Genomic DNA, 54,056 nt, shown 5'->3' on the forward strand with positions numbered 1-54,056 from the left:
GTTCTTGCGCGACGAGGGATTCCTGGAGACGACGACGAGCGGAAAAGGGATGCCGTCGTGGACGCCGATGCGGCGGCGGCTCCGTGAGGGCGAGGAGTACGATACCTGGGAGCCGGGGACGGTCGCTCGGGCGGCGTCGGTCGCCGCGCAGTTCGGGATTACTGCCAGCCGGATTCGGACGGCGCTCGAGCGCGTCGGACTCGCCGATCTGGCCATCAAGTACGCGCCAAGCGGTGTGTCGCGGACGGCAAACGAGCAGGTCGACTTCAGCTCGTCGAAGGCCTACGTCCGCGCTCGCACTGAACTCGGCGTTCGGATCAACCTCGCGGGGCGTGAACCGATGGGCGTCGTTCCCCCATCGGAGTACGAGACCGTTCGCGAGGAGTTGATCGAACTGCTTCGCGGCGTCGAAACGCCGGACGGCGAGTCGTTCTTCGAGACGGTCGAGCCGCGCGAGGAGTACTTCCACGGCGAGCACGTCGAGGAGACGGTCGATATCGTCACGATTCCGACGGATTTCGAGCACACGATTTCGGAACAGTTCCGCGAGAACGCAACGACCTACTTCGGCCCGGTCGAGCCGTGGAATCACAAGCTCGATGGGGTGTTCGTCGCTCTGGGCGAGGGGATCGACGAGACTGCCACACTCGAGCGGGCGCATCTGTTCGACGTTGCGCCCACGGTCATGGCTGCGATGGGGGTTCCCTACAGTGATCGGATGGACGGTGAGGTCGTTTCGGCCGTCGAACCGACCGACGCGATCGAGTATCCGGAGCACGAGGGTCGAGCGAGCAGCGGACTGACACGGGGAAACGAACGGGACCAGAATCAGAGCCGGGACCAGGACCAGGACCAGGACCAGACTGGACCCAATGCCGACGACGACGTGACGGAGCGACTTGCCGATCTTGGCTACCTCAATTGACTCCACCGGGACAGCCGTCCCAGTGTGACCGACGTGGCGTAGTTGTACGCACAGCCGGGTCGGGTCTTTCTCTCACTCAGTTGCCCCCGTATGACCGTTTCACCGGTTACGGTCAGTACAACGGCGCTTAGTGACACGATAAGTATGAGTTAGTCAAGCTGAGTGTCAGGCAAACGGTTACATGGGGTTCATTGCAGAGATCAACGTCGCTCACGACGAACTCGTATTGGTACCAACTATCGAGCGACATCCGAACGTCATGATTAGATACGAGTACGAGGTCGAAGCCGACGACGCGGTAACGTACTTCGTCTCGCTGTTTACCGACGAGTACGAGCGACTCGAAGCCTCGATGGAGGCCGATCCGACCGTCTCCGATCCGATCCGCGTTGCGACGTTCGACAACCGAGTGATCTACCGCGTCCAACTCGAGACCGAGCGTGAACTCGTGCCGGAGCGCTGTGCCAAGCACGGGCTGTTCGTCTTTACGATCACGAGCGGTTCAGGCGGCTGGAACGCCCGCGTTCACTTTCCGGACCGGGAGGCGCTGATGGAGTTTCGGGAGTACTGTCGTGAGCAGGACATCTCGTTTCGGGTGGACCAGTTGTACGAGTCGTCGGCTTCGGACGACGGAACGTACTTTCTGACTGAGCAGCAACACGAGATCCTGTCGCTTGCGTACTATGCGGGGTATTACGACATTCCGCGAGAGGCGACGCAGGACGATCTAGCGGAGCAGCTTGATATTACTGATTCGGCAGTCTCACAGCGGTTGCGGCGGGCTGTCGCGGAGTTGATCGGTGCGACGCTTGATGACGATCGGACGCCGGACGAGTCCAGTCCGAGCAACGACTGAGGAGCGGTATACTGGGCAGTTGTCGGCTTTGGTGCCGACTAGGCGCGCGTTTCGAGTGCCTCGTGACCGGACGCGTTCGAAGAGCGAAAGGGTATGACTGTAATCGGTGACTGTAGTGGCTACTCGGGGCGACTCGTCCCAGGTAGCGTTTCCTCAGGATTCAGCGACTATCTGTTTGTTCGATAGGTGAGCCCGCGTTTAACCGGGAGTTTGTCGGTGTTGGCATCCGATAAGATACGTAGTTGAGTAACGGCAATGACGGATTATCTGGGTATTATACGCGCCATAGGATCGGCGATCAATCGCGCTTGTTACGGCCTATCAAAGGCGATACCCGTAGAATTGCAACACGTACAATAGTTGCAATTCTCACGTCAGTAATGGTCATCTTCTCAGAGGATTGTCGTATCAAACTTAAAGGCTTGCTATCCGAATCCATAGATACTCGGACCAAAGATTACTCAAGTAACTTGGCTATCAATGTCGAAACGAAGTGGTATGCGGAACGCGATTCGGGGAAGTGGGGATGGATGGAACGATTCGGCGACAGCATCTGACGACGCTGCTGCGACAGCGACGGGGGGATCTGGCTCGAGTGGTGGGTCCGGCCGGTCGCGACGGACGTTCTTGCAAGGTGTCTCGGTTGCCGGCGCAACGGCGCTTGGCCTCGGAGCGGCAACGACGAACGGCGCGGCCGTACACGAGTACGGTGAAGAGTTCGATAACGTTGTTAACGTCGTCGACGCGGGGATGGACAACACCGGGCGGAGATCGATTACGCCTGTACTCGAGGACCTTCGTGCGGACAACACGTTGCTGATCTTCCCCGAGGGCGAATACTACATCGACGAACAGTTCCGGTTTACCGGATTCGAGAAGTTCGGTATGGTCGGGGATGGAGCGACGCTCGTGCCGGCGAACTATCACGAGTTCGATGGTCCGCAGTTTCGGTTATTCCGTCTCGGCGTCTCCTATAGACCGGGTGGTCACCTGCTGTTCGCAGGGTTCGACGTCGACCAGACGGCACCGGATACGGGGATTCGGGTCATCGAGGCGACAGCCGAAGACCACCTCGAAGTACGGGACGTGACGATTCACGGCGAACACGACAGCGGGACGTGGGGTCCTGGTATGTTCGCCATGGCCGATCCGGACGGTTACGGCATCATCGAACGATTCCGTGCGCCCGACGGCGGCGTCCACGCGGATCAGACGCCCAACGCGGGGAATATCTGGCGCGGTCCGATCGGGATCGAAGCGAACACGAACGTCGGTCACCTCGAGTTCAGCGATTGTGAACTCGGCGGCTTCCCGGACAACGGGCTGTACGCGATTAACGAGGAGGGGACGATCGTCGTCGACGGCGGCGAGTTCAGAAACAGCAACGGCGCGAACGTTCGCGTCGGCGGTGAGGGAAGCGTCGTCAGGAACGCGACCGTCGAAATCGATCGGACGCGGTCGTACGACCGCGGACAGCGGGGCGTTCGACTCGAGAACGGGAAGAACCTCCAGATCGACGACGTCGATATCTCGATCACGTCGCTCCAGCCGACCAACCACGCGCTTTCGGTGATGAACACGTGCGAGTCCTCGAAGATCAAAGACACGAACATCGAGATCAGCGGCGATCGAGTCAACCACGGGATCGTCGTCTCGCCGGAAGCGGGCTACACCTACATCTACGACGGCGAGATCGATTACAACGCCGCGGGTGGGTATCCGCTGTGGATTCGAGACAGCGACCGGGACGAACGGGTACTCGTCGAACTCCTCGATATCTACGGCGAGGCCGGCGTCACCTCGGCTGGCTTCCGTGACGACATCCGGTGCAGCCGGGACAACTGTCGGTTCAGTCACGTCTCCGTCGACCAACCGGGTCGCAACGGTGCCGACCGGAACGCCGTCTTCCTCAACGGGAACGACGCGACCTTCTACGAGTGCACCTTCCGTGCAAACCAGTACCCGTACATCGACAACGGCGACGGGAACCTGCTCCGGAACTCGACGGTCGAATCCTACGAGGGCCAGGAGGGTATCCGACTCTATCCCGGCATCGATAACCCCCAGTTCAAAGTGAACGAAATCGTCAACGGAATCGACGACCTCGGTGCGGACGACGTCGTCACCTGGAACAATACGATCGTGTAGCGAAAGTGCAACGCGAACGGGTGTGACTCGTAACCGCTGCACTCTCGTTCTCGGTATCGGTATCGGTATCGGTCTCGTTTGAGCCGAGTTCGAGTCACGCTCAGACGGTCATCTTCGGCGTACCCGCAACCCGTTCTGCGGTTGTGCCGGGAAATCGGTACAGCAGTCCGTCTCAAACCACACTGACGACTGCCCACAACCGAGAAGACGACGAGCGACTGCTACTCGCTCGTCGCTCGAATCGCATCTCGGAACGTCACGACCTGGAGACCGAGTTCGTCGATCCACTCGAGGGTCTCGCGGATGCGGTCGGCCGTGACTTCTTCTTTGAACGTGTGTGCACCCAGGATCGCGATGTTTTCCTGTCTCGCGACTCGATCGAGTTCGGTCTCGATCGTCTCTTGATTGGTGAACTCGACGAAGTAGGTTCGGTGCGTATCGAACGGATCGAACGCGTCACGGTCGTTGTGCATCGAGTCCGGATTCACGTTCGCGATTCCGTCGTAGTACTCCTTTGCGTGCTCGATTGCCCACTCGTCGACGACATCGTAGGGCGCAAGCAGCGTATCGACTGTCAGGCCGTGGTCCTCGAGCGTGTTCTTTGACGTTTCGAGGAACTCGCCCATGACGTCGTCGGGGTATCGCTCGACGGCCTCCCCTGCACTGAAGGACTCGCCCAGCGCCTCGTCGAGTTCGAGATAGCCGCCGGTGCCGTCCGTGTTCGAGTTGACGACCGTCCGGCGAACGCTCGTGTCGCCGTCCGTGATTTCGATCTCGTTCCCGTGGTTGAAGCCGTGGTTGCGCTCTTCGGGGTAGATACGGGTATCGTCCGCCGTGGCATCCTCGACGAGTTCGAACTCGCCGAGTGCGGTGTGGGAGGTCGTGTGGGACATGATCTCCCAGCCGGCGGATTCGAGTTCGTCGAGGTGCTCGACGGTCATCCAGTCGGAGCCATCGAAGTCTTGACGTCCCATCCACTCGGTGACGATGCCGGTGCTTGCGGGCGCGTCGAACTCTTGGTGGACCGGAAATGCGGTCTCGTAGTCTGCCATCGGACCGTCGTCGTAGACGAACACGACGGCTCCGCCGTCGATCGTTGGTACGTCTTCGCTATCGGTCTCGTCGCCGGTTCCGTCGGTTTCGTTTCCGTTTCCGGATTCGTTTCCGTTCTCGCCGCCCGGTCGAATCGCGCTACAGCCAGCACCCAGTCCGAGACAGCTGACACCAGCCGTGGCGATGAGGTGGCGTCGCGTCAGTCGGCGACCTGTCGAATCTCTCTCCATCGGTTAGTGTCACGGTCGTGGGTACAGTCCTATACTTATCAGTCCGGTAATCGCGCCGTCGACGGCCAATCACGTTGCACGTCTCGTTTAACCGCGGTATAATAAGGCCGCCGTAGCGGCATCGCTTCACCACTGTGGCTTTCGCTCGCGAGTTGTCGGTTGGTCGACCGAGAAATTCGATCATCGGACGGCGGTCGCTGGAGGACAAGCAATGAACAGAAGTCTCGCTAGCGGTATCTTTTCGGTCGTCAGCACAAAAGTTATCGTTCTCGTCGTCACGGCACTTTCGACGCCGCTTCTGTACCGGTTTCTCGGTGCGTCGGGATTCGGTGACTACTCGTTCTTGATGTCGGTGTTCGCGATCTACATGATCTTCGTGAGCTCCGGTATCACGGATGGTGTGCGGAAGTTCCTCGCCGAGGACCGACCGAAAGCGAACTGGCGCAAACACGTCGTCGGCTACTACTTTCGTCTTGCACTCGTCCTTTCGGCCGCTGGAGCAGTGCTCATGCTTCTTGCCGCCTATTTCGACCTCGTCGGGAGTGCCTTCGGCGGCGGGTTGTCGCAGTACTTCTACGCGCTCGCACTGCTCGTCATCACCGCCCAGTTTCGTGACTACGCTCGCAAGACCCTCATGGGATTCGGCCTCGAACGCTACTCCGAACCGCTGAAAGTCCTCGACAAGGTCGGCTTCGTCATCGTCGCCATCCCGCTTGCCTACCTCGGTGCTGGCGTTTTCGGCGCACTCGTCGGCCACCTCGTCGCGAGTATCCTCGTCGCGGCCGTCGGTCTCGTCCTCATTCACCGCCGCGTTCCGCTTTCGTCGGTGTTCGACCGACCCGGCGATAACTTCCCCCGGAAGACGATGCTCACGTTCAACTCGATGAGCATCGCGCTCGTCTTCCTCCTGATGTCGCTCTATCACATCGACATCATCATGCTCCAGCAGTTCCGCACGAGCGCCGACGTCGGGAACTATCGCGCCGCCCTCGCTATCGCCGAGTTCCTCTGGTTCGTCGGCATCGCCCTCCAGACCGTGTACGTTCACTCGACGTCCGAACTCTGGTCGCAGAACCGCCACCGACAGATTACTGAACTCGCCTCCCGGACGACCCGCTATACGTTTCTCCTAACGGCGATTATGGCTGTCGGCCTCGCGTCACTCGCCGATGTCGCCATCCCCATTTACTTCGGTTCCGAAGCGAAGCCGGCGATTGAGCCCCTCCTCCTCCTCCTCCCCGGTGCGCTGGGATTCGCACTGGCGCGCCCGATCCTCGCCATTTCGCAGGGGAACGGCAAACTCCGGTATCCGGTTGCGGCAACCGGAGCTGCAGCCGGCATCAACCTCGTTCTCAACGCGCTGTTGATTCCTCGCTACGGGATGCACGGCGCGGCAGTCGCAACGAGCATCGGGTACGGCTCGATGTTCGCGTTTCACTGCCTGAGCGCCCGCGTTATCGGATTCGATCCCCTCGCTGACGCACGACTCGGCCGTGGTGTGGTTGCAGCGCTGCTCGCCGGCGCCCCCATCCTCTCGCTCTCGATGGCGATTACGAACCCACTGCTCGCGCTCGCGGTCGTCCCACCGGTCGGCTTCCTGACCTTCGTCGGCTTCGCGCTCCTCGTCGGCGCGCTGGACCCGACGGAGCCGTTCGAAATCCTCGGGATGCTCCCCGATCCGATCGGTTCGAAAGCGGATGCGATGCACAACCGAATCGATCGCCGAGTCAGTAGTACTGACACCCCCTCACGCGGCTGGTTCCAGCGCATCCTCTTTATCGTCGGCCTCTCGCTGCTCGCGTCCGGGCTCGCACTCGGGCTGCTTGGTCCGGCACTCAATTCCCTACTGTGAGCCGACCACCTCGAGTTCAGCTTCTCACTCCACAGCGGTGCAGCTGGGACGACACTGAACTCGTTTTCGGGAAGCGGGTGAACGAGTGGGTACATGATCGCATGTTAGTAGTCAATAGGTGCGTTTCGCGCGCACCCGCACGGGTGACAAATGCACAACCGGCAGCACGCTCCCCATTATTCACCATTCACCCGGAATCGCTCACCCGCCACGAGATGTGACACACAAGAACGCCCGCAGGCGAGTTCACGAAGTTGCTTCGCCAGTGACGGAAGGAACGAGGATACCTGACTGTCGCTTGGGAGGTCACCGGATCGGGTTGGTTTCTCAAGCCGTCCAACGCAGCAGCTAATCGTGCGGTCCGTGTCCGATGGAGAGACGAGTGTGTCAACAGAGCGTAGTGAACGTCGCGAGCAGTAAGGAGGAGCCGCCGCTGAGATCGATCCGCGCGTGAGCGGACTCATGCGTGAGCAAAGCGTTCAGAGGTGAGATATCGTGACCGAAGGCACGTGAGCGAGCGCTAGTACACCTGCGTCTCGAGGTGCTCGCTCTGGGCCATATCGAACACCATCGCGAAGAGCAAGAGCGCGACGCCGAAGATGAAGACCAGGAAACTCGCCATTCCCTGGAGGAACGGAAGCGTCAACTGCGAGAGGGCGATGAACAGCGTCCAGAGTCCACCGACCATCCCGATCGCGGAGGTTCCCGCCCCGAGTAGGTAAAAGAGTGCGAGCGGGTGGAAGTCGAGGGCGAGGTATTTCGTCTTGAGTCGCCAGAGGAAGTTCTTGAGGAGCATCGTCGAGACCTTCGGAATGTACTCCGAGTAGGTGATGCTCGACTCCTCGTCGCCGTAGACGGCGGGCATCGACACGTCTGCCACGGCCGCGTCGTTGACGTTTAACTTCACCAGCAGGTCGTTGCAGTAGCCGTAGTACTCGTAGAGTGACTCGAGTTCGATCGCTTCCAGGGCGTCCTGAGAGATGGCCGTGTACCCGTTCTGCGGGTCCATCGTCTTCCAGTAGCCGGATGCGACCTTGGTGAGGAAGGTAAGCATGGTGTTGCCGATGAACCGAAAGCGGGGCATGGCGTCCCGGTATTCGGCGGCGAGTAGCCGATTCCCCTTGGTATAGTCGGCGGTGCCCTCGACGATCGGGTCGAGCAGCCGCGACATCTGGGAGAGGTCCATCTGGCCATCCGCGTCGACGGTGACGGTCGCGTCGACGCCGTCCGCACGAGCGGCGAGGTAGCCGGTTTTGATCGCCCCGCCCGCACCGCGGTTTTCACGGTGCTGGATCGGGACGACGCGCCCGATCGGATCGTGGACGACGGCTCGGTTCGACAGGGCCGAGGTGCCGCCGTCAGGTGCGAGTTCAGCCCGGTGGGTCGCGGCTGCACGGTCCGAGCCGGTCTCGGCTGCGCGCTTGTCACGATCCGCCCTGGCCGCGTCGTGGATTTCCTCCCAGGTGCCATCGGTCGACCGGTCGTCGATGAGGTACAATCGGTCGACGTACGCCGGCATCTCGCGGATCACGTCGCCGACGAATCCTTCCTCGTTGTAGGCCGGAATCACGACGCCGACGCTGGAGTCTCGGTACATCTAGGTAGTGCCTCCTGTGGCTGTGGCTGTGACTGTGACTGTGACTCTAACTGCGTCTCGGTCTCGATGCGTAGTCGATCGTTGCCGCTCGATACGGCTCGGACCGTCGCGGTCAGGGACGCGGTATCTCGTGCCCAGTTCGCCGTTCATGCATCGGAGAGTTCGGATGCGGTGACGACATCGACATCCGCGGCATCGATGTACTCGAGGAGGTCCTCGAACGCGGTTTCGGCCATGCCGTCGGGACCGATCTCTTCGAAGTGCAAGACTGCGAGTTGACCGTACGCTTCGGCGTGGTCGACGTACGTTCTCGTCGTTGCACCCGCCTCCCCGGAGAAGAACCCGAGGTTGTACGGGTCCGAAATCGGCAGTGCGTTCGGAGACCCACCGTACCGGAGCGCTCGGTCGTGATACTCCTGGACGAGTTCACGCGTCGTTGGGCCGAGAACGTTTCGTGGAGTGATGAAGGTCCCCGCGCCGTCTTCGAAGCCGCGGGTCTCGAGCCAGCCGGCCGTCTGCTCGATCACTCGTTCTTGCTCCTCGGCGGAGAAGTCGGTGATGTTCTGGGACCCCGTTCGTGGACGGGCAGCGAGATCCCAGCCGGCCTCGGCTAGCTCGTCGAGTTCACTGAGCGAGAGTCGGCCGTTGTCGTCGTTGCCGACGGCTTCGGGGATCACGGCTTCGACGCCGGTGAAGTCGTACGTGGAGAGGTGCTCGAGCGCGATTTCGTGATGGCTCTGAAGCGTTCCGTTGAACAGGAGCATGACCTTGCCCGTGTCGGGGCGGGGGGCGGTGCGAAGGTCGTCGATCGAACACTCGATCGGGCCGGAGTCGCTGCCGCGTCGGCGGGCCGAGAGGCGGATCTCGCGGACGGACGAGAGGTCGGGATTGCCGTCGACGTCCGTCGTGCCGAAGTCGACGCGGGTCCAGCTGTCGTTCGGTCCGACGAGGGTGCGCCGGAGCCGGTGAACGATATTCGAGTTCGGCGCGAAGAGTTCGAGCGTCAGCGTGAGTTGGTCCTGTTCGGCGAATTTGACCGCCAGCGAGAGGTTCGAGTCGCTCAGGTCCGTTCCGCCGGAGATGGTCCGGTAGATGCCGGCGTATTCGGTCCCCTCGGGTGCGGTGAGGCGGGCGGACTGGGAGCCGCTGTAGGGGTCGTCCTCATCGGCTTCGAAATCGCCCTCGTCGAGCAACGTGACCCAGTCGTCGAGGGTGTCGAAGGAGTTGATGGTTTCACCCGGCAGGTCGGCGGGGTCGGCGTAGTGGAACGGTGTCGTCTCGTCGTCGGAGTCGTCCGCGTCGCCGTTTGAGTCGGCGTCGGAATCGTCGTCACCGTTCCCGCCACCCCACTCTTCGATGCTCGAGAGGCAGCCGGCGACGCCGAGTGTGCCGACCGCCGCGGTCGCCGCCACGAACGATCGTCGATTGCTGTTCGTCATTGATCCCGTCGAGGACTGGTTGGGTCTTTCTTATACACCTCTTAGCGCCCACAGCAACCCGAATCGTTGCCGGGGACCCAATCTGTGGGTGGGCAAGGAATCCACTGGTAGCGGTGCTTATGCGCTCGATAATAATGCCCTGGGGCCGGGTAGCGTCCTGAAATGGCACACGAACGGTCAGAGCCGCGCGTCAGCGTCGTGATTCCGACGTACAACAGAGCCGAGACCCTGCCGACGGCGATCGATAGCGCGCTCGAGCAGACGGTCGAGGAAATCGAAGTCATCGTCGTCGACGATGGCTCGACGGACGACACGCCAGCGGTGCTCGCGAGCTACGACGATCCCCGAGTACAGCCGGTCGTCCACGCGGACAATCAGGGGGCAAATGTCGCCCGAAACACCGGTATCGACCACGCTCGTGGCGAGTACATCGCGTTCCTCGATTCCGACGACGAGTGGCGTCCCGAGAAACTCGACCGCCAGCTCGAGACGCTCGGAACGCGCTCGGAAGCGTGGGTCGCCGCCTACTGTGATACCACGCTGGAACTTCCCGAGACGAGCGACAAATTCCGCGGTCTCGCCGCCGCCGTCCTCTCCCGGTCGGACGCGGAGCCGACCCGGGAGGGCGGCGAGGAACTGATCGGCGAAATTCTGGCGGACAACGTCCAGCCGGGGGCCGGCTCGACCCTCCTCGTCGAAACCGAGGTTGCCCGCGATATCGGCGGTTTCGACGAAGAACTCGACCGATTCCAGGATCCGGAGTTCTGTCTGCGCATCCTCAAGGAAGGAAAACTCGCCTACGTCGACGACGAACTCGTCGTTCGCGAGGAAACCGGCCATCCGCCGGCAGCCGTCATTAAAGCTGCCGATCAGCAGTACCTCTCGCGGTACGAAGACGAGGTCGATCGCTTCGAGGCTGCGGGATACGACATTCGTGCGCGTCACAACCTCCTCCTCGGAAAGCGATACCTCGCCGAGGGACGGTTCCTGCGCGGCGCGTGGCACCTCCGATCCGCAACGCTCTCCCGACGCCGCTATCCGGGGCTGTGCTGGGCTGCTGGAACCGGCGTTCGACGGCGTCCGAAGACGGTCGCCGCAACCGTGTTCCTCTTTGCGCTGCTCACCGTGGGCCTCGTCACCGCCACCTCCCGAATCCCGCTGTGTAGTGCGACTACAAACAGCCCCGATGTCGACGAGTTCTCGACGGACGCGGGTTCGACGCGCGCCGAATCGGAGTCGGCAGACGAGTAACCACCAACGTTCCACCTGGCTCAACTGAACTCGCGGCTGTGAAACGATCTTTTCCGTTCGGTAACTAATACCGTTGCGCTCCCAGCGGAAGCCATGAACGTCCGAACGCTGTACCATACGGCTCGAGGGCTGCAGGGACTCGCGGGGACGGAGTACGAGAGCGATGTTTCCCCGCCGCTTCAGCGTCGGCTGTGGCTCTGGCGGCGCGGCTTCCTGAGTCGCTCCGATGCGATCTACGATCTGGACGAGGAGTCAGCGCAGGACTACGTCAACGACTATCAGCGGTTCGTTCGAACGAAGCGCATTAACGGTACCTGGTCGGTTGCGCTGTCGAACAAACTCCTGTTTCATCGGGTGATGCAGCCCTTCGACGAGCAGCGGATGACCGTCTACGGAATGGTCGCTGACGGCTCGTTCCACTCGGTCGATGCGATGGCCGAACGGTCCGAACTGACCGACGGTGGAAGCGTCGTCGCCGAGTCCGCGGGCGATGGAGGCGTGGTGGGTGATGCGGGCGACGAGTTCAGTCGAGCAGAAGGCCGGTCGCATAACGCCGCTCAACGGGTCGTCGAACGCCTCGAAGTCGAGGATTCGCTGGTGCTCAAGTGGGTCCACGGCGGCGGCGGGAACAACGTCTTGCTGTGTTCCCGTTCACCGGACGGCTACCGGGTGAACGGCGAGCACCACACTGAGGCGGAGTTTCGATCAGTAGTCGCGAACCTGGACGAGTACCTCGTCTGTGAGTACGTCGAGCAGGGGTCGTTCCCGGACGAGCTGTATCCGGAGACGCCGAACACGCTTCGGTTCATCACGATGTACGACGAGGTCGATCACGAGCCGTTTATCGCGGCGGTGATCCATCGAATCGGCACCGGTGACTCGGAGCCGCTCGACAACTTCACGCAGGGAGGTCTCTCCGCAGCCATCGATCCCGAAACGGGTGAACTCGGGGCCGGTGCACGGCCGCCGGCACACAGCGGTGAGCGCGTGTCGTGGCACGAAACCCATCCGGATACCGGGACGCAGATCGAGGGCAGGCAGGTTCCCGGCTGGCAGCAGATTCGCGATTCGGTGCTCGAAATGGCGTCGACGGCCTCGTTCCTCCCGTACATCGGCTGGGACGTGATCGTCACCGACGACGACGGATCGTTCTCGGTTATCGAAGCCAACAGCTATCCGGGGCTCAAGTCGATCCAGGTTCACGGCCCGCTGCTGGCCGACGACCGAGTGCGGCGGTTCTACGAACGCCACGACGTGTGCTAACAGGATACACTACATGCCCAGAGATATGTCGCCAAATCGTGACTTACAGACCGGGGCCAGTATGGGCACACTCACCCCGCTTATACCGGCCAGATCGGACAGTTGTGGACCTGGGACAGTTCGACTAGTTCCGGTACTCCATTCGACCCAACCATTTCGCGAGCGGAACGAAGTCGCACAATCGTCTTAAACTCGCTATAGTGAACACTCCCCCTTCAAAAGGAGGCAGTGGTATGCAGCGGGATTCGATATCACGACGAACAGTACTGTCCCTTTCTGGACTGGCAGTCACAGGCGCAGGTATTGCAACCGGTACACAAGTGCAGACACGGGCCCAAGACCAATCCGATCCGGGGTCGACTGACGAGGCTAACCTCTCTCGTTCTTCGTTTACGATTCTGGAAGGAACGGACGGCGAAACGACCGTCACCGTTACAGAGGCTCCAACCGACGGTCCAACGGTTTTCGTCATCGGTGGCATCCACGGCAACGAGACTGCCGGCTACACCGCCGCCGAAGAGATTACCGAGTGGACGATCGACGCCGGGACGCTGGTCACGCTCCCCCGAGCGAACCCCGTCGCCATCGAACGCACGACTCGCGTCGACGACGAGGGCGTCGACCTCAACCGACAGTTCCCCGAGGGAAGCGACCCCGGAACCGAACTCGCCACCGCGATCTGGGACGTCATCTCCGAGTTCGATCCCGACATCGTGATCGATCTTCACGAATCGCGCGGGATCTACGCGGGCGACCCCGTCGACGGCGTCGGACAGGCGATCTTTCACTCTCGCCGGAACGATGTCGCCCAACTGGCAGCGGACACCGCCGACGCGGTCAACGAGACCTACATCGACGATTCGAACCGCGCGTTCCAGACCGGGTACTACTCCGCCCCCGATAACGATCCGAGCGGGCTCCTCGTCCACAAGGCGTCCCGCGAGCTGAACGCCGATACCTTCCTCGTCGAAACCGTCTCGACCCAGAACGAACTCGAAACGCGAGTCACCTGGCACTCGGCGATCGTCGAACACCTGACCACCGACGCGCTGTTCCCGACGGACGAACCCGACAACGGCCACGAACCCGACGAACCACTCGACGAAGAGGAAGAACCGGACGACCCGCCGGCGAACGAGAACGGTCCGGACGAGACCGAACCCGACGATGGTGACGATAGTAGTGGAGAGAACGGCGACGACGGCGAAGACGGCGAGAACGGTGCGGATTCCGGCGACAACGCCGGCGGTGACGACAGCAACACCGACGGCGACGTCCCAGCGGATCACACCGCCCCAACCGCAACAATCCGCACTGAGCCAGCGAACGCTGCCGACCGAACCTTCGCTCCCGACGAAACCATCACCCTCGATGCCACCTGTTCCCGTGCTCCCGACGGTGAACTCGTCAGCTACGAGTGGAGCATCCAGAGCGACGGCACCTACGACGAATCCGGTCAAACGGTCGACGTCACGGTCAGTGCCACCGGCGAACACCGCGTCCTCTTGCGCGTCACCGACGACGCCGGCGCACGCGATACGACCGAACTAACGCTCACCGTCAACTAATACTGTCAGACAGCACCATTTGAAGACCGGTCGCTCGAACTCGACTGTCGCCGTTGGAGACAGCCGGACTGTCGCGACCGACTTCTCACTGACTCCTGTCCGACGGTATACCCACCGACGCGATTGGGAGACCAACTGCTTCAACCGACCGTTCGGGTATCAGCTATCGGCTTCTCCCTCGCTCTCACTGAGCACCGAGCGACGACGACAGCGGTCGTATTGATCGACGTGCCGTCCGATAGCACTCAAGAAACAGTTCGTCCCTCGGCCTGAAGTAGCGTTCAGTACTGCTCGCGACCCGTGCCCCGCTCAAAACGGGTCCGTTCGTAGCTTCCACAGGTCATCGAAAGTAATAACCTCGACATCCGCATTATCGACGTACTCGAGGAACGTCTCGTAATCGCCCTCGGGCATCGTGTTATTCGCGTCGAACTCGTGGAAGTTCAGGATCGTACACTGGTTGTGCGCCTCGGCGAGATCGACACACCGTTTCGACGTACTCAGGTCGTGTCCGATCGTCCGCGGCAACGCCATCGGGTCGAATCCGTAGACGGTCGTCGTGTTGACGTTCCCCGACTGGTTGAATCCGCCGCAGTAGTGATAGTCCGTGAGATACTCGAGGCTCGTCTTGTCGTAACTGTTGTTCGGATAAACGATGTAATCCGCGCCCTCGAACTCGTTCTCGATGAACCAGTTCTTATCGCTCCGGATACGGTTCTCGAGTTCAGCGTCGTCGTCGTACTCGTGGAGCGACGTGTGCGTTCCGTGGACGACGATTTGATCGCCTTCCTTCTGGCGATCCTGGAGTTCCGAAACGGACATGATGCCGTTTCGCCCTTCGACTACCCACCGCGGGACGACCGCCTGGACCGCCGTGAAGCCGAACTCGTCGTGCAGCGGCGCGGCCGTGTCGTAGAAATCGCGCGTGCCGTCGTCCCAGGTCAGCATGACGTAGCCCGTCTCCGGTTTCCGGTGGGTCCGAAGGTCGTCGATCCAGATCTCGGCCTCGTCCATGGAGTGGAGAACCCGAATTTCGAGTCGGTCGGCATTGTCCAGCGTCGGCGCGATATCGCTCTCTTCGAAGACGCCGGGGCTTGCGCGGAACCAGCCGATATCGGGAGTGCGATACGTGATCTCGCGAAGCGAGTAGATCCGATCGCTCCCGTAGGAGTCGACGACGCGCAGGTTGACTGTGATGTCCTGGGGCGTCGTGGTCCGAACGGCAAAGGAGTAGTCGTTGTCGGTCAGGTCCGTTCCCGAGACATCGCGTTGTGCGACGATGGTCTGGCCGTTCTCGCTCGTCAGATGGAGGCTTTGGGAGCCGTCGAAAGCAACGTCCTGGTCGGTCTCGCCCGATCCGCGCGTGATCTCCCAAGCATCGAGATCCTCGAAGTCATCGAGGGAGTCGCCCGGTTGGCCGTACTCCGTACGGCTATTGTACTCGGTTTCGAGGGGCGGAACGCCATCGGTGAGTGCGGCGACGTCTGACTCCCCGTTCTCGGCGGACTCGTTTCCCGACGACCCGTCGTCGACCGAGCCGCCGCGCAGTGACTTGAGCCGGTCAGTACAGCCTGCCAATCCAGCAACCGCGGCGACGCTCGATCCGGCGAGAAAGCGGCGTCGCGTTGCTCGTCCATCTGTCATGGTGCTCAACCGTACCGATAGTGACGGCATTATTATGCCTCCGATAGGCACCGGCGCGGTGTTCGTGCAATTCGACTAAAACGCTCTATTTCGACCGATCCGGGCCTTAGCAACGGCATAGTTAATTGGAACTCGACCCCAGATTCGAGGAGAGACAGACCCTCGGGGACAGCCGGACCGTTTCGGCATCTCCGCGACGAAATGCCGTCTACTCCCACCACAGCGGAGAGTACTGATACTAACGATGAACAAAGAACTGTTTGGTGTATTCGGTGGTAGCGAGACGTTCGAGCGGTTTCGATCGCGCGACGAGTTCGACGAGGTCCTCTCCGGACCGTCGCTTACAGTTGCGATCAGAGATCCCGGCCTCGACTATCCGGGCTGGAGCGCGACGTATGCGGACGAAACCGGCTGCTGTGTGATCTGGGGCGAGGCCTACGTTCCCGGTGACGAGCAAAACGCCGCACGCTGGCTGCTCGACCGGTACGACGCGAACGGCCTCGATGCGCTGGACGCGCTCAACGGTTCGTACCTGGCCGTCCTCGATATCGACGGTGAAACGCCGTTCGTCGCAACCGATCTCGTGCGCTCACGGGAGTGTTTCTACACCGACGACCCCGGTCCGCTCGTCTTCGGTACCGACGCCGCCGAAGTCGGACGGACGATTCCGGGCCCCTCACTCGACCGGAACGGTATCCTCGAGTTCCTCCACATGGGCCTCGCGCTCGGAGAGAAGACGTGGATAGACGAACTCTCGCGGCTCCCGATCGATAGCCGGCTGACACCGCACGGCGTCGACTCCCTTTCCCGGTTCGTCTACCGGCCGGCCGACCCCGACGCCTTCGACTACGTGGACGAACTCGCGTCTCGACTCGAACGGGCGCTGCGACGGCGCTCGTCGAATCCCGGGCCGAAGGGGCTCTTGCTCTCTGCGGGGTACGATTCGCGCATCGTGCTCTCACAGGTCGACGACATCGACCACTGTTACACCGTCGGCTCGCCGGAGGCACAGGAAGTGCAGGGTGCAAAACGGGTTGCGAACCAGTACGGTGCAACACACACCGCGTTCCAACCGGACGAACGCTATCTGCTCGCCGACGAGTTCAAGGTCCAGTACTCACAGGGGATCAAAGAGTCGCTCCATATTCATCACGCCGGCTATACGGACGAACTCACGGACGAAGTCGAGACGATGTACCACGGCCTGCTCTGTGATACGTTCTTCCGCGGGCACTTTACCGCACAAGACGGGGTCGACGTGCTCGGGACGTGGGTGCCGTTTCAGCGACTCGATCCCGATCCCGACCCGGTTGCGGTCTTCCTCGACAAGTACGGGTACAGCCGCGAGCAGAGCATCGAACTGACCGAGCGGACGGGAATCGACAACGATCCGGAACGGTTCGTCGAAGAGGCGGTCGCCGCCGAATTTGCCGCCAATCGCTCGCGCGCAGATTGCATTCAAAACGCCCTAACCTGCTGTGGTATCGCCAATCAGCCGTCCGTTCCGTTCCACAATCACCTCGCCGACCAGTTTTTTGCCCCGTTTCTGGCAACCGATCGCGAACTGCTCGAGTGGCACCTCCGAACGCCCCCGCGCCTCCGGACGACTGAGACCTTCTTACAGGCTTGCAAACAGCTCGATGACGATATCCTCCGTCACCGACCGCCGGATCGTCCACACGACGGCATGCTGCTAAACGAAGTCGAAGGGTTCGTCAGGCGCAAGACGCCGCTTCTGACCTCGTTTGAGCCCCCGTGGCCCGACCGGCGAACGCTCTTCGAGCAACACGGATTCAATGACCGACTGCTCGGTGACTACGAGAACATCCACCCGATAGCACCCAGACACAAACTCCGCGTGGCCGACCTGCAAACGTGGCTCGACTCCTGGGATGCAGTTGCTAGTGACACAATCCCATGGTTGCAATCACCACCACGGATTATGTCCTAGTCAGCACCCGAACGACCTGTTTCTTGACATAGGGAACGTATTCTAACGGTTCGTCAAACAGCCGCTAACAACCATTTAGATCGTTTACCGGATTTGAATCGTGAGAATACTTATATACCACGAAGATTTAGGCTGGAATATGCGTCTGACGCCGTCTTGGTTGCGCTCTTCGTCAGCCGATACAGTCGAAGAGCAATCAGTAGATGGCGATTCATTGGGGGTCTCACTGCGCAATATCGCCGGAGTGGCCGGTGCCAGTCCTCACCCCCGAACTAGTACTACCGCCGCTACGACCTCCGAAAGTCCGAGTACAAGCACAAGTACAAACACGAGTTCAGGTTCTGGCTCAAGTTCTGGGTCGAGTCCACCGGCCGACCGCGACACTGACGCCGACACCGACGGCAACCACACTGCCGATTCCACTCCTACTGCGGTTCCCGACTCCGACGAGGACCTTCTCGCGCTCCTTGCGGACATGCGAACACCAGTTACCGTCGATGAACTCGTCGACCGACTGGTTCACAGTGCTGACCAGCAAGAGACAGTACATGCGTCTGCCACGGTGCAGTCGACACGAACTCGAACGCCGTCAAATCCATCGGCGGTACAGCAATCGCAGTCGACATTAATTTTCTCGTCGACCCCGCCGACCCCACCCTCTTCCGTCCCGATCGAAACGTGGGCGACTATTCACGAACACCTCCATCAGAAACGCCTTCCTGCGCTCGACGACGCCGGTTCGATCACGTTCGATCCGGAACGCGGTCTTGTGGAACTCCCCGAGACGGCTGCAGACGAACAGTCATTTTCGCCGCCGCTCCTTGGTCCGGTTCTAGTCGGACTCCTGTTTCTATTCGTTGCACTCGCATCGGCATCGGTACTGACGGCAGTAACGCTTACAGTGGCTGCAACGACGTTTGCAGTGTGGATGTTCCCGGTTTACGGGCTAGTATAAGGAGTTTCGTTGATCGCGGTCGTCCGGGTCAATTGATGAATCGACTGGCAGTGACCAGTGTGAATAGCAGCAAGATCAGTGCGCTCAGTCCGATTCCTGAAACGATCGAGAGGACCGGGAGTTCGAGGACGGCACCCAGCAGCGCGACGTAACAGACGGCGGTCGCACCGATGTAGTAGTCGTCGCTGACGGAAATCGACGTCTCGTCGTTTTCGGTCGATTCGTCCGTCTGCTCGTCGACCTGCAGGTATTGATCGACCTCGTCCGCGAGCGGCTTCCGTTCGACGATCCCGCGGTTTTGCTGATAGTCGATGACGCCGGCTTCGTCCAGTTTCGAGAGGTGGGACTGATACAGCGGGATGTAGACGCGCTGGCGCTCTGTCGAAGTGAGTTCTGCAACCGTCGTGTCGTGTTCCCACGCAGCTACCTGCTCTGCAACGTCACGCATGCGGACGGCTTCATCGGTACCGCGAAGGTACCGTAGAACCAGCCGCCGGCGTTCATTTTGCAGCAGGTGAAATATTTCGTCTTCAGTGAACGACTCCACGTCTGAAACGTCGGCTGCATCGTTAACTGCGTCATCTGCAGTTCCCTGCCCGTTCTGTCCTTCCGAACTGATATATGTCGTTGTCATCGAACCAGTCTTCCCTAATCAGGTGTAGGTAATAAAGTGTAGAAACCGAACATTCCAATTGAATCGGTTTCACGATGTTTCATCAGCCGGAATCCTATTTTATGCCATTTTATAACACCAGAAACACGCCCATTCGGGCCATATAGGTCCGATCTCAAAATACTCTCTCCCATTAATTACTTCGGTTATGGGGTGAATACTTCAAAACACTATCGCTGAATTTTCGATAGTTCCGCTCATCGTGACTGTCCAGAACCAGCGAAAGACATTAGTCCAATACATATGTCCGCATTGTGGTATGATGGGTGATGTTCGGGGGTGATTTCACCGGGTGAGCGGCCCTTACCGGGGCGATAATAAACCACCTTGGACCCGTCGTCGACACCATGAGCGACACCGACTGGTGGTTTCTCGACCTGGCGATCGTCATCGCGAGTACTGGTGCCCTCTCACTCGGGCTTTTCCTCCCGCTTCCGGGTCCTGTTCGCATCGGGCTGGCGCTCCCGCTGTTGCTCTTCCTCCCCGGGTATGCGCTTGTCTCCGTGCTGTTTCCGGACGAAGCCGCCGACGACGATCAGGCGTTCGACGAGGAAAAAACGGGCCTTGGAAATCCCTTATTGCACACCCGGGGTCTCGAACTCACTGAGCGAGGGATCTTGTCAGTCGTATTCAGTGTTGCGCTCGTCCCGGGAATCACCCTTCTTGCCAGCATAACCCCCTGGGGTATTACCTTCGAACCGGTGCTTTACGGGATTACGCTGGTAACCATCGTGCTGTCCCTACTCGGAATCGTTTCTCGCTATCGGTGTCCACCGGATCGACGATTCGCGATGACCCCTACCGAGAACTCGCTGTTTTTCACACAGGTCCAGAATCGAGCGTACTCTGGCACGAACCCGCGCCCGTACAATCTCGGAATCGCGCTCGGTGTCGCCGTGTTGCTCTTGAGCGCAGGGTTTGCCGTCGCCAATCCCGCACAGCACGATGGCTACACCGAGTTCGCAGTCGACACCCAGGAAGTCGACGGCGATATGCAGACGATGTACAATGACACGTACACGGCCGGTGAAACGCAGGAGTTGACGGTATCGATCACAAACGAAGAGCACACGGAGCAGACGTATACGACGGTAATGCTGTTGCAGCGGGTAAACGAAACCGACGGCGGTGATTCCGTGACCGTCGCGGAGGAAACCCAACTTGCCACTACCTCGACGACGGTCGCCGACGGCGAGACGAGTGAACCGACACTCGAGTTCACGCCGTCGATGCAGGGTGAGTCCCTTCGGCTGACGCTCTTGCTCTACAAGGGTGAGCCGCCGGCGGATCCGAGTTCGGAGTCCGCCTACCGGGAGGTCTCGTTACCGATCGTCGTCGAATAGACTCGTCGCGAAGACGGATTACGGCCCGGTCAGTCCTATCATTTGTTCCAGTCGTCCGCTCCGGTCTGGTCGCTCTCGAGTTCTCCGAAGACCGGCCCTCGACGGGTTTATCTCGAGTCGCGTCCGCGATCGATCTGGCGGTGTGTTGAACTCGGCTCACCGCAGCGATCACCGTGTTCTTTGCCGTGGAACTCCGCTGCCACCATCAACCAGACACGGTGGCCGGCTACTCGGGGAAGTCGATGACGAGCCCCGTCTCGATCCACGGCCGCCCGAGCAAACCCGGCCGCGGGACTAGCTGTGCGACTCGCAACCGATATCTGCCGTCGCCCGGAGAGACGTACAGTCGTTTGTATCGGACGACGTGGGCGAGGGTGTCCCCGGGCGTCCACGAATACAGCTCTCCGCGCCCCTCGTATCCCGGGTCCGACGAATACAGTTCGTCGATCCGCTTGGACGGCGGGGTCGCGTCGGCCACCGAATCGGGCGTTCCGTGGAGCCCGTACAGCAGCCCAGCACGGGTCAGCCGCCCGTCGTGCTCACCGTCGTACCGGTCGAGGAGCGCACCGCTCAGTCGGAAGTCGGTCCAGAGTCGGTCCGTGCGGTTCGCGTCGTTCGTGTCCGCCCTAGGGAAGCGACCGTCCTCGATAAGCCGGCGGATCGATGCCTCGTCGTCGAGTCGTTCGGGTGGGAGCGGCAGGGCATCCGCAACCGTCTCGGGCGGCCGCAGTGGGCCGCCACGCACGTAGGGGACCTCCCCGCTGTCCCAGGCGGTTGTTCCGGACTCGTTCTCGCCGCGGACCCCGAGAAAGCGCGGCTCAACGAGCGTCCGCTCTCCGAACAGCGTCGACCGCCGGCCGATGACCACGCCGAAGACGTCGAACGTGTGGTCGGTGGTGGATTCGTCGATCCCGGTATACTGGACGCCGAGGAGGTGGGTGACGGACGCCTCCGGCAGTTCTGATCCAGACTGGTACTCGCTGTACCAGAGCGTTCCGACCGCCGGAGTACCGTCGAGACGCCGTGTGTCAAACCGTTCGATATCGGATCGGTGAACGGGGTTATCAGTTACGTATCCGACCACGCCGATACCGCCAACACCGGCGGTACCACCGATTCCGAGGATCTGTCGTCGGCTGAGAATGTCTCGAGTCATGCGCTCAGTCGCTTGCCGTTCGCGTCGCACTGCGTTCGGATCCCGGGCAGTCACGAGTGGACACCCTGCTGCAGGCGGTTGCGAGCGTCGCCCGTCGACGGTCGCTGATAAGCGGACTGCAGCGGCGAGGACCGTTTCGTCAGTGTGGAGGTTCGGGCAAGTCGTCTGTCCCGTTCTGCTCACCGTTTTGAAATATATCCTGTGGTTTCTAGATGACCGCGTGGAGACCGGCATTACAGTTACAACCCGACAGCAGCAGGGCGTCACAGAAGAGAGGTCACCCTCAATGAGCACTCGTATATTCTCCGACTTGATCGCCTGAAACGGCTGTTAGAATGAGTATGCAGACTGGCCGGTACCGATGCATATATCCTTTCACCATGATTACAACTCCCAAAATGAGGACCGAGTCGATCACTGTTCACCTGATCGGGGATTCTACGATGGCCGAGAAATCGGCAAGCGAACGTCCTGAGACCGGTTGGGGAACGCCCTTCACTCACTGTCTGGACGATTCGGTGACGGTGGAAAATCACGCCCGCAACGGGCGCAGTACTCGTACGTTCTTGGAAGAGGGGCGCTGGAAGCCCGTGGTGCGTCGCTTGGGTGAGAACCACTACGTGTTCGTCCAGTTTGGCCACAACGACGAGGTGCCCTCGAAAGAACAGCACACGACCGAGGAGCAGTTTGTAACCAACCTTGAGACGTTCGTCGAAGGGACACGCGAACGCGGAGCAAAGGCGGTATTGCTCACGCCCATCGCGCGCCGTCACTTCGACGAGGATGGAGAACTGAAAAACACCCATCGAGTCTACTCGGAACTGATACGAGACGTAGCACGGGCGCGTGACGTGCCGCTCATCGACGCGGACGAGCGGAGCCAATCACTCTTACGAGAACTGGGACCGGAGAGATCAAAATCCCTCTACAACCATCTGCCGCGGGGGGAACATCCCAACTATCCAGACGGGGTGGCCGACAACACGCACTTCAGTGAGTACGGGGCTCGCCAGATGGCCGAACTAGTACTGGACGGGATCGAAGAATTGGACCTTGAGCTGGCTGCCCACGTCGTCCGGGACGATCAGTAATCGGCTTGTATTGAGCGATCCACTGTCTCGAAGCTGGAGGCGATTTCGTGCGAGATACGCGCTGTGTAAGCTGTGTGGTGTGAATCATTGACTCTCTCAGAGATGCAACTTCCAACAAACGGCACCTTTGGAGTCGATGCGTCAGGATTCGACCGCAGTCACGCCTCGAAACACTACACGAAACGAACTGAACTCACGATTCGGCACCTCAAAGTTACACTGCTGGTCGATACGAAGGAGAACGCAACTCCTTATTTACACACATCGGAGACAGGGGAAAACAGATGGCCAGATCGCTCCGTCTTTGATCAAGCGAAATCCGAAAGTATTGATATTCTTCTCGGTGAGAAAGGGGACGACGATCAGAAAATTAGGCAACTCGTCCATCAATACGAGGTTCGTCCACTGATCAAGCATCGTGAATTTACTTCGCTTCATAAGGTATGGAATGCACGTTTAGACGCTGATCTCTACGACAACGGAGTCAATCGGAGACAGTCAACTTAACGCTCAGGCGAAAGTACGGTGCGTTCGCTCACGACGGTGGTGGAAGCAACTCCACGAACTCACTACCGTCTGTCTCACTCACAACATCGACAGATCACTCCGAGCAGTCAATACGGGAAAGCAGTGACGCCAGCAGGCACATTATCTTAGTTCTGTTACTGAGGGTTGGAAAAGAATTTCAATTCGCGGACGGCACCGTTTGGACAGTGGCCAGTAGTGACTCTCGGAACATTTTAAACGGTCTGACTGAAGGGTCGTTTGGTACTGCGATTCTTCTCGGTCTCGCTTCGGTCCCGCTTACACTGATCGTCTCGCGGGAAAGTACAACCCTCGTTCATGGCGGTCCGATGATAGCGGTTGGACTTATCGTCGGATATCTCTACGATGGAAGATCCACTGACAGTCATCGAGCCGGATTAATTTGTGGTTTTGCCTCGTCAATCGGGGGAATTATGGCATTTGGTACAGGAGCGGTTACGAAAATTCCCACGCCCCTGACTGAGAGTTCGGTAATCGAGATCGTTACAATACCGTTTGTGTTCATTCTACTGGCCCTGTGTTTTGCTACACTAGTGATGATCTGTGCGATGGTTGGGAACTGGTTGGCGACAATCAGCCCTCGTTTCTGATCTATTCGGACGCACAGATAATTTGTGACAGTCCAGACGGTTGGTCCATTTCTTCCGTTCCGTCGTACGGAGACTGAAACTGGTGGAATATTCAGCGGTACACTCGCAGTTTTCAATAATCAGCTGTTTCACCTCTATTACATTTGGAGAACAAGGTTTCAACAGAGTCGATAATTCTATGACACCCTCAGACAGCAGGATTAGTCGAAGGACAGTCGGTAGTGGCCGAGACACTCCTCGAAGAGTGCATCTGTACTCACGTTCGAGTCTTCGCGACGACGGGTACAATCGGGGCAGTGAACTCTCGACCGCTCGACCGGGACCGAACGTGAACGGAAAATAGCGCGGCGACGAAACCGACCGACTAACTCGCCGGCGAGGGCGTACACATGGTTACCTCGCCGTTCGTGTAGACCGTCGCCTGGTCCGGACTACAGAGGCGATCCTGACTGACCTGTTCGATACGACCCGGGCCGTCGGCGGTACCGAAGTACGTCGCGTCGGTCGATTGCTCGGTCCGGTAGACGACGTAGTCGTGGTCGGCGGACCCCCCGTCGGGGACCGTGGCCGTCGTCGTCGACGGATAGGCTCCCGTCCGACTGAAGACCGTTTGATACGGATGGTCCGTGTGGAGTTGTTGATCGGGTCTGATATTGTCGCCGTCGGGACTCCCGGTGAGTTCTCCGATGCTGTCGACGGCGGCGAGTTCAGCCTCGCTGTAGGCGAGTTGTTCGTGCTGCTCGGAGAAGACCGGATTCTCGGTGTTGCTTTCGGCGGCGAGGAACATCGCGCCGGGGTAGATGAGTGCAAACAGCACGAGGCAGGTGACGACGATGCCGGGAGAGAGGTTCCGCGCGAACGTGCGCAGCCCGATCGCACCGAGGATGGCCATCGGCGCGTAGAGGAACGCGAACCAGCGCGTCGGAATGAAGTTTCGAATGCCGAACATCGGCAGGACGAGGACGAACACGAGCATGATCGCGGCGGCGAGCAGGAGGGTGAACACCGACTGTTCGGCCCGGCGGCGGTGGACGACGTAGAGACAGCCGACGAACGTCGCACCGAGCAGGAACAGGAAGNGGGACGAGCTGTTCGAGAAGCGTCGGTGCAGCGGCTTCGGCACCGGCTTCAGCGCCGCTCGAGCCGCCGCTTGCGATGTTGAGGAAGCCGGCACTTTCCTCGAGCGTCTGCGTGAAGTAGCTCAGAACGGTTGCCAGGAACGACTGTTCGCGATAGGGCGTAAGCGACCAGACGAAGATCGTCATGCCGAAGTTGAAGACGACGAGGCCGATGAGGTTGACCGGCTTCTTCGCGCGGAAGACGCTCGTATCGAGTCGCGTGAGCCCGAAGGGGCCGACGACGAAGACGACCTGGGCGACGAAGGCGGCGAGCAACAGGACGAGCATGATGAACGTCGACACCTGGTGGGTGAGGATGACGGCGACGCTCGAGAGGAGCAACAGCGAGAAATCGCGTATCGTGTACTCGATACGCATCACGCGGATGAGGGCGTACAGGACGCCGAGGAAGAACACCAGCCCGAGGCTCGTCGGAATGAGGTGCATGCCCCAGTTGGCGACGTGGCCCGCGAACGCGAACAGCGCCGTCGCCAGAACCGCCCAGCGCGCCGAGACGAGCAAGTTCGTCGTCGCGTAGACGAGCAGCACCGACAGCGGCATCACGATCCCGACCGACAGGTACAGCGCGAGTCGAAGCGGCACGTCGAGGAGGAGCGACGACGCGACGACGAGCAGGTGGTAGAACGGCGAGGCGTAGTGCTTGTCGTGGGAGATCGCGCTCAGGGACTCTTGGGCGTGTATCGAATCGACGAATCCCATGTGAGTCCAGATGTCGATTCCGATGTAGCCGGGCGTAGCATACAGCGCGGTAAACCGGAACACGAGCGCAAAGAGGACGATCTGGACCAGTAACAGCCGCTGGTTGAAGTCTCGCGAACTCGTAAAGAGGATCTGGACGAGGATCAGCGTCGCGAGCACGCCGGCGAGTCCGAAGAATACCGGCGTCCGTTCGCCCTGAAGACTGGTCAGGACGATCAGCCCGCCGAGTCCGGCCAGGACGACGCTCGGAAGCGCCATCGAAACGCTCGTCGGCAGTTGCGGCATCGTCGTTTCGCGGTCCTGCTGATACAGCGCGACGAGGTAAAGTCCGCACGCGATGGCCAGGACGAACGGGACCGTATCGAGGTAGACCTGCGAGACGAACAGTTGGAGCGGGAGCAGCGCCAGTGCGAGTAGCAGTCCGCCGATCGCCGCGACGCTGTCCAGTCGGAGCGGGCGCAGCTCCGACAGCGAGCTATACCCCACGAGAAACACCTCGTCGGGAAACGGCGGTCTCGTTCGACTCCCTCGTCCCGAGCAGCCCCTCGTAGAGGGTGACGAGCCGGTTCCCCATCGCGTCGAGGCTCAGCCCGTCGATACGCTCGCGTCCGTCCGAGGGGCTGCCGTCCTCGAGCGTAGCTGCGAGTCCGGCGGCCAGTTCCTCGTCGTCGTCGCTGACGACGCAGTTCGAGAGGTGCTCGATCGTGTCGCTGACGAAGCCAACGTCCGTCGAGACGATCGGCAGGTTGCAGGCGGCGGCCTCCTTGACCACCATCGGCCCGCTCTCGCGCTTCGAGGTCACTAGCAGTACGTCGCTTGCGTTCATGTAATAGGGGATCTCCGTGTGGTCGACGCCGCTTACCGTTCGCAGTTCGATCTCCGCATCGGCTCGCTCGACGAGTCGCTTCGCCCGCGAGAAGTCCTTGACCGACCGCGACCGATCGTAGGGAAAGAGCGCAATCTTCCGCTCGCCGTCAGTCTGCCAGCCGACCCGTTCGCGTGCCCTCTCCCGCGGGATCGGTCTGAAGAGTTCAGTGTCGACGCCGAAGGGGATCAGTTCGTGGTCGGTCTCGAGTTCGCGCGCCATGACCGGACTCGGAACGACGGCGGCGCTCGCGTGGCGTGCTCCGAACCGACTGATCGCCCGGAGCCACTCCCGGTCGGCCATGAGGTCGGTTCCCCACAGCGTCAGGACGACCGGTCGGGTCGGCTGAGCGAGCGCGAACGGAGCGACGAGCCCGTAGTTCGCGTGGACCAGGTCGTAGTCGTCGGACCGAAGTTCGGCGAGAATCCGCGGATAGAATCGGGCGTAGTCGAGCGGCGTCCGTCCCGAATCGCCGCGGTGTTCGCCGGGGACGCCGACCACCGTACAGTCGACGCCGCGATCTTCGAGTACCGACACCTGCTGGTCGAAAAACGGCCGTGGCGTGGTCACTACCTGAAGTACCTTCATCGTTTGCTCACCTAGCCGAGGTTCGCTGCGTGTTTTGTCTGTGTCGGACGCCCACTGCGCGCGGTCGTCTCGAGCGTCCGGACGATCACGTCCGTCACGTCGACGCGCTCCGCGAGTAACCGTTCGCGCCGCGCTTCCCACGGGTCGTCCTCGCGCTCGATGATCGACACCGCTTTCTCGAGCGCCTCCACGTGGCGATTCTCGTCGCTGAACTCGAACAAGAGCCCGTATTTTGAGTCGAGTTCGGCCGTGTAGCCGAGCGAGAGGGAGTTGACGTAGACCGATGGGGTGCCGAGGACGGCGGCTTCGGCGGCGGTCGTCGCGCCCTCGCCGACCACGACATCGGCGTAGGCGAGCAGGTCGTGCATCTTCTCGGGGGGCGTCTGCAACTGGTAGGAGGCGAGTTCGGCGGGCGGCTCGCCCTCCGCCGTGAGCAGGACGGTCGCGCCGGCGTCCTCGAGTCGGTCGACGACCTCGTGTGGGTCGTCGAAACCGCCGTGACCGACGTCGTGTGAGGCCTCCCAACTGCTGAGGCGGACGACCGCGAACTGCTCGTCACGCTCGACACCGGCCAGTTCGAGGACGGACGGGTCCGGATCGAACCGGTCGGGGTGGAGATACGCCAGTTCGTGGTAGCCCGGGTACGAGACCTGTTTCGAACCGATCTCGTCGCGATAGCACGTCGGCGTACAGATCACGTCCGCGAAGGGGTAGCCGAGGGACGTAATGAGCGTCGCGTGTTCGGTGTCGTAGAAGACGACGCTCTCGGTCCGGAGTGCCGTCGCGACGTGAGCGGCGGCGACGCCGCCGATCGCGGTGATGACGTCCGGATCGATCGCTCGTGCTCGGCGCAACAGTCGCGCCTCGTAGGTCGCTTGGACGGCCGCCAGGGAGGGTAACGAGTTCGCATCGCCAGCGAGGACCTCGTAGTCGATACCGGCGGCCTCGAGCAAGTCGATCGCGACGCCGCTCTCCCGGGCGAAGACGTGAACCTCGTGGCCGTCGGCCTGGAGTTCGTCGATCGCGTTCCGGAAGAAGTGGACGTGTCCGGGGTGTTGGATCGTGACGATAACGCGCATCGGTGATCAGTGGGGTGCCTCCGTGTGTGATGTGCGTGATGCGTTTGCCCTGCGTGACGTGTGTGGCGCGTGTCGGCTGTCGTCCGTCGCAGCGACTCGGATACCGGTCGCCGTAACCGTCGCCGCAACCGACCGCTCGAGATCGGTCACGATCCCATCCCCCGGTCCCATCATACTCGTCGGTAGGTGAATCCAGCGTCGACGGCTTCGTCCTCGTCGATCGCGCCCGAAACGTCGATCAACGCCGGATCGTCGGCGAGTTCGCTCGCGACCGCTTCCGGATCGATCTGGGTGAACTCGTCGTGTGGCGTTGCGAGGACGATTGCGTCGAAGTCCTCGAACGAGAGGTTCTCTTGGACCTCGAGATCGAACGTTTCGGTTGCGGCGTCGGGGTTTGCGATCGGATCGAATCCTTCGAGGTGGATGTCGTACTCGTTGAGCGTGTCGACGACTTTGGACACTTTCGAACTGCGGAGGTCGCCGACGCCCGGTTTGTACGAGAGACCGAGGACGAGTACGCGGCTGTCGCGGAGCGTCTTGTGACACTGGTTGAGGGCCTTGATCGTCAGGTCGGCGACGTGGCCGGGCATCGCTTCGTTAACTTTCCGGCCGGTCTGCATCAGTTCGGGGTCGAATCCTTCCTGTTCGGAGCGGTAAGAGAGGAAGTACGGGTCAACTGGGATACAGTGGCCGCCGACCAGTCCGGGTTGGTAGTCGTGGAAGTTCCACTTCGTGCCGGCAGCGTCGAGCACATCCTGCGTGTCGACGTCCATGTGCTCGAGCGCGACCGAGAGTTCGTTGACGAAGGCGATGTTCAGGTCCCGTTGCGTGTTTTCGACGACCTTCGACGCTTCGGCGACCTCGATCGACGGAGCGCGGTGGACGCCGGCATCGACGACGGACTCGTAGAGGTCGGCGACGTCGTCGAGAACGGCTTCGGTCTGGCCGCTGACGACCTTCACGACATCCGAGAGCCCGTGCTCTTCGTCACCCGGTGTCGCCCGCTCGGGCGAGTAGCCGACGAAGAAATCCTCGCCGGCGGTCATGCCGGATGCGTCCTCGAGTTTCGGAACGAGCACTTCGCGGGTCGAGCCGGGATAGACCGTCGACTCGAGGATGACGGTCGTGCCGGCGCTCATCTTCGAGCCGACCGTCGTGCCGGCGCTTTCGACGAAGCTCAGGTCCGGGCGGTCGTCGTCCCGAATCGGCGTCGGGACGGCGATGACGACGTATTCGGCGTCGCTGATCGCCGTTGCGTTCGTCGTGTAGGAGATGTCGTCGTTCTGGACGGCCGCATCCGAGAGGTCGCCGGTCGTATCCTCGCCGTCCTGCAACCGCTCGACGGTGGTCTCGTCGACATCGTAGCCGATGACCTGATAGTTCGACTGGGCGAAGCCGACTGCAAGTGGCAGGCCGACGTAGCCGAGCCCGACGACGCAGATCGTCGCTTCGCGCGTTCGCTGGTCGTCTTCGACGTGCTCGAGGGTCGTTCCAGACTCGGTCTGGTCGACTACCTGACGGCCATGCGTTCGCTCGTCCATTCGGTTCTCAGTGTCGCTTATTGTCGGCGTCATGGTGTATCGTGTGGGAGGTTCGTCGCTGACCGGCGCACAACTCGTGCGGCGGCGGTTCGGTTCGTGCCCGATACCTCGAGTCCCGCCGGAGCGGGATCGCTCTCGACTCCGACAAGCATGGATGACCGGTTTACTATAGCGCTGATAAACTGTTGCAGCGAGAACACTGATTCGGAATCCGACTGCTCGGCAGTGCTCGGTGGCGATCTTGGCGATTCCGGAGTAACTGGACGGCGAGCGGCTTAGCAGCCTGCTAAACGTGTTTGTATCGACCCATAATGAAGGTCCCCTAGGTTGGACTCCCAGTGCGGTCGTCGTGACTACAGTGAGTTGCCGAGACCACTCACGATCACCCATTAGTCGCGAATCGACCGCAGTGGATCGACACACCATAGAGGCAGACGTTGCGGACGAACGCAAATCGCAGTCACAGACACAACGTAGATCAGAACCGCGAAATCCATGGCACCAACACCCAGAATCTGGTTCGATACCGGACCGCACGCACCGATGGAGGGAATCGATCACTCCATCGATTCGGTCTCGGTTGCCACACCCGACGTAGACACGGTTGTCGCGACGATACCCCTTCCTGGGTTGGGCGAAATGGCAGGTGGATCGTCGTACTGGCCGTCGGCGATCCGTGGCGCGTCGATCTGGGAGGTGTCACTGATCGTGGTCCTGTTCCTGCTGATCGCCGCGCTGGTCGGCATCCGCATGCTTCAGGCTTTCTCCACGCACGAGCCCGGCGCTACCCAGTCGCCGAGCGCTGACACGCCTGCTTCCAGTGCGGCTGGATCGACACGCTCCAATGCGAATCCGAACCCGAGTGCAGCCCCAGCGGCGGGAGCACAAGCAGCCGAGCAACCACGCTCGTACGAGGATGTCGTATCGGCCGAGACGCCCCCGGAGCTACTCAGCGACGAAGGGCGCGTCGTTCGACTACTCGTGAAACACGGCGGCCAGATTCGCCAGCACCAGATCGCCGACGAGACGGGCTGGTCGAAATCGAAGGTCAGCCGAATTCTCTCGAGTATGTACGATGACGGCACGATCGAGAAAACCTCCGTCGGGCGTGAGAACGTCATCTCGCTACCGGAGCGCTCGGACGGCGAGCCGACGGGCACCGGCACCGGCACCGGGACGACGACGGACAATCCCAATAACCCGGTCCCGTAAGCAACTCCCTGTTACAGCAGACACGGCACTCCCACAGCCACACCACCACCCCTACCCCTCCCACCACCTTCTCGAAACCAACGCGTCAGTAGTGCCGTCCCAGTTCTCTTAGCACTCGGTCGCATCGATTGACTCATTCACCGTCGTTCGCTCAGCTTTCGAACCGACTTGGACGCCAGATCGGCATCGAAATCGACTCTGGCTCCCAACCAGCATCAATTCTGTCACGAACACGCACACGTTCGTTCCCGCCAAGACGATCCCAGTAGCAATTCCCTTCACTGGTTCTTCTCGACTACCCCCGCTTCGAACCCGAGACACAACCGCACGACAGCCCCCGGCGAATTGAGTTCACGATGCACTCGTTTTCGAGGTCGCACGCCGTATCCCGCATGCCAGCCCGTTCGTATCCACGATGCACGGCCGAGAATACCAGCGTGAGTGCGATGTCTCGGACACGGGTACTGCAAGGACCATTGAGACTACTGCTCGGGACACCGCAGACGGTGATCGGTCACGACGACACGCGTCGCGTTCGACGTACCACCGAGTCTGAACTCGTAGAGATCCTCCCGGACACCACGCTTAGCGGCCTGCTAAACGGAACCTGTACTGTGCACAACAGTCGAGTGGAGAGTCACTATCGTGTTGCGAAGCCGGTACCTCTCGATACAGGAAACGCTTGACTCGATACTAACCGTTCGAGTTCGGTGAACTCGTATAGATGCTTGTCAGCGTCTCTACCCGGACTATTTCCCGTGACTGCGGAGCAGTACACGTAACGGCGACCGTCTTATTCGCTCTATAGTAATCCCCGCAGGACTATTCGATTCGAGTAGATGCCCGAGACGTCCGACACTGGGCGGGGCGGGTACGAACATATATATCGAGTTCAACGTACTATGATTCAGAATAGCACCGAATCCCGGGCAGCTGTCTCGAGCCGAGTTACTAAGGATACGACTGTCGCAGTCGATGCCGGTATCGGTGCCGGAACTGAAGCCGATACGCCGGTCCAGTTTTGCGATGTGACGGGGATGTGGACGTGGAACGTCCCGAGCGATCGAACGGAGGTGAGCGGCTGATGTGTGGTATTATCGCGCGGATTGGACACGGTGAGGCCGCGGAAACGCTACTCACGGGTCTCGAAAACCTGGAGTACCGCGGCTACGACTCCGCCGGGATCGCCGTCCAGAACGGCTCCGGCGTCAAGGTGCACAAGTGCTCGGGAGAGGTATCCGAGCTCAAGTCGCAACTCGACGGCCAGCCCCACGGAAACATGGGAATCGGGCACACGCGCTGGAGTACGCACGGCCCGCCGACCGACGAGAACGCCCATCCCCACACCGACACCGTCGGCGACGTCGCGGTCGTGCACAACGGCGTCATCGACAACTACGACGAACTCAAGACCGATCTCCAGGCGAAAGGCCACGAGTTCGAGAGCGACACGGACACGGAGGTTATCCCGCACCTCATCGACGAGTACCGGGATTCGGCCGAAGATACGGAAGTCGCAGTCCGTCGAGCCGTCGAGACGCTCGAGGGAAGTTACGCCATCGCCGCGATCGTCGACGGCGAAGAGCGCGTCTACGCGGCTCGAAAGGGATCGCCGCTCGTCCTCGGACTCAACAGCGAAGAGTGGTTCCTCGCGAGCGACGTCCCGGCGTTTCTCGATCACACGGACGAGGTCATCTACCTCGAAGACGGCGATCTGGTCACGCTCGATCCCGATTCCTACCGCATTACCGACCTGGACGGGCAACGGGTCGAACGATCGGTCGACACCGTCGACTGGGACCCGGAGGACGCCGGGAAGGGCGAGTACGACCACTACATGCTAAAGGAAATCCACAACCAGCCGACCGCGCTCTCGAACACGATCGAGGGCCGGGTCGAGAACGGTGACGTGGCGTTCGAAGCCCTCCCTGCGGGCTCGTTTGCGGAAACCGAAACAGTCCAATTCGTCGCCTGTGGGACCTCCTATCACGCCGCGATGTACGGCGCACAGCTCCTCCGAGAGGCCGGTCTTCGAACGGAAGTCGTCCGCGCGAGCGAGTACGACTCGACGGCCGGCCCCGTCGACGAGAATACCCTCGTCATCGCGGTCACCCAGAGCGGCGAAACCGCGGACACGCTGGACGCGGTCCGCACCGCAACCGACCGCGGCGCACGGTCGCTCGCCGTCACCAACGTCGTCGGTTCGACCGCCGCTCGCGAGGCCGACGACGCCGTCTACATCCGCGCCGGCCCCGAGGTCGGCGTCGCCGCGACGAAGACCTACTCCTCGCAGGCCGTCACCCTCGCGCTGCTCACCCAGCGCATCGCGGCCGACGTTCCCGAGGCGACCCCCGCCGCGGATCGCGAGGAGATGCTCGCCGAACTCGAGCATCTCCCCGAGCACGTCGAGCAGATGCTCGAGTTCACCGAGGCGGCTGAACTCGCGGACGACTTGCTCGATAGCGAGTCGTACTTCTTCATCGGGAACGGGCTGGGTCGCTCCGTCGCGCTCGAGGGGGCGCTGAAGTTCAAGGAGATCACCTACGAGCACGCGGAAGGCTTCGCGTCGGGACAGCTCAAGCACGGGCCGCTCGCGCTCGTCACCGAGGCGTCGCCGATCTTCGCCGTCGTGACGGGAGACGGTGACGAGAAGACGAAGACGAACGCGATCGAAGCCCAGTCCCGCGGTGCGNGATCTTCGCCGTCGTGACGGGAGACGGTGACGAGAAGACGAAGACGAACGCGATCGAAGCCCAGTCCCGCGGTGCGCCGATCGTGGCGGTCGGGCCGGACGACCACGCGCTCGTCGACGTCGCTGATGCAACCCTATCGGTTCCGGATACCCACCCCGTCTGGGCGGGGCTGCTCGCGAACGTCCAACTCCAGCTCGTCTCCTATCACGCGGCGGACATGCTCGGCCGACCGATCGACAAGCCGCGGAACCTCGCGAAGAGTGTCACCGTCGAGTAACGCCGCTGCGATTTTGTATCGATAGTCGATACCGAGTGGACTGAGTCGGTGCTGTTCTCCTGGTTCTGGCCTCCGAGCGGTTGAGTGGCTCTGCCTGACTTCGGGACTGGTCTTGTCGTTGTCTCACCGTTCCACTGGGTCCGAGCGGGCAGTACGCACGGACACGAACGTGGCAGAGTCCACAGCGCGAGTCACCAAGCGATGATTCCATCAACCCGGTACAGCGCTTTGAACGATCACTGATGGGATCGACACCACCATACAGAAGGGGGGCGGCACCACTCGGTCTCACATGGGACTCGTCGCCGAATTCGAAATCACCTGTGAGGCGCTGCCGCTCGTCGAGGTTGCAACAGCCACGCCAGCGGCGACGATGGAGGTCGACATTCAGTTCAATCACGGGAACCGGCCGCCGTTCATCGTTCACGTAACACGCGACCCTGCCGATGCCGTCGAAGACGCCTTCGACACGTCGTCGTTCGTCGCCGAATACACACTGATCGGGCGGGCAGGGAGCACGTCCCGATACCAGATCCTCCCGGCTGTTGGATTCGAGGCACAGCTCGGCGAGCACATAGCGGACCTTTCAGGACTCCGTGCGCTGGCCACCACCGACGCCATCATCGAGCGCATCTGCGTCACGCCAACTGGATGGATACAGCGTGGCTGGTTCGCCGATCGAGACGCGTTCGCCGAGTTCAGCGAATTTTGGCAGCAAAACGCCGGATTCACTCTCAGACGGCTTACCCGCGACGGTGACCCCGAAGCGCCTGGAGACGGACTGACCGATCCCCAGCGGGAGGCGCTTCGAACCGCGTACGAGATGGGCCACTACGAAATCCCGCAGTCGGCATCGCTCGACGATGTCGCCGCTGAACTCGGGATTACGGCGTCGTCGCTCTCCGAGCGCCTTCGACGTGCACAGACCCGACTTATCGAGACGACCGTCGGCACGACGTGGCCACCGTTACCGGAGTGACGTGAGCTTCTGGTTCTGGTGGTCGGATAACTGGCCGACGATTTCGAGACACGCGTCGGTCCCGAATCCGGAGTCCACCGATACAGATAGTGCGCTGGCTAACGGCGCTGATCGTGCAGACGAACGACAGTACGTCCGTAGACCGGTTTTCCGCGACGACGGGTGTGGCGAAAGAGAAAGATAGAGAGTTCTGCTGCGTACCGCATCTCCCGTGGTCGAAGGTTCCCGACGGCTATCGATGCAGTCGTAAGCGATCCGGTTGGTCGACTTCAGGCGGTCAATGACGCCTGTGACGATCGCGCGAAAGTGCGACGCTGATGGGACGGCTTCGCCCGCCCGGATCACAGTCGAGGTGAATTCCTTCTGACAGTCGACCGACCGGCAACGAAACCGAACCGTCGGTCGGCCTCACCTCCGAAAACGAGCGACCGAACGGGATCGCTAGTTCGACTCGAGTTCGATCGAGACTTCCTGGTCCTCGTCGAGGTTGACTTCGAACTCGGTTTCCTCGTAGCCGTCTGCGGAGACGACGCCGGTGTACTCGTCGGATTCGGCATCGAGTTCAGCGGTACCGTCGTCGTCGGTCGTAGCGTCTGCGTCGGGACCGAAGAACTGGTAGCCGCTGTAGAGTTCGACGGTTGCTCCTTCGATCGCGCTGCCGTTGTCGCTATCTTCGACGGTGGTTGTGAGTGTGTTGGTGTTGCTGTCGTCGTCGCTGTTGTTGTCGCTCCCGTTGTCGTCACCGTCCTCGCTTTCGAGGGTCAGCGTGGCGCTTTCGTCGCTTCCATCGACCTCGACGTCCGTTTCGCTCTCCTCGTAGCCGTCCGCGGAGGCGGTGAGCGTGTACTCGCCGTCGTTCACGGTGAACTCGGCCTGACCGTTGTTGTCGGTCGTCACGTCGGTCGTTCCGCTGTCGCCAGTGAGTTCGAGGGAGGCGCCCGAGATCGCGTTCCCGTTGTCGTCTTCGACAGTGGTGGTGAGCGTCTGGGTGCTGGTTCCGGAGTCCCCGTCGTTGTCGTCGCTGCCGTTGCCGCCGTTATTGTTATCGCCGTTATCTCCGTCTCCGTCTCCGTTGTCGTCACCGCCGTTGGAACCGTTTCCATCGTCGTTGCCGTTGCCAGTGTCGTTGCCATCGCCGCCACCGCCGTCGCCGCTATCGTCACCGCCGTTCCCATCACCGGTGTCGTCACCGCCATTGGCACCGTCGTCAGTGGTCGCGTTGCCGTTGTCGGTATCGTCGGCGTTCGATCCAGCGCCCGGGTCGTCAGGGCTGTCGTCGTCGTCACCGATCGAACCGAGCGTCTCGTTAATCGATGCGCCACTCGCTGCAAGCGCCAGCCCAGCGACGAGCAACACGACGCCAGCAGCCGTTAGCAGGACCTGTACACCCGTCTGGATCGATCGCGCGTCTGCAGTTTGTTGGCGGGTATTGCGGGACATGTCTGTCAGTAGTCGGTTTGGTGGTCGGGAGACGGCCCAGGCTCCGTCCGGGCCGTCACGCACGGACCATCGCGTGTAGATTCACTCTCGTGGGCGGTCCAACTCGCGTTCTCGACTGGAGACTGGAATGCAGTCTCACCGCTCCTGCCGGGCCTACTGTGGTCACGGTCAAGCCCCGTCTGCGGCCGGGGCGGTGACCCTGACAGCGCACTGAGCAGCAACGGTTGACTCTGGCGGCGTTGCATTACCAGAACAGTTCTCGCTTTCGGCGGTTCACTATACAGTTGCTAAGGTCGTTCTATTGACCTGAACGAGACCGATCGGTACTAGCGGTCCTGTCGTACAGGCCTCCGAGCATTACGGCATCCCAGAGTCGTACTGTTGTGGGAATCGCGACTGATTTTCTTTCGGAATCTCTCCCGTCCAGTTGTCATCGGCCTCGACGGTGATCCAGGCCTCTCCTGCATTAACCGCCCGAACTCGACCGATTGATACGGGCCTTCGTCGTCGATAGCGGTGATCGGTGTCCTGGCTGTGCTCGCTGTATTCGCCGCCGTGATCAGCCGACTGTCAGCGGCGGTCGACCCGGTCGAGTTGAGAACGATTCGACTTCGTCGCGGCAGTTCCTCCGATCGAGTGGCTTATCGTTGCCTCCGCGGAGAAGTTGCTCGTCGCTATCCTTCCCGTGCTATTCGTTATCGCCGTTACTCCCTAAATTACCATCAACCAGGTCCGAGGGTGTGACCACGTCGAGACCGCGGGTTTCGAGGTGATCGAGTAGCTCTTCGAAATCCTCGAGCGGCATGCTGTTCGAGCCGGCCTCCTCCCCGTTCGACGTGTCGACGATACGGGGAATGCGAAGCACCGTGAGTTGCTGGAACTGGTCGCACAGGTTGATCGCGCGCCGAACGCCGCCGCGGAGGTCCGGTCCCCAGATCAGCGGCGTCATGTGCAGGTTGGTCGGTGGCGCGCCGGCGGGAGAGGCCCCGAACAGGAATGCCGATTCGTGGCTGTCACGGAGGACCGTCTGCGTCGCTGCGGCCATCCGATCGTCGGGCGCGAAGAAGTGCCGCGAGCCGTCCTCGTAACCGAGTTCAGCGAGGTCGTCCCGGTTGCCTTCGATGACCTCCTGTTGGCGGTCCTCGGGCATCTCGGGCAGCGGGGTGCTGACGGACGGGTACGAGCAGATGTCCCAGCCCCGTTCGGTGAGTTCGTCGAGTTCGCCGAGTCCCATCCGGCCCTGGCCGCCGATTCGATCGGAATCGACCGGTACTGCGGCGGACCAGCCGCGTTCTTCGAGCCTGTCGGCTGCGAGTTCGTAGTGCGAATCGCGGCCGTCGTAGAACGCGAGGATCGCTTTCCCGTTGTCGACGGCCTCGGTCTTGCGGAGGTCGTCGACCACGATTCGGGTGCCGTCCTCGGGCCCGACGGCGACGATATTCAGCCGCCGGACGTTCGCGAGGTCGGGTTCGCCGTGTTTCTGAATGTACCCGAAGTCGAGTCGCGTCCACCCCTCGAAGTCCGCCGGGATGTCGCGGATGCTGGTGAGGTGACTCCCGCGTTCGGGCGCCATGAACTCGAAGTGAATCTTGGTGACGGAATCGGTTTTGACCGCGAGCGAGGTGTCCCAGCCGTCGAGGTCGATTCCCCGCGGGAAGTCGATGCGCATCGCAGCCCGGTTGCCGTCGCCTTCGACTGCGAGTCCCTGGGAGCCGGTCGGGGCGTCCGACACGGTTTCGAGTTCGCCGGTAACGGCGGTCCAGTCATCTGCTGTCTCGAAGTCGGAGATGACCTCGCCGTCGTCGATGGCGGGCCAGCCGTCGCCGCTGCCCGCATCCCCGTTTCCGTCGCCGTCTCCGTTGTCGGAGCCGTCGCCGTTTCCGTTGCCGTCTCCGCTACTATCGTCGGAGAGGGCGTCGAGGCAGCCTGCGACCGTCGCTGTCGATGTCACGCCTAGTGCTGTGACCAATTGTCGCCGAGACAGTCCACGAGTCATGTCTGTGCCGGCACAACTCCTGCAAGGGACTTTCTAATGGAGGTGTTAATTCCGTTGGGGGAAACAATTCCAGCGCCGACAGCAATCCGAATCCGCTGCCGTTTCTCCGTCGGACTGCCCGATCCATCGGGAACGATGATCGACCCTTAATCGGGTGATAAACGCCGTGTGGGGACCAGCGCTGCTCCGTGAGGTCACGGTATCGGTGGGCCTGCAGTCCTCGGTGGTCCTGCCCGCTCCGGTGGCCCGTCCCCATCCGCCTCTGGCAACCCCACGTCTACGGGCCGGTCGGGCGTCCTCGACTCAGGATCGACCGGGAGTTCAGTGCCGTCCAGGGGGTTCCACTCATCATCGCCCTCGTCATTCTCGTCGCTCTCAGCGTCCCCCTCCCCGTCGCGCCACCGTGACTCGAGTTCAGAGCGCACGTCGGCCGCATCGAAATCGGCCTCGCTGAACTCGGTCGAAACGTCGGCCGGCAGCTCGGGTGGGTGGCGTTCGTCGGTGGCCGGCTCCGATGCTGCCTCCGGGTCGGCCGCCGATTCGTCGATCGTTTCGGCCGTCGTTGTCGCTACCGCAGCCGAGGTCGTCTGGGATGTCGTGGTCGACTCCTCGACTCCCGTGTTTGTCCCCGAAGACGCGGTCGTCTCGACCGTCGCCGCCCCCTCGGGGTCTGCTGTCGTCGCGGAACCGTCGACGGCGGACTCGCCGTTCGATGGGGCTACGAACGCCGTCGTCGCCGTGTCGGTATCCCCGCTTGCAGTCGATTCGTGCGTCTCCGTCGTGTCGTCCGTTGCATCCGTCTCACTCGTCTCATCCGTCTCACCCGTCTCACCCGTCTCGTCCGGCGATTCCGTCGGATCGATCGAACTGGAGCGATCGGGCATCATACTCGGAGCGAAGGCAGCGATGAGCAGCGAGAACGTACACAACACCACCACAACCGTGACGATGAGTGTCCGGGTCGTCGGAAGCTGATCGTCGGGTTCGGGCCGGTCAGACGAGTTCACCATTCGAGACTCTCCAGTCGTGACGGTGAGCCTTTGTTAAGCGTCGCCCACACCTGTAGTCACGGATTACGGGGCTTGGTATCCGCGCTTTGCGCTTCGTGGGTCCGGTGTCGAGCGGTGCCGAACAATGATATGGTCGGCACCCAGAGTGGTGATAACGAGTCCCGCTATATGACAGACCAGTACGATCACGCGCAGGTCCAGGAGTTCTGGCAGTACGTCTGGGAGCGCGACGAGGTCGCCCACCTTTCGGACGACGCCGTCGATCCGACGTACGTCCTCGGCATGTTCCCCTACACCTCCGGGACGCTGCACATGGGCCACGTCCGGAACTACGCGATCACCGACGCCTACGCTCGCTATCGCCGGCTACAGGGCGACGATGTCCTCCATCCGATGGGGTGGGACGCCTTCGGCCTACCCGCCGAAAACGCGGCGTACGAGCGCGCGAGCGACCCCGAATCCTGGACCCGCGCGTGCATCCGCCGCATGCGCGAAGAACTCGAGACGATGGGCTTTGGCTACGACTGGTCGCGGGAGGTTACGACCTGTGAGCCCGCCTACTACCGCTGGAACCAGTGGCTGTTCAAGCGGTTCTACGAGGCCGACCTCGTCGAGTTCACCGGCGCGACGGTCAACTGGTGCCCGGACTGCGAGACGGTACTGGCCGACGCGCAGGTCGCCGTCTCCGACAGCGGCGGTGATGACGACCACGACCATCACGACGAAACCCGCGTCTGCTGGCGCTGCGAAACGCCCGTCGAACGGCGCGAACTCGACCAGTGGTTCTTCACGATCACTGACTACGCGGACGAACTCGCCGACGGCCTCGACGAACTCGAGGGCTGGCCCGAGGGCGTTCGGGAGATCCAGCGTAACTGGATCGGCCGCCGGGACGGTGCACGACTCACGTTCGACCTGTCGAACGCCTCGAGCACCGCCGCCGAATCCGTCGACGTATTTAGCACCCGCCCCGAAACCGCCTTCGGCGCGACCTTCCTCGCCGTCTCGCCCGAGCACGAACTGGCGACTGCACTCGCGGAGACGGACGCGGCGGTCGCCGCGTTCGTCGACCGCACGCGAACTCGTGAGGGCGCGTCCGGACACGCCGACCGCGAGGGGTACAGCGGCTCGGGGATCGAAACGGATGCGACGGCGGTGAATCCGCTGACGGGCGAGGAGCTACCGGTGTACGTCGCCGAGTACGTTCTGGGTGACGTAGGAACCGGCGCGGTGATGGGCGTGCCGGGACACAACGAACGGGACTACGAGTTCGCCCGCGAGCACGACCTGTCGGGGGAGACGGTCGTCGTTCCCGCGGCCGACGCGGCGGACGACGTAACCTCCGGACCCGAGAACGGGCCCTACACTGACGAGGGTGTGCTCGACCTCGGGACTGAGACGGATAGCGAATACGACGGCCTCGCGAGCGAAACGGTTCGAGAAGAACTGCTCGCGGACCACGAGGCGATCGAACCGGACGTGACCTACCGCCTGCGCGACTGGCTGATCTCCCGCCAGCGCTACTGGGGCACGCCGATTCCGGTCGTCCACTGCGAGGACTGCGGTCACGTCCTCGTTCCCGACGACGACCTCCCCGTCGAACTTCCCGAGTTCGTCCAGACGACCGGCAATCCGCTCGACGCCGCCACGGAGTGGAAGGAGACGACCTGTCCCGACTGCGGCGGGCCGGCCGAACGGGAGACGGACACGATGGACACCTTCGTGGACTCCTCGTGGTACTTCCTGCGCTTTCTCTCGCCCGACCTCGCGGGCGCGCCCTTCGATACCGACCGGGCGAACGAGTGGCTGCCGGTCGACATCTACGTCGGCGGCGACGAACACGCGATCCTCCACCTGCTGTACATCCGCTTCGTGACGCGGGCGCTTTCGGACCTGGGACTGCTCGATCGGCGCGAACCGGTCGAGCGCCTCATCAGTCAGGGGACCGTCCTCTACGAAGGCGAGAAGATGTCCACCTCGACCGGTAACGTCGTCACTCCCGACGAGTACGGCGCGGAAACGACGCGGCTGTTCGTCCTCTCGGCCGCCCATCCCGAACAGGACTTCGAGTGGACCGCAAACGACGTTCGCGGTGCCTACGACCTCCAGCAGACCCTGTACGGAATGGCAACGGCGTTCGTCGACGAAGGGACGACCCGAGTGGAACGCACGCCCCGCGATGACTACCTCGATCGGGAGATCGACCGCACGATCGCCGCCACCGCCGACGAGTTCGAACGCCTGCGATTTCACCGGGTCGTCACCGAAATCCGTGAACTCGCGGTACTGCTTCGGCGCTACCGGTCGTTCGATCGCGTTCACGGCGACACGTATCGGCGCGGACTACTGACGATCGCCACGCTCATCTCGCCGCTTGCTCCCCACCTCGGGGAAGAACTCTGGAACATCCTGCGTGGCGAGGGACTGGTCGTCGAAACCGACTGGCCCTCCCCGGCTACCGCCGGCGATTCCCCAACCGCGACTACCGACGCTGCCGATACCGCTCCCAACGTCACCTCCGCGACCGATGACACCTCCGCGACCGATGACACCTCCACAACCGACGACACCCCCGCAACCGCCGGCACCGACGCCGACGCCTCGACGGCCGGGACCGAGATCGAGTACGAACTCGAACGCCGACTCGTCGAAACGACGCTCTCGGACGTTCGAGACATCGTCGATATCGCGTCGATCGACGACCCGGAACGGATCGAACTGGTCGTCGCACAGCCCTGGAAATACGAAGTCGTGGCCCATCTCGATCACCTCGATCAAACCGACGGCGACGCGATCGCCGTCGACGCCGTCCTCGACGAACTCGAGTTCAGTGTGCCGGTCGACCGGGCGGCCGTCGCCGAGTTCGTGCAGAGGGAAGGCGACCGCCCCGGGCAGTCGACGCTTTCCGCCCGGCGTGAACGCGGGATTCTCGACCGCGCGTCCTGGCTCCTGATCGACGAGTTCGGTGCGTCCGTCGTGGTTCGACAGGCCGATGCCGGTGCGCCGACTGGGCGTCCTGGCGACGCTGAACTCGACGCCGACGAGTTGGCACGGCGGGCGCGACCGGGGAAGCCGGCGATTCGAATCGAGTGAGGTTCAGTGGAGATGCGTGCTACTGGCCGCGCTTGGGTGCTCTTCTCTCGGGATGTCGGTCACGGAGCAGCTTTCGACGATCGCGGCAGTTCGAGTTCCGCCGGTCGTGCGAGACGATCTCGTGTCCGCATCACAACAGCAAGACAGATACGGCATCTCTCCTAACGGTCAACAATGGCAACCGCGGACGCACAACAGCGACTTCGGGAGCGGCCGATCGGGGCGACAATCTTTCTGACGGTCGTGGGCTATACGCTCGTTCTCGGGACCTTCCTCCTCGACGTGCCGCTGTACCCGGAGCTGACGAACGCACAGGTCAATCTGCTCACCCACGCGATCGCGGTCATCAACACGGCGACGACGATACTGCTCGTCGCCGGCTGGTACTGGATTCGGGCCGGCGAAACCGGAAAGCACCGGGTAGCGATGATAAGTGGGTTCGCGTTGATCATGCTGTTTCTGGTCGTCTACCTGATCAAGGTCGGCGGCGGCGGTACGAAGCTCTTCCAGGGCCCGGACTGGGCCTACTACTCGTATCTGGTTATGCTGGCGATTCACATTATCCTCTCTATCGTCTCCGTCCCGGTCGTTCTCTACGCGCTGATCCTCGGCCTGACGCACACGCCGGCGGAGTTGCGACAGACGGCCCACGCCAGGGTCGGCCGTATCGCTGCCGGCGCGTGGATTTTAAGCCTCGTCCTCGGCGTCGTGACGTACGTACTGCTCAATCACGTCTTCACCTACGAGTTCAGCGCGATGCTCGTGCCATTAGTACCGGTGTGAGACGGTCCGGTGTATCGATTTCCCGGCGCACTCGCGCCCCATCCTGCGAGTGCGCCGGCACTGACTGCCAGCAGTCCGTCTGAGTCGGCTGGCCGAGGCCCGCTTTCGTATCGATAAGCGGCCCCGTCTCAACGGGGAAATAACGGTTCAGAAGCGAGAAAATCACCGTTTCAGCCAGGTTTGAGGACAGGGTTTACGGGGATCGGCAGTGTAGGTGAGTCGATATGGATTCGCCGTCCCGGGACCCTGACGCCGAACGATCCCAGCAGTTGCGCCAACAGCAGGTGTTGGCCGAACTCAGTGATCGGTCACTCGACGTCCGACGTGGTGCCGTGCGTGCTGGGATGGATACAGATAGCGAGCGCATCGGCTCCAACTCCGACGCCCGCGCCAGCATCACCGAGACGCTCGATGAACTCTTTCGAACAGCGACAGAGCGAATCAGATCGACGCTCGGAACGGATTCGTGTTACGTTCTCGAGGTCGATTCGGCACACGAGTTCTTTCACGTTCGTGCCGGTGCGCTCCGGACCGGTGACCTGAACGAAATGGGCCCGATTCCGGTCGATCCCGACACGCAACTCGGGGCGACACTCGTCTCGCCCGAGCCGATTCTCGTCGACGAGTTCGCGACTGACGACCGGTTTGTGCATGCCGGACCGCCGGTCGAAGACGAGGCGGCGAGTGGACTCAGCGTCAGGATCGAGATGAGCCGCCATGATAGCGAGCCGGATGGACGCGGCGTGTCTCACAATGGCACGGATTCCGATAATGACGAGTCGCCCCGGGATGCGGCTGACGGCCGCGGTACGTGGGGTGTCCTCAGCGCGTATTCGACGACGGCTCGCGAGTTCAGCGAGGGAGAGATCGCGTTCGTCGAGACCGTCGCGAATCTGCTCGCGCTGACGGTCGAGCGGACGCGGGCGGAGCGACGCCGGGAGGAAGAGCAAACGCGTAGAAACAACGTTCTGGAAACCTCGCCAATCGGGATCACGCTTGTCAATGCCGAGGGACAACACGTCTTCTCGAACGATCGGGCAGAAGAGATTCTCGGCCGGTCGATCGAGGAACTAGAGACGTATACACACAACGACGAGCGATGGGATCTCGTCGACGAGAACGGCGAGCAGATGTCGTTCGATGAACTCCCGTTCTCGCGGGTGAAAGAGACGAAGGAGTCGGTGTACGACGAAATCGTCGGTATCAGACGCTCCTCCGACAAACGGGTGTGGCTGCTGATACACTGCAGTCCGCTGTTCGACGCGGACGGCGAATTCGACGGCGTCATCTACGCGTTCAGAGACATCACCGAGCGGCGTGAACTCGAGAGCCGACTCGAAGAGATTCTGGGTCGGGTTGATGAAGCGGTCTGCGCGTTCGATGAGGAGTTACGGTATACGCACGTCAACGACCGGGCCGAGGAGTTGCTTCAGCGATCGGCGGATGAACTCCTCGGCGAGAAGCTCTGGGAGCAGTTTCCGGAGTCGGCAGACGAGGATGTCGTCCAAGAGAGTTTCGAGCGGGCGATGGAATCACAGGAGCAGACGAGTTACGAACACTACTACGAGCCGGCCGGTATCTGGCTCGAGGTGACGATCTATCCGTCCGAAACCGGTGCGTCGGTGTATTTCAGAGATATTACGGATCGGAAGAAGTACCAGCGTCGGCTCGAGGAGTCGAACGAGCGACTCGAACAGTTCGCCTACGCTGCTTCTCACGACCTCCAAGAGCCGTTGCGAATGGTGACGAGTTACCTGCAGCTTATCGAAAATCGGTACGCGGACGAACTGGATCAAGACGGCCGCGAGTTCATCGAGTACGCGGTCGACGGGGCAGATCGGATGCGGGAGATGATCGACGGATTGCTCCAGTTTTCGCGGGTCGAGACGCAGGGGGAGCCGTTCGTGCCGATCGACCTGGAAGACGTTCTCGAGGACGTGCGGCGGGATCTGCGGATGCGGATCGAGGAGAGCGGGGCCGAGATTACGGCGGGTGAACTGCCGTGGGTAGAGGGTGACGGCAACCAGTTACGGCAGGTGTTTCAGAATCTGTTGTCGAACGCGATCGAGTATTCCGGCGACGAACCGCCGCGAATCGACATTTCTGCCCACGATACGGGCAAGGAGTGGGTGATCTCCGTGAGTGATAACGGACTCGGGATCGAACCGGACGATCAAGAGCGGATCTTCGGGTTATTTCAGCGCCGTCACGATAGCGATGAGCAGACGGGGAGCGGGCTCGGGCTGGCTCTTTGTAAGCGGATTATCGAGCGCCACGGCGGTGAAATCTGGGTCGAGTCGGAGCCCGGAGAGGGGGCGACGTTTTCGTTTACGTTGCCGACGCGGTTGGGGCCGAAGCGAGAGTCAGCGTCGGGACCCGAATCAGCCTCGAGTTCGCTGAACTGAACGTCGTCGGGTTCGGTTAGTCCGTTTGCGGAATCGATCGTGCGCCGAGTGCGAAGACGATTCCGGCGAGAACCGCGAGGATGGCGAGGTTCGCCAGTGCGGGATCGACACCGGCGATCGTAGCGGGGTTCGCACCGGGATCGGTCACCGCCCGGACGCCGCGCGTGAAGTACGTCAGCGGCGAGAGGTTCACGAGCGGTTCGAACCAGCCGGGTAACTGCTCGAGCGTGATAAACGTCTCCGAGAGAAACAGGAGCGGGAGGCCGATGCCGTTGCTCGCTGCGACGGCCCCGTCCTGTGAATCCGTGTAGCTGCCGAGCATCGCGCCGACGCCACAGAAGCAGACGACGCCGACGAGGATGTACGGCACGAGCAGGGGAGAGAAGACGATTTGGGCACCCGTCAGGACGATCACGAGCGCGAGGATGAGGAGACTCGCCAGTCCGATGATGACGGCGTTGACGACCGTCTGGGCGAGCAGCCACTCCCCGCGGGTCAGCGGCGTCGTCGCGAGTTTTTCGAAGCGGTTGCCCTCGCGGTGGCGCGCGACTTCGCTCCCCATCCGCGACAGCGGCGTAAAGAGGACGACGACGGCGAGATAGCCCGGCACGTAATAGACCGCCGGCTCCGCGAATAGCCCGCCGCCGGCGGGGTCGGTTCGGACGAGGGCTCCGAAGATGACGATCAGGATCACGGGGAAGAAGAACGTGAAGAAGACCGCCGTCCGACGGCGGACAAACGAGCGCCAGCCGGCTCCCGTCTCGGCCCGGACGCGGCTCGCAACGCTCACGCCGTCTCACCCGCCCGCGCCGCGTCGTCGAGTTCATCGTCGGCCGGTTCGTCCGCGCGGGCGTTTGCATCCGTATCCGTATCCGTGTTTGTATTCGTATCGGACCCGCCTCCCCGCCCGGTGCGTTCGCGCTCGGCCGCATCGGCGAGCGTCAGGTAGACGTCTTCGAGATCGGGTTCGGCCCACGCGAGCCCGGAGTACTCGATATCGTTGGTTTCGAGAGCGTCGACCACGGTCCCGATCTCGGCGGGCGAAATATCGCGGACGACGACGCCCTGGTGATCGCGCTGTCGGCCTCGGGTCGGTTGCTCGACGGCGAACGGGAGATCGGCGAACGCGTCCGAGGGTGCGTCCGTCTCGATTTCGAGGCGGCTCGTCCCGCCGTGCTCGTCGATCAGTTCGGCGGGCGTGCCGCGGGCGACGAGTTCACCGTTCGAAAGCAGGCCGACGCGGTCCGCGAGTCGTTCGGCCTCGGCCATGTCGTGGGTCGTCAGGACGACCGTCGTGCCGGCGTCGGCGAGGGCCTCGATCAGCCGCCAGACGGTTCGCCGGCCGGCGGGATCGATTCCCGTCGTCGGCTCGTCGAGAAAGAGTACGTCGGGATCGTTGACCAGCGTCGCGCCCACGCAGACCCGCCGCTGCTGTCCGCCCGAAAGGTCTTCGTACCAGGTGTCGCCCGCATCGGCGAGGCCCACGTCGGCGAGCACAGCCTCTGGATCGCGTGTCTCCTCGTAGAGTCCGGCGTAGTACGTAAGGAGTTCGCGAGCGGTGAGCCGATCCGGCGGCGAGAACGCCTGCGGGAGGACGCCGAGTCGATCGCGGTCGACGGCCGCCGGTGGCTCATCGAGCACGCGCGCTGATCCCGAGTCGGGATCGGTCGTTCCCGTCAGCGCACGGACGAGCGTCGTCTTGCCGGCCCCGTTCGGGCCGATGAGTGCAAAGACCTCGCCGCGGTCGACGGTCAGCGAGGCGGAATCGAGCGCGACCGTCTCGCCGTATGTCTTCGCGAGTTCAGTCGCGGCAACGACGGCAGACATACGAACGGCTACCCACGCCGTCCGGGTAAGCGGTTCGATTCCCGCGCTCTTGCCCACGCAGGCTCAACCGTTACCGGCCCGTTCGTGATACGGTTTCGGCATGACCCAGCTCGGCTACACCCTCTCGAGCGAAGAACACGGTCCGACTGAACTCGTCGAGTACGCACAGCGTGCCGAGGAGGCCGGCTTCGACTTCGTCTCGATCTCGGATCACTTTCATCCGTGGATTCCGGCGCAGGGGGAGTCGCCGTTCGTCTGGAGCACCCTCGGCGGGATCGCGACGGCGACCGACGAGATCGAGGTCGGGGTCGGCGTCACCTGTCCGACGATGCGCATCCACCCGGTCAACGTCGCCCAGGCGGTCGCGACGGTCGACGAGATGTTCGACGACCGGTTCACGTTCGGCGTCGGCACCGGCGAGAACTTGAACGAGCACGTCACCGGCCACCGCTGGCCCGAACACGACGTTCGTCTCGAGATGCTGACGGAGGCGGTGGACGTGATGCGCAGCCTCTGGACCGGCGAGAACACGAGCCACCACGGCGAGCATTACACGGTCGAGAACGCGCGGCTGTTCACCGTTCCGGACGAGCAGCCGACGATGATCGCAAGCGCGTTCGCCCCGCAGACGGCCCGCTGGGCCGCAGAACACGGCGACGGGCTCTGGTGTTCCGGACCGAAGGGAACCGTCGTCGACGAGTACGAGGACGCCGGGGGCGACGGCCCAGCCTACTCGCAGCTTCACATCTGCTACGCCGACAGCGAGGACGAGGCGATCGATACCGTCCACGAGTACTGGCCGAACGGTTCACTACCGGGTGAACTCGGGCAGGAACTGCCGACGCCGGTGCACTTCGAGCAGGCCACGGAGATGGTCGAGCGGGAGGACATCGCCGAGAGCGGGACCACCACCGATCCGGACCCGCAGGCGCACATCGACGGCATCGAGACGGCGGTCGACGCGGGGTACGATCACGTCTACGTCCACCAGATCGGCCCCGAGCAGGAGCGGGCGCTCGAGTTCTACGAGGAGGAGGTGTTGCCGGCGTTCTGATACGGATGCGGGTGCGGTCGTGAACGGTTTGCGAAACAGTTGCTCAGGGATCAAATTCGTCGTAACAACTGGATAGTAACGACGGTCTCCGGGAGTGGTACCGGTATGTCTGATTGGGATCGCCGTTCGGTACTCGAAACCGGTGCAGCGCTTTCCGTCGGAAGCGGTGTAGCCTCGATCGCCGCCGGCCAAGACGACTCGGGGGAATCCGCTGTCGAGTCGCTTCCGGACCCGTCGTTGGAACCGAATCCGGACCAGGACGAAGACTGGGCGTCGTTCGCCGGCGACGCCAGCCACAGCAGGAGCGTCGAAGCCGACACCGAGTTCGATGCCGACGCGCTCGAGGCCGCCTGGTCCGTCGGGTCGGCCGGACCGGTCGCCGTCGCCGACGACACCGTCTACACCTCGACTGCGGACGGCGTCGCCGCGTTCGACGCGGCCGACGGCACGCTCGTCTGGGAGAACGCGACCGTCGACGCGAGCGAACCGGCGGTGGTCGGCGAGACGGTCTACGTCACCGGCGACGAGGTCGTGGCGCTCGACACCTCGGACGGGAGCGTTCGCTGGGAGAGCGAGTTCGACACCGATGCACCGCTCGGAAGTCCGACGGTGGCCTACGGTGCGGTCTACGTCGGCGTCGACGGGACGCTGTACGCACTCGAAACCGACGACGGGTCGGTTCGGTGGCGAAAGGAGTCGATCTCCGCACCCCCGGACCCGGAGGCCGACGAGGAAGCGGAATACGAGTTCATCAGAGACACCGCGGCGGCGAACGGGGTCGTCTACGCCCTGTCGTGGGGCGGCGCCGTCGCGTTCGAGCCCGAAACCGGGGCCGAGGTTTGGCTCGCTCCGATGCCGTACCTGGGGACAGCCGCGAAGAACACCCAGGTTCGAGCAACGGCGAGTACCGTCGCCGTCGGCAACTCGCAGGCCGAGCACGTACTCGTGAACGCACAAACGGGCGGTGAAGATATTTTGGTCGCATCCGAGAGCGCCGGCTGGGCGCTCGACGACGAGATTTACGTTACCGGGACCGACCACCAACTCGAGGTCGGCGCGTACGAACACGAGTACTACTGGCAGATCGAGAACAAATCTAACGCCGGCCACGCCGTCATCTACGGCGATACGGTGTACGTCTACTTTAGCGATACCGGCCCCGAAGGCGAGGGCGCGCAACCGTACAGTACGGACCTCGTCGCGGTGAACAAATACGACGGAACCGAACAGTGGGTCCTCTCGAACGACGACGTTCCCGTCGGTCACGTTCGCGCGATCAGCGACGGGACGATCTACGTCGACCGCAGCGGTGAACTCGTCGCGCTCCGAGAGGGGGCGGGTGACGAAGGCGGCGGTACCGAAGACGGCGACCAGGGCGACGGCGATTCGGCCGATGGCGGTGACGGAAACGAAGGGACGGACGAGGGAGACGACGCGACCGAGGGGAGTGACGGAACGGCCGACGAGACGGAATCCGATTGCTCGAACGAGAGCGCCGACGCTGATTCTGATTGCGGCGGAGACGGGAACGCGTCCGATGCGGGTGACGATTCCGACGGGAGCGACGGAGATGGCGGGAACGGAACCGGCGGCGAGAACGCCAGCGATAGCGGTGGTCTCGACGGCGGTAGTAACGGGAACGGCAACGCCAACGATAGTGCCGAAAACGGGACGCCCAACGAGACGGACGGAAGCGCCGAGGGTGATACCGTTCCCGGCTTCACGACCGGTGCCGGCATCGTCAGCGGTGCGCTCGGTCTCGAATGGGTTCGCCGGCAGGCCGGCTCGAACGCGGACGACTCGACCGAGTAACGGACGCGTCGGTCGTCGCCGGCGTGTGACTGGCGGCGCTGTGCTCCGGTTTGTAGTTCACGATGAGACGGTCCGGCTCACCGAGCATCGACTTGCAGAAAGACGACGGCCGTCAGACCGCGGTTACTCGTCCTGATACAGCGGGTGTGCCGCACAGAGTTCGTCGACCTCCTCGCGGACCGACGCGATCACGTCCTCGTCGTCCGGCTCGTCGACGACGCGGGCGATCAGGTCCGCGACCGTTCGGCAGTCCTCCTCGTCGAAGCCGCGCGTGGTCAGCGCCGGGGTACCGGCGCGGATGCCGCTCGGGTCGAACGGCGAGCGCGTCTCGCCGGGAACCGTGTTCCCGTTGAGGACGATACCGGCGTCCTCGAGCGCCTCCTCGGCGTCGCCGCCGGAGGTGTCGGGGTGGCTCTCGCGCAGGTCGACGAGCACGAGGTGGTTGTCGGTCCCCTCCGAGACGAGCGAGAAACCGTGTTCGGCGAGCCGGTCGCCGAGCGCTTCGGCATTTGCGACCGTCTGTTCGGCGTACTCCTCGAACTCGGGTTCGAGCGCTTCCTTGAAGCCGACGGCCTTGCCCGCGATATTGTGCATGAGCGGTCCGCCCTGGCCGCCGGGGAAGACGGCCGAGTCGATGTCGTCGGCGTACTCCTCGCTCGTCATCACGATGCCGCCGCGACCCGAGCGGATGGTCTTGTGCGTCGAACCCGTGACGAAGTCGGCGATGCCGACCGGCGACGAGTGCACGCCCGCGGCGACGAGGCCGGTGATGTGGGCGATGTCCGCGAGGTGAAGCGCATCGACGCTGTCGGCGGCCTCCTGAATGCGTTCCCAGTCGATCTCGCGCGGGTACGCGGAGTAGCCCGAGACGATGATATCCGGTTCGAACTCCTCGGCGTGTTCGGCGAGGCCCTCGTAGTCGAGGTAGCCCGTCTCGGGGTCGACCTCGTACTGCTCGACGTCGTAGAGTTGGCCGACGAAGTTCGCCGGGTGGCCGTGACTGAGGTGGCCGCCGTGATTCAGATCCAGCGAGAGGATCTTATCCCCGGGCTCGAGCATCGCGAAGTAGACGGCCTGGTTTGCCTGCGTCCCCGAATGCGGCTGGACGTTGACGTGTTCGGCCCCGAACAACTCTTTGGCACGTTCGATCGCGAGTTCTTCGACCTCGTCGGCGAACTCGCAGCCGCCGTAGTAGCGCGAGCCGGGATACCCCTCGGCGTACTTGTTCGTCAGCGCGCTTCCCTGGGCGTCGATGACGGCGCGGCTGGCGTGGTTCTCGCTCGCGATCATCTGGAGCGTCGATCGCTGGCGGTCCACTTCGCCTTCGAGCGCATCGGCGACGGCGGGATCGACCTCCCGAACGTGCTCGTGGTCCATATCCGATGTGGTGTCTGGCTGCTGTATAAGTGTACCTCTCTTCGGCAAAGCGGGCCACGAACGCAAGCGGTACCCTCGATCGATCAGCACGATCATGTCGTCCGTTATTGATTATCATCCGATACAACTAACTTGACTGCGTTGGATGTACCGCACCCGATGCTTGTGTGGGACGCCCAACAGGATGGCCTCTCCGTCACCGACAGCGATACCGCCGTCCTTGCTGTGACCGGGACCGAGTTCAGTATCGACGAGGCCGACCCGACGCTCGACGTTCCGCGGCCGGTCGACGAAACTATCGCGGTGACCGCGCGTGAACTGCGCTTGCCCCACGCCGTCGTCTACGCGTTCCCTCACGAATCGTCGACGCCACTCGAGCTCGATCCCTGCGGCGACCCGCTCTCGCTTTCGCCCGGGAAGTACGTCGTCGACGTCGACACCGAGATCAAAACCTACCTGCAGTTTGCCGGTGCGGCGCGGATCGAGCGAACGGACGACTTCGAGTCCGTCGTCGTCTCCTTTCCCGAGCGAACGCGAGTCATCCTCGGGTTTCGCAGCCGCCACGAGTTCCCCGCTGGAACGATCACTGTTCCGGACTCACCGGCGGCGCTGGCGCAGGCGATTTCCCACCTCCCGTCCTCGCACAAGACGACGGGACCGGACCGCTCCTATCCGACGCTCCGGGGCCACCCGCCGCTGCTCGAATCGGGCGAGGAACTGGCGATTCCGGACTGCGTTCGTGCCGACACGCCACAGACTGGAATCGAACTCGTCGTCCCGCCCGAGTACGAGTCGCTGTACGTCACCACGCCGCTCGCGTACTACCTGCAGGCGCGCGTTCGCACGGACTCACCGAGCAGCGGCGCACGGCTTCGCCTTCCCGAGTACGATGTCGCCCGCTCCCTCCCCGACCCGCCCCGACTCGAACGCGAGGTCGAACAGTTGCTCCGGCAGACGTTCTTCCTCGACTGTCTGGTTCGCAACGCGGGTCCCTACGGAACCGAACTCGCCGAATCCAGACTGCTCGAGATCCTCGATCTCGAAAGCGAGTCACTGTACGCGGCCTCGCCGCAGGACCGACTCGCGACCTACCTCGACATTCCCTTCGAGGCGATCGAACACCGCCTACCCGACTGGCACCTCGCGACGTACGTCGCCCCCGAGTTCAGCCGCGTCGAGACGCTGCCGTTCCTGCTCGACCGGATGAGCCTGCTCTATCGACCCCGAACGTCGACTCTCGAGGGATGTGAACTCGTCGAACGGTCGCTCGAGGCGTTCTACCGCACCGGCGAGCGGGCGGGGACGGGAGGACAGGTCGCTTCCGTCGATATCGTCAAGCCCGAACTGCGCCACGGCCGGGCCCACGGCTGGCTCGCCGACGGCGTCCCCGTCGACGTCTTCACCGCTGCACCGGAGGCCTACCACAACCGGCTCGCGTTCCTCGATCGCACCTGCGAGGAAACCTCCGTCTGCGTCGTTCTCAACGACCCGGAAATGGCCGGTGAACACGACGACGTGGCCGAGATATACCGCTCTCGTTCCGGCGACCTCCCGATGACCGTCGCCGTCGAGGACGGACTGACGACGGCTGAACTCGCTCGCGTCTTCGAGACGGGCCACGACTTCGTCCACTACATCGGCCACTGCGAGACCGGCGGCCTCTGCTGTCCCGACGGCACGCTCTCGACGGCGAGTCTCGACCGCTGTACCGCCCAGACGTTCTTTCTCAATGCGTGTGGTTCCTTCTACGAGGGACGAACACTGATCGAGAAGGGCAGCGTCGCCGGAGCCGTCACCGTCACCGAGGTCCTGAACGAGCACGCGATCAAGGTCGGCTCCACGTTCGCGACGCTGCTCGTCAACGGCTTTAGCATCGAACGAGCGATGGAACTCGCACGCCGGCGCATCATGATGGGCAAGGACTACACCGTCGTCGGCGACGGCACGCACTCGCTCACGCAGGGCGAACACCGCGTTCCCACCACCCTTCATATCGATGAACTCGACGCGGAACACAGACGCTCCTCGCGCGCAATCCGAACCGGCGATTCGGATA

The 54,056-nt window shown here is 62.3% G+C and carries 34 protein-coding genes and 3 pseudogenes (1 of these 37 cut by a window edge); 21 read left to right on the forward strand and 16 right to left on the reverse strand.

Annotated elements, in window-relative coordinates; genetic code table 11:
- The 3 genes from C481_RS11260 to C481_RS11270 all read left to right on the forward strand — a co-directional run.
- Positions 1-925 carry the 3' portion of an alkaline phosphatase family protein gene (locus C481_RS11260; RefSeq protein ID WP_049904605.1) on the forward strand. Its footprint begins 836 nt before the window's first position, so the window shows 925 of its 1,761 coding nt (coding positions 837-1,761); its start codon lies beyond the left edge, outside the window; its stop codon occupies positions 923-925.
- A gap of 181 nt (positions 926-1,106) precedes the next feature.
- A complete protein-coding gene (locus tag C481_RS11265) occupies positions 1,107-1,781 on the forward strand; it encodes a helix-turn-helix domain-containing protein (RefSeq protein ID WP_006109332.1) in 675 nt (224 codons plus the stop codon).
- A 498-nt stretch (positions 1,782-2,279) separates the two neighbouring features.
- Positions 2,280-3,929, forward strand: a complete 1,650-nt coding sequence (locus C481_RS11270) for a right-handed parallel beta-helix repeat-containing protein (RefSeq protein ID WP_006109333.1) — start codon at positions 2,280-2,282, stop codon at positions 3,927-3,929.
- A 221-nt stretch (positions 3,930-4,150) separates the two neighbouring features.
- Here the strand turns inward: C481_RS11270 and C481_RS11275 are convergent, their stop codons facing one another.
- Positions 4,151-5,212, reverse strand: coding sequence for a polysaccharide deacetylase family protein (locus C481_RS11275; RefSeq protein ID WP_006109334.1), 1,062 nt, complete (start codon positions 5,210-5,212; stop codon positions 4,151-4,153).
- A 211-nt stretch (positions 5,213-5,423) separates the two neighbouring features.
- Here C481_RS11275 and C481_RS11280 point away from each other — a divergent pair, with 211 nt between their 5' ends.
- Positions 5,424-7,064 carry a flippase gene (locus C481_RS11280; protein ID WP_006109335.1) on the forward strand — a complete coding sequence of 547 codons (1,641 nt, stop codon included), beginning with the start codon at positions 5,424-5,426 and terminating at the stop codon, positions 7,062-7,064.
- 520 nt (positions 7,065-7,584) lie between these two features.
- Here the strand turns inward: C481_RS11280 and C481_RS11285 are convergent.
- Both C481_RS11285 and C481_RS11290 read right to left on the reverse strand, forming a co-directional pair.
- On the reverse strand, positions 7,585-8,661 hold the full coding sequence (locus C481_RS11285; protein ID WP_006109336.1) for a glycosyltransferase family 2 protein: 1,077 nt from the start codon (positions 8,659-8,661) through the stop codon (positions 7,585-7,587).
- Positions 8,662-8,807: 146 nt separating this feature from the next.
- A complete protein-coding gene (locus C481_RS11290) occupies positions 8,808-10,100 on the reverse strand; it encodes a polysaccharide deacetylase family protein (RefSeq protein ID WP_006109337.1) in 1,293 nt (430 codons plus the stop codon).
- 162 nt (positions 10,101-10,262) lie between these two features.
- On the opposite strand from C481_RS11290, the gene C481_RS11295 reads away from it, so the two are divergent.
- The 3 genes from C481_RS11295 to C481_RS11305 all read left to right on the forward strand — a co-directional run bounded on the left by C481_RS11295 (position 10,263) and on the right by C481_RS11305 (position 14,182).
- Entirely contained in the window at positions 10,263-11,351 is a 1,089-nt protein-coding gene (locus C481_RS11295) for a glycosyltransferase family 2 protein (RefSeq protein ID WP_006109338.1), read from the forward strand.
- 93 nt (positions 11,352-11,444) lie between these two features.
- Positions 11,445-12,614: a sugar-transfer associated ATP-grasp domain-containing protein gene (locus C481_RS11300; RefSeq protein WP_006109339.1), complete on the forward strand. Its 1,170-nt coding sequence runs from the start codon at positions 11,445-11,447 to the stop codon at positions 12,612-12,614.
- A gap of 320 nt (positions 12,615-12,934) precedes the next feature.
- Positions 12,935-14,182, forward strand: coding sequence for a PKD domain-containing protein (locus C481_RS11305; RefSeq protein WP_006109340.1), 1,248 nt, complete (start codon positions 12,935-12,937; stop codon positions 14,180-14,182).
- Positions 14,183-14,491: 309 nt separating this feature from the next.
- On the opposite strand, the gene C481_RS11310 is transcribed toward C481_RS11305, so the two are convergent.
- The gene (locus C481_RS11310) at positions 14,492-15,826 is read right to left on the reverse strand and encodes a polysaccharide deacetylase family protein (RefSeq protein WP_006109341.1); all 1,335 of its coding nucleotides are present in this window, start codon (positions 15,824-15,826) and stop codon (positions 14,492-14,494) included.
- A 244-nt stretch (positions 15,827-16,070) separates the two neighbouring features.
- On the opposite strand from C481_RS11310, the gene C481_RS11315 reads away from it, so the two are divergent.
- Positions 16,071-17,777 (forward strand): asparagine synthase-related protein, encoded by a 1,707-nt coding sequence (locus C481_RS11315; protein ID WP_006109342.1) that lies wholly within the window; start codon positions 16,071-16,073, stop codon positions 17,775-17,777.
- 983 nt (positions 17,778-18,760) lie between these two features.
- Here the strand turns inward: C481_RS11315 and C481_RS11325 are convergent.
- A complete protein-coding gene (locus C481_RS11325) occupies positions 18,761-19,366 on the reverse strand; it encodes a DUF7344 domain-containing protein (RefSeq protein ID WP_006109344.1) in 606 nt (201 codons plus the stop codon).
- Between the two features lie 386 nt (positions 19,367-19,752).
- On the opposite strand from C481_RS11325, the gene C481_RS11330 reads away from it, so the two are divergent.
- Entirely contained in the window at positions 19,753-20,748 is a 996-nt protein-coding gene (locus C481_RS11330) for a DUF1616 domain-containing protein (RefSeq protein ID WP_006109345.1), read from the forward strand.
- 226 nt (positions 20,749-20,974) lie between these two features.
- Here C481_RS11330 and C481_RS11335 read toward each other — a convergent pair whose 3' ends face one another.
- Positions 20,975-21,904, reverse strand: a complete 930-nt coding sequence (locus C481_RS11335) for a hypothetical protein (RefSeq protein WP_006109346.1) — start codon at positions 21,902-21,904, stop codon at positions 20,975-20,977.
- Positions 21,905-22,302: 398 nt separating this feature from the next.
- Between C481_RS11335 and C481_RS11340 the strand changes: the two genes are divergently transcribed.
- The 3 genes and pseudogenes from C481_RS11340 (at position 22,303) to C481_RS23200 (ending at position 24,131) form a co-directional block, all read left to right on the forward strand.
- Positions 22,303-22,995: a rhamnogalacturonan acetylesterase gene (locus C481_RS11340; RefSeq protein WP_049904614.1), complete on the forward strand. Its 693-nt coding sequence runs from the start codon at positions 22,303-22,305 to the stop codon at positions 22,993-22,995.
- Positions 22,996-23,064: 69 nt separating this feature from the next.
- Positions 23,065-23,629 (forward strand): annotated as a pseudogene (locus tag C481_RS21245) (IS5/IS1182 family transposase); the annotation flags it as partial.
- A gap of 79 nt (positions 23,630-23,708) precedes the next feature.
- Positions 23,709-24,131, forward strand: coding sequence for a DUF5518 domain-containing protein (locus C481_RS23200; protein WP_161605632.1), 423 nt, complete (start codon positions 23,709-23,711; stop codon positions 24,129-24,131).
- Between the two features lie 364 nt (positions 24,132-24,495).
- Here C481_RS23200 and C481_RS11350 read toward each other — a convergent pair.
- The 4 genes and pseudogenes from C481_RS11350 to C481_RS11365 all read right to left on the reverse strand — a co-directional run bounded on the left by C481_RS11350 (position 24,496) and on the right by C481_RS11365 (position 30,075).
- Positions 24,496-26,455, reverse strand: a pseudogene (locus tag C481_RS11350) (hypothetical protein).
- Entirely contained in the window at positions 26,445-27,422 is a 978-nt protein-coding gene (locus C481_RS11355; protein ID WP_049904607.1) for a glycosyltransferase, read from the reverse strand. Before C481_RS11355 ends, C481_RS11350 begins: the two are co-directional and overlap by 11 nt.
- An 11-nt stretch (positions 27,423-27,433) precedes the next feature.
- Entirely contained in the window at positions 27,434-28,501 is a 1,068-nt protein-coding gene (locus C481_RS11360; RefSeq protein WP_006109350.1) for a DUF354 domain-containing protein, read from the reverse strand.
- Positions 28,502-28,671: 170 nt separating this feature from the next.
- Positions 28,672-30,075, reverse strand: coding sequence for a nucleotide sugar dehydrogenase (locus tag C481_RS11365; RefSeq protein ID WP_006109351.1), 1,404 nt, complete (start codon positions 30,073-30,075; stop codon positions 28,672-28,674).
- A gap of 510 nt (positions 30,076-30,585) precedes the next feature.
- Here C481_RS11365 and C481_RS11370 point away from each other — a divergent pair.
- From C481_RS11370 to C481_RS11385, 3 genes and pseudogenes are all read left to right on the forward strand, one after another.
- Positions 30,586-31,254, forward strand: a complete 669-nt coding sequence (locus C481_RS11370) for a helix-turn-helix transcriptional regulator (protein WP_006109352.1) — start codon at positions 30,586-30,588, stop codon at positions 31,252-31,254.
- A gap of 1,084 nt (positions 31,255-32,338) precedes the next feature.
- Positions 32,339-34,224: pseudogene (glmS, locus tag C481_RS11380) on the forward strand (glutamine--fructose-6-phosphate transaminase (isomerizing)).
- 292 nt (positions 34,225-34,516) lie between these two features.
- On the forward strand, positions 34,517-35,203 hold the full coding sequence (locus tag C481_RS11385; protein ID WP_006109354.1) for a helix-turn-helix domain-containing protein: 687 nt from the start codon (positions 34,517-34,519) through the stop codon (positions 35,201-35,203).
- 441 nt (positions 35,204-35,644) lie between these two features.
- Here the strand turns inward: C481_RS11385 and C481_RS11390 are convergent, their stop codons facing one another.
- From C481_RS11390 to C481_RS11400, 3 genes are all read right to left on the reverse strand, one after another.
- Positions 35,645-36,643, reverse strand: coding sequence for a carboxypeptidase regulatory-like domain-containing protein (locus C481_RS11390; protein WP_006109355.1), 999 nt, complete (start codon positions 36,641-36,643; stop codon positions 35,645-35,647).
- A gap of 688 nt (positions 36,644-37,331) precedes the next feature.
- Positions 37,332-38,594 carry a polysaccharide deacetylase family protein gene (locus C481_RS11395; protein WP_006109356.1) on the reverse strand — a complete coding sequence of 421 codons (1,263 nt, stop codon included), beginning with the start codon at positions 38,592-38,594 and terminating at the stop codon, positions 37,332-37,334.
- A gap of 239 nt (positions 38,595-38,833) precedes the next feature.
- On the reverse strand, positions 38,834-39,649 hold the full coding sequence (locus C481_RS11400; protein WP_006109357.1) for a hypothetical protein: 816 nt from the start codon (positions 39,647-39,649) through the stop codon (positions 38,834-38,836).
- Positions 39,650-39,817: 168 nt separating this feature from the next.
- Here C481_RS11400 and leuS point away from each other — a divergent pair, with 168 nt between their 5' ends.
- From leuS to C481_RS11415, 3 genes are all read left to right on the forward strand, one after another.
- Positions 39,818-42,742 (forward strand): leucine--tRNA ligase, encoded by a 2,925-nt coding sequence (leuS, locus tag C481_RS11405; RefSeq protein ID WP_049904615.1) that lies wholly within the window; start codon positions 39,818-39,820, stop codon positions 42,740-42,742.
- A 174-nt stretch (positions 42,743-42,916) separates the two neighbouring features.
- On the forward strand, positions 42,917-43,525 hold the full coding sequence (locus C481_RS11410) for a DUF420 domain-containing protein (RefSeq protein ID WP_006109359.1): 609 nt from the start codon (positions 42,917-42,919) through the stop codon (positions 43,523-43,525).
- Positions 43,526-43,749: 224 nt separating this feature from the next.
- Positions 43,750-45,930 carry an ATP-binding protein gene (locus tag C481_RS11415; RefSeq protein ID WP_006109360.1) on the forward strand — a complete coding sequence of 727 codons (2,181 nt, stop codon included), beginning with the start codon at positions 43,750-43,752 and terminating at the stop codon, positions 45,928-45,930.
- A 16-nt stretch (positions 45,931-45,946) separates the two neighbouring features.
- Here C481_RS11415 and C481_RS11420 read toward each other — a convergent pair whose 3' ends face one another.
- Together C481_RS11420 and C481_RS11425 are read right to left on the reverse strand one after the other, a co-directional pair.
- The gene (locus tag C481_RS11420) at positions 45,947-46,720 is read right to left on the reverse strand and encodes an ABC transporter permease (RefSeq protein WP_006109361.1); all 774 of its coding nucleotides are present in this window, start codon (positions 46,718-46,720) and stop codon (positions 45,947-45,949) included.
- On the reverse strand, positions 46,717-47,757 hold the full coding sequence (locus tag C481_RS11425; protein WP_006109362.1) for an ABC transporter ATP-binding protein: 1,041 nt from the start codon (positions 47,755-47,757) through the stop codon (positions 46,717-46,719). The genes C481_RS11420 and C481_RS11425 overlap by 4 nt, the downstream gene beginning before the upstream one ends.
- A 100-nt stretch (positions 47,758-47,857) precedes the next feature.
- Here C481_RS11425 and C481_RS11430 point away from each other — a divergent pair, with 100 nt between their 5' ends.
- Together C481_RS11430 and C481_RS11435 are read left to right on the forward strand one after the other, a co-directional pair.
- Positions 47,858-48,811 (forward strand): TIGR03557 family F420-dependent LLM class oxidoreductase, encoded by a 954-nt coding sequence (locus C481_RS11430; protein ID WP_006109363.1) that lies wholly within the window; start codon positions 47,858-47,860, stop codon positions 48,809-48,811.
- Positions 48,812-48,916: 105 nt separating this feature from the next.
- Positions 48,917-50,623 (forward strand): outer membrane protein assembly factor BamB family protein, encoded by a 1,707-nt coding sequence (locus C481_RS11435; protein WP_006109364.1) that lies wholly within the window; start codon positions 48,917-48,919, stop codon positions 50,621-50,623.
- Between the two features lie 123 nt (positions 50,624-50,746).
- Here C481_RS11435 and glyA read toward each other — a convergent pair whose 3' ends face one another.
- The gene (gene glyA / locus C481_RS11440) at positions 50,747-52,000 is read right to left on the reverse strand and encodes a serine hydroxymethyltransferase (RefSeq protein WP_006109365.1); all 1,254 of its coding nucleotides are present in this window, start codon (positions 51,998-52,000) and stop codon (positions 50,747-50,749) included.
- 159 nt (positions 52,001-52,159) lie between these two features.
- Here glyA and C481_RS11445 point away from each other — a divergent pair.
- Positions 52,160-54,056 (forward strand): hypothetical protein (locus C481_RS11445; protein ID WP_049904616.1); only part of this gene is annotated, 1,897 nt, incomplete at its 3' end.

It is taken from the genome of Natrialba asiatica DSM 12278, from assembly GCF_000337555.1.
Classification (GTDB): domain Archaea; phylum Halobacteriota; class Halobacteria; order Halobacteriales; family Natrialbaceae; genus Natrialba; species Natrialba asiatica.

Excerpts from the sequence above, each read along its gene's own strand:
- C481_RS11265 (WP_006109332.1), top strand. The coding sequence starts at position 1,107 with ATGGGGTTCATTGCAGAGATCAACGTCGCTCACGACGAACTCGTATTG.
- C481_RS11270 (WP_006109333.1), top strand. The coding sequence starts at position 2,280 with ATGCGGAACGCGATTCGGGGAAGTGGGGATGGATGGAACGATTCGGCG.
- C481_RS11275 (WP_006109334.1), bottom strand. The coding sequence starts at position 5,212 with ATGGAGAGAGATTCGACAGGTCGCCGACTGACGCGACGCCACCTCATC.
- C481_RS11280 (WP_006109335.1), top strand. The coding sequence starts at position 5,424 with ATGAACAGAAGTCTCGCTAGCGGTATCTTTTCGGTCGTCAGCACAAAA.
- C481_RS11285 (WP_006109336.1), bottom strand. The coding sequence starts at position 8,661 with ATGTACCGAGACTCCAGCGTCGGCGTCGTGATTCCGGCCTACAACGAG.
- C481_RS11290 (WP_006109337.1), bottom strand. The coding sequence starts at position 10,100 with ATGACGAACAGCAATCGACGATCGTTCGTGGCGGCGACCGCGGCGGTC.
- C481_RS11295 (WP_006109338.1), top strand. The coding sequence starts at position 10,263 with ATGGCACACGAACGGTCAGAGCCGCGCGTCAGCGTCGTGATTCCGACG.
- C481_RS11300 (WP_006109339.1), top strand. The coding sequence starts at position 11,445 with ATGAACGTCCGAACGCTGTACCATACGGCTCGAGGGCTGCAGGGACTC.
- C481_RS11310 (WP_006109341.1), bottom strand. The coding sequence starts at position 15,826 with ATGACAGATGGACGAGCAACGCGACGCCGCTTTCTCGCCGGATCGAGC.
- C481_RS11315 (WP_006109342.1), top strand. The coding sequence starts at position 16,071 with ATGAACAAAGAACTGTTTGGTGTATTCGGTGGTAGCGAGACGTTCGAG.
- C481_RS11325 (WP_006109344.1), bottom strand. The coding sequence starts at position 19,366 with ATGACAACGACATATATCAGTTCGGAAGGACAGAACGGGCAGGGAACT.
- C481_RS11330 (WP_006109345.1), top strand. The coding sequence starts at position 19,753 with ATGAGCGACACCGACTGGTGGTTTCTCGACCTGGCGATCGTCATCGCG.
- C481_RS11335 (WP_006109346.1), bottom strand. The coding sequence starts at position 21,904 with ATGACTCGAGACATTCTCAGCCGACGACAGATCCTCGGAATCGGTGGT.
- C481_RS11340 (WP_049904614.1), top strand. The coding sequence starts at position 22,303 with ATGAGGACCGAGTCGATCACTGTTCACCTGATCGGGGATTCTACGATG.
- C481_RS11355 (WP_049904607.1), bottom strand. The coding sequence starts at position 27,422 with ATGAAGGTACTTCAGGTAGTGACCACGCCACGGCCGTTTTTCGACCAG.
- C481_RS11360 (WP_006109350.1), bottom strand. The coding sequence starts at position 28,501 with ATGCGCGTTATCGTCACGATCCAACACCCCGGACACGTCCACTTCTTC.
- C481_RS11365 (WP_006109351.1), bottom strand. The coding sequence starts at position 30,075 with ATGACGCCGACAATAAGCGACACTGAGAACCGAATGGACGAGCGAACG.
- C481_RS11370 (WP_006109352.1), top strand. The coding sequence starts at position 30,586 with ATGGAGGGAATCGATCACTCCATCGATTCGGTCTCGGTTGCCACACCC.
- C481_RS11385 (WP_006109354.1), top strand. The coding sequence starts at position 34,517 with ATGGGACTCGTCGCCGAATTCGAAATCACCTGTGAGGCGCTGCCGCTC.
- C481_RS11390 (WP_006109355.1), bottom strand. The coding sequence starts at position 36,643 with ATGTCCCGCAATACCCGCCAACAAACTGCAGACGCGCGATCGATCCAG.
- C481_RS11400 (WP_006109357.1), bottom strand. The coding sequence starts at position 39,649 with ATGGTGAACTCGTCTGACCGGCCCGAACCCGACGATCAGCTTCCGACG.
- leuS (WP_049904615.1), top strand. The coding sequence starts at position 39,818 with ATGACAGACCAGTACGATCACGCGCAGGTCCAGGAGTTCTGGCAGTAC.
- C481_RS11410 (WP_006109359.1), top strand. The coding sequence starts at position 42,917 with ATGGCAACCGCGGACGCACAACAGCGACTTCGGGAGCGGCCGATCGGG.
- C481_RS11415 (WP_006109360.1), top strand. The coding sequence starts at position 43,750 with ATGGATTCGCCGTCCCGGGACCCTGACGCCGAACGATCCCAGCAGTTG.
- C481_RS11425 (WP_006109362.1), bottom strand. The coding sequence starts at position 47,757 with ATGTCTGCCGTCGTTGCCGCGACTGAACTCGCGAAGACATACGGCGAG.
- C481_RS11430 (WP_006109363.1), top strand. The coding sequence starts at position 47,858 with ATGACCCAGCTCGGCTACACCCTCTCGAGCGAAGAACACGGTCCGACT.
- C481_RS11435 (WP_006109364.1), top strand. The coding sequence starts at position 48,917 with ATGTCTGATTGGGATCGCCGTTCGGTACTCGAAACCGGTGCAGCGCTT.
- glyA (WP_006109365.1), bottom strand. The coding sequence starts at position 52,000 with ATGGACCACGAGCACGTTCGGGAGGTCGATCCCGCCGTCGCCGATGCG.